This window comes from Streptococcus parasanguinis (assembly GCF_047463195.1).
Taxonomy (GTDB): domain Bacteria; phylum Bacillota; class Bacilli; order Lactobacillales; family Streptococcaceae; genus Streptococcus; species Streptococcus parasanguinis_R.
The window spans coordinates 230,399-288,069 of the sequence record NZ_JASHEI010000003.1; the positions used below are offsets into that span (position 1 = coordinate 230,399).

At 42.0% G+C, this 57,671-nt stretch carries 54 protein-coding genes (2 of these 54 running past the window's edge); 37 read left to right on the forward strand and 17 right to left on the reverse strand.

Annotated features, from left to right (window positions below; all coding sequences use genetic code 11):
* From QM870_RS04155 to ftsY, 9 genes are all read left to right on the forward strand, one after another.
* Positions 1 to 589, forward strand: the 3' portion of a protein-coding gene (locus tag QM870_RS04155; protein WP_023918725.1) for an MBL fold metallo-hydrolase. It extends 221 nt beyond the left edge of the window; only the last 589 of its 810 coding nucleotides appear in the window; its start codon lies beyond the left edge, outside the window; it ends in the stop codon at positions 587 to 589.
* A 148-nt stretch (positions 590 to 737) separates the two neighbouring features.
* Complete coding sequence (locus tag QM870_RS04160) at positions 738 to 1,283, forward strand: putative periplasmic lipoprotein (protein WP_414368729.1); 546 nt, start codon at positions 738 to 740, stop codon at positions 1,281 to 1,283.
* Between the two features lie 33 nt (positions 1,284 to 1,316).
* A complete protein-coding gene (locus QM870_RS04165; protein WP_201088065.1) occupies positions 1,317 to 1,703 on the forward strand; it encodes a YbaN family protein in 387 nt (128 codons plus the stop codon).
* A 263-nt stretch (positions 1,704 to 1,966) separates the two neighbouring features.
* On the forward strand, positions 1,967 to 2,164 hold the full coding sequence (locus tag QM870_RS04170; protein ID WP_201088064.1) for a DNA-binding protein: 198 nt from the start codon (positions 1,967 to 1,969) through the stop codon (positions 2,162 to 2,164).
* Positions 2,165 to 2,479: 315 nt separating this feature from the next.
* Positions 2,480 to 3,181 carry a ribonuclease III gene (gene rnc, locus QM870_RS04175; RefSeq protein ID WP_155167501.1) on the forward strand — a complete coding sequence of 234 codons (702 nt, stop codon included), beginning with the start codon at positions 2,480 to 2,482 and terminating at the stop codon, positions 3,179 to 3,181.
* Entirely contained in the window at positions 3,172 to 6,708 is a 3,537-nt protein-coding gene (gene smc / locus QM870_RS04180; RefSeq protein WP_414368731.1) for a chromosome segregation protein SMC, read from the forward strand. Before rnc ends, smc begins: the two co-directional genes overlap by 10 nt.
* Positions 6,698 to 7,504: a Cof-type HAD-IIB family hydrolase gene (locus QM870_RS04185; RefSeq protein WP_195529709.1), complete on the forward strand. Its 807-nt coding sequence runs from the start codon at positions 6,698 to 6,700 to the stop codon at positions 7,502 to 7,504. Before smc ends, QM870_RS04185 begins: the two co-directional genes overlap by 11 nt.
* Positions 7,501 to 8,322, forward strand: a complete 822-nt coding sequence (locus QM870_RS04190; protein WP_195529710.1) for a Cof-type HAD-IIB family hydrolase — start codon at positions 7,501 to 7,503, stop codon at positions 8,320 to 8,322. Before QM870_RS04185 ends, QM870_RS04190 begins: the two co-directional genes overlap by 4 nt.
* Positions 8,323 to 9,987 carry a signal recognition particle-docking protein FtsY gene (gene ftsY / locus QM870_RS04195; RefSeq protein WP_414368736.1) on the forward strand — a complete coding sequence of 555 codons (1,665 nt, stop codon included), beginning with the start codon at positions 8,323 to 8,325 and terminating at the stop codon, positions 9,985 to 9,987.
* Between the two features lie 91 nt (positions 9,988 to 10,078).
* On the opposite strand, the gene zwf is transcribed toward ftsY, so the two are convergent.
* From zwf to QM870_RS04215, 4 genes are all read right to left on the reverse strand, one after another.
* Positions 10,079 to 11,545 (reverse strand): glucose-6-phosphate dehydrogenase, encoded by a 1,467-nt coding sequence (zwf, locus tag QM870_RS04200; RefSeq protein WP_298615077.1) that lies wholly within the window; start codon positions 11,543 to 11,545, stop codon positions 10,079 to 10,081.
* Positions 11,546 to 11,749: 204 nt separating this feature from the next.
* The gene (locus QM870_RS04205; RefSeq protein WP_049499476.1) at positions 11,750 to 12,565 is read right to left on the reverse strand and encodes a TIGR03943 family putative permease subunit; all 816 of its coding nucleotides are present in this window, start codon (positions 12,563 to 12,565) and stop codon (positions 11,750 to 11,752) included.
* The gene (locus QM870_RS04210; protein WP_414368738.1) at positions 12,562 to 13,467 is read right to left on the reverse strand and encodes a permease; all 906 of its coding nucleotides are present in this window, start codon (positions 13,465 to 13,467) and stop codon (positions 12,562 to 12,564) included. The genes QM870_RS04205 and QM870_RS04210 overlap by 4 nt, the downstream gene beginning before the upstream one ends.
* On the reverse strand, positions 13,467 to 13,616 hold the full coding sequence (locus QM870_RS04215) for an SPJ_0845 family protein (protein ID WP_003005705.1): 150 nt from the start codon (positions 13,614 to 13,616) through the stop codon (positions 13,467 to 13,469). The genes QM870_RS04210 and QM870_RS04215 overlap by 1 nt, the downstream gene beginning before the upstream one ends.
* A 178-nt stretch (positions 13,617 to 13,794) precedes the next feature.
* On the opposite strand from QM870_RS04215, the gene QM870_RS04220 reads away from it, so the two are divergent.
* The 8 genes from QM870_RS04220 (at position 13,795) to QM870_RS04255 (ending at position 19,850) form a co-directional block, all read left to right on the forward strand.
* Positions 13,795 to 15,921: a Tex family protein gene (locus QM870_RS04220; RefSeq protein ID WP_414368739.1), complete on the forward strand. Its 2,127-nt coding sequence runs from the start codon at positions 13,795 to 13,797 to the stop codon at positions 15,919 to 15,921.
* Positions 15,908 to 16,363 (forward strand): SprT family protein, encoded by a 456-nt coding sequence (locus QM870_RS04225; protein WP_414324984.1) that lies wholly within the window; start codon positions 15,908 to 15,910, stop codon positions 16,361 to 16,363. The genes QM870_RS04220 and QM870_RS04225 overlap by 14 nt, the downstream gene beginning before the upstream one ends.
* A 74-nt stretch (positions 16,364 to 16,437) precedes the next feature.
* Positions 16,438 to 16,719 (forward strand): PspC domain-containing protein, encoded by a 282-nt coding sequence (locus QM870_RS04230; RefSeq protein WP_003005023.1) that lies wholly within the window; start codon positions 16,438 to 16,440, stop codon positions 16,717 to 16,719.
* A gap of 12 nt (positions 16,720 to 16,731) precedes the next feature.
* Complete coding sequence (locus tag QM870_RS04235) at positions 16,732 to 17,106, forward strand: hypothetical protein (RefSeq protein ID WP_241672615.1); 375 nt, start codon at positions 16,732 to 16,734, stop codon at positions 17,104 to 17,106.
* Between the two features lie 172 nt (positions 17,107 to 17,278).
* Positions 17,279 to 18,211, forward strand: a complete 933-nt coding sequence (gene hprK / locus QM870_RS04240; RefSeq protein ID WP_155128070.1) for an HPr(Ser) kinase/phosphatase — start codon at positions 17,279 to 17,281, stop codon at positions 18,209 to 18,211.
* Positions 18,208 to 18,990 carry a prolipoprotein diacylglyceryl transferase gene (lgt, locus tag QM870_RS04245; protein WP_414368742.1) on the forward strand — a complete coding sequence of 261 codons (783 nt, stop codon included), beginning with the start codon at positions 18,208 to 18,210 and terminating at the stop codon, positions 18,988 to 18,990. The genes hprK and lgt overlap by 4 nt, the downstream gene beginning before the upstream one ends.
* Before the next feature lie 3 nt (positions 18,991 to 18,993).
* Positions 18,994 to 19,377 carry a DUF948 domain-containing protein gene (locus QM870_RS04250; RefSeq protein WP_003008109.1) on the forward strand — a complete coding sequence of 128 codons (384 nt, stop codon included), beginning with the start codon at positions 18,994 to 18,996 and terminating at the stop codon, positions 19,375 to 19,377.
* Between the two features lie 14 nt (positions 19,378 to 19,391).
* Positions 19,392 to 19,850, forward strand: coding sequence for a YtxH domain-containing protein (locus tag QM870_RS04255; RefSeq protein ID WP_049490959.1), 459 nt, complete (start codon positions 19,392 to 19,394; stop codon positions 19,848 to 19,850).
* Between the two features lie 562 nt (positions 19,851 to 20,412).
* Here QM870_RS04255 and QM870_RS04260 read toward each other — a convergent pair.
* On the reverse strand, positions 20,413 to 20,706 hold the full coding sequence (locus tag QM870_RS04260; RefSeq protein WP_049490960.1) for a DUF3270 family protein: 294 nt from the start codon (positions 20,704 to 20,706) through the stop codon (positions 20,413 to 20,415).
* Between the two features lie 129 nt (positions 20,707 to 20,835).
* Between QM870_RS04260 and QM870_RS04265 the strand changes: the two genes are divergently transcribed.
* On the forward strand, positions 20,836 to 21,765 hold the full coding sequence (locus tag QM870_RS04265) for a peptidase U32 family protein (protein WP_414368744.1): 930 nt from the start codon (positions 20,836 to 20,838) through the stop codon (positions 21,763 to 21,765).
* Between the two features lie 96 nt (positions 21,766 to 21,861).
* Positions 21,862 to 23,148, forward strand: a complete 1,287-nt coding sequence (locus QM870_RS04270) for a peptidase U32 family protein (protein ID WP_003002878.1) — start codon at positions 21,862 to 21,864, stop codon at positions 23,146 to 23,148.
* 15 nt (positions 23,149 to 23,163) lie between these two features.
* Here QM870_RS04270 and QM870_RS04275 read toward each other — a convergent pair whose 3' ends face one another.
* Positions 23,164 to 23,496 (reverse strand): hypothetical protein, encoded by a 333-nt coding sequence (locus tag QM870_RS04275; protein ID WP_003008097.1) that lies wholly within the window; start codon positions 23,494 to 23,496, stop codon positions 23,164 to 23,166.
* Between the two features lie 90 nt (positions 23,497 to 23,586).
* On the opposite strand from QM870_RS04275, the gene QM870_RS04280 reads away from it, so the two are divergent.
* The 3 genes from QM870_RS04280 to QM870_RS04290 all read left to right on the forward strand — a co-directional run bounded on the left by QM870_RS04280 (position 23,587) and on the right by QM870_RS04290 (position 25,847).
* Entirely contained in the window at positions 23,587 to 23,799 is a 213-nt protein-coding gene (locus tag QM870_RS04280; RefSeq protein WP_003002541.1) for a YdbC family protein, read from the forward strand.
* A 161-nt stretch (positions 23,800 to 23,960) separates the two neighbouring features.
* On the forward strand, positions 23,961 to 25,103 hold the full coding sequence (locus tag QM870_RS04285) for a 5-methyltetrahydropteroyltriglutamate--homocysteine S-methyltransferase (protein ID WP_414368746.1): 1,143 nt from the start codon (positions 23,961 to 23,963) through the stop codon (positions 25,101 to 25,103).
* A gap of 12 nt (positions 25,104 to 25,115) precedes the next feature.
* Positions 25,116 to 25,847 carry a cyclase family protein gene (locus tag QM870_RS04290; RefSeq protein ID WP_013903883.1) on the forward strand — a complete coding sequence of 244 codons (732 nt, stop codon included), beginning with the start codon at positions 25,116 to 25,118 and terminating at the stop codon, positions 25,845 to 25,847.
* A 493-nt stretch (positions 25,848 to 26,340) separates the two neighbouring features.
* Here the strand turns inward: QM870_RS04290 and QM870_RS04295 are convergent, their stop codons facing one another.
* Together QM870_RS04295 and gorA are read right to left on the reverse strand one after the other, a co-directional pair.
* Positions 26,341 to 28,263: an LPXTG cell wall anchor domain-containing protein gene (locus tag QM870_RS04295; protein ID WP_414368748.1), complete on the reverse strand. Its 1,923-nt coding sequence runs from the start codon at positions 28,261 to 28,263 to the stop codon at positions 26,341 to 26,343.
* A 306-nt stretch (positions 28,264 to 28,569) separates the two neighbouring features.
* Positions 28,570 to 29,919 carry a glutathione-disulfide reductase gene (gene gorA, locus QM870_RS04300; RefSeq protein ID WP_303469797.1) on the reverse strand — a complete coding sequence of 450 codons (1,350 nt, stop codon included), beginning with the start codon at positions 29,917 to 29,919 and terminating at the stop codon, positions 28,570 to 28,572.
* Between the two features lie 179 nt (positions 29,920 to 30,098).
* Here gorA and QM870_RS04305 point away from each other — a divergent pair, with 179 nt between their 5' ends.
* The 4 genes from QM870_RS04305 to lysS all read left to right on the forward strand — a co-directional run bounded on the left by QM870_RS04305 (position 30,099) and on the right by lysS (position 35,022).
* Positions 30,099 to 31,256, forward strand: coding sequence for an efflux RND transporter periplasmic adaptor subunit (locus QM870_RS04305; RefSeq protein WP_303469795.1), 1,158 nt, complete (start codon positions 30,099 to 30,101; stop codon positions 31,254 to 31,256).
* Complete coding sequence (locus tag QM870_RS04310; protein WP_003002759.1) at positions 31,240 to 31,935, forward strand: ABC transporter ATP-binding protein; 696 nt, start codon at positions 31,240 to 31,242, stop codon at positions 31,933 to 31,935. Before QM870_RS04305 ends, QM870_RS04310 begins: the two co-directional genes overlap by 17 nt.
* The gene (locus tag QM870_RS04315) at positions 31,935 to 33,272 is read left to right on the forward strand and encodes an ABC transporter permease (protein WP_303469792.1); all 1,338 of its coding nucleotides are present in this window, start codon (positions 31,935 to 31,937) and stop codon (positions 33,270 to 33,272) included. The genes QM870_RS04310 and QM870_RS04315 overlap by 1 nt, the downstream gene beginning before the upstream one ends.
* A 259-nt stretch (positions 33,273 to 33,531) precedes the next feature.
* Positions 33,532 to 35,022 (forward strand): lysine--tRNA ligase, encoded by a 1,491-nt coding sequence (gene lysS, locus QM870_RS04320; RefSeq protein ID WP_070665415.1) that lies wholly within the window; start codon positions 33,532 to 33,534, stop codon positions 35,020 to 35,022.
* A 36-nt stretch (positions 35,023 to 35,058) separates the two neighbouring features.
* Here lysS and QM870_RS04325 read toward each other — a convergent pair whose 3' ends face one another.
* From QM870_RS04325 to QM870_RS04335, 3 genes are all read right to left on the reverse strand, one after another.
* Positions 35,059 to 35,682, reverse strand: coding sequence for a histidine phosphatase family protein (locus tag QM870_RS04325; protein WP_118396691.1), 624 nt, complete (start codon positions 35,680 to 35,682; stop codon positions 35,059 to 35,061).
* Positions 35,683 to 35,704: 22 nt separating this feature from the next.
* On the reverse strand, positions 35,705 to 36,178 hold the full coding sequence (locus QM870_RS04330; protein ID WP_031574003.1) for an aminoacyl-tRNA deacylase: 474 nt from the start codon (positions 36,176 to 36,178) through the stop codon (positions 35,705 to 35,707).
* 140 nt (positions 36,179 to 36,318) lie between these two features.
* Positions 36,319 to 37,194: a GH25 family lysozyme gene (locus QM870_RS04335; protein WP_125826484.1), complete on the reverse strand. Its 876-nt coding sequence runs from the start codon at positions 37,192 to 37,194 to the stop codon at positions 36,319 to 36,321.
* 249 nt (positions 37,195 to 37,443) lie between these two features.
* On the opposite strand from QM870_RS04335, the gene ftsW reads away from it, so the two are divergent.
* From ftsW to tpiA, 4 genes are all read left to right on the forward strand, one after another.
* Positions 37,444 to 38,685, forward strand: a complete 1,242-nt coding sequence (gene ftsW / locus QM870_RS04340; RefSeq protein WP_049523474.1) for a cell division peptidoglycan polymerase FtsW — start codon at positions 37,444 to 37,446, stop codon at positions 38,683 to 38,685.
* 38 nt (positions 38,686 to 38,723) lie between these two features.
* Positions 38,724 to 41,549: a phosphoenolpyruvate carboxylase gene (gene ppc / locus QM870_RS04345; protein ID WP_414368753.1), complete on the forward strand. Its 2,826-nt coding sequence runs from the start codon at positions 38,724 to 38,726 to the stop codon at positions 41,547 to 41,549.
* A gap of 277 nt (positions 41,550 to 41,826) precedes the next feature.
* The gene (tuf, locus tag QM870_RS04350; protein ID WP_031574016.1) at positions 41,827 to 43,023 is read left to right on the forward strand and encodes an elongation factor Tu; all 1,197 of its coding nucleotides are present in this window, start codon (positions 41,827 to 41,829) and stop codon (positions 43,021 to 43,023) included.
* 164 nt (positions 43,024 to 43,187) lie between these two features.
* The gene (gene tpiA / locus QM870_RS04355; protein WP_031574020.1) at positions 43,188 to 43,946 is read left to right on the forward strand and encodes a triose-phosphate isomerase; all 759 of its coding nucleotides are present in this window, start codon (positions 43,188 to 43,190) and stop codon (positions 43,944 to 43,946) included.
* 75 nt (positions 43,947 to 44,021) lie between these two features.
* Here the strand turns inward: tpiA and QM870_RS04360 are convergent, their stop codons facing one another.
* From QM870_RS04360 to QM870_RS04375, 4 genes are read right to left on the reverse strand one after another with little or no spacing between them, the layout of a single operon-like run.
* Positions 44,022 to 45,257 (reverse strand): aminoacyltransferase, encoded by a 1,236-nt coding sequence (locus QM870_RS04360; RefSeq protein WP_414368756.1) that lies wholly within the window; start codon positions 45,255 to 45,257, stop codon positions 44,022 to 44,024.
* 5 nt (positions 45,258 to 45,262) lie between these two features.
* Complete coding sequence (locus QM870_RS04365) at positions 45,263 to 46,474, reverse strand: aminoacyltransferase (RefSeq protein WP_414368758.1); 1,212 nt, start codon at positions 46,472 to 46,474, stop codon at positions 45,263 to 45,265.
* Positions 46,475 to 46,477: 3 nt separating this feature from the next.
* Positions 46,478 to 47,284 carry a sugar-phosphatase gene (gene yidA, locus QM870_RS04370; protein ID WP_223345272.1) on the reverse strand — a complete coding sequence of 269 codons (807 nt, stop codon included), beginning with the start codon at positions 47,282 to 47,284 and terminating at the stop codon, positions 46,478 to 46,480.
* Positions 47,274 to 48,584, reverse strand: coding sequence for an HD domain-containing protein (locus tag QM870_RS04375; RefSeq protein ID WP_013903868.1), 1,311 nt, complete (start codon positions 48,582 to 48,584; stop codon positions 47,274 to 47,276). The genes yidA and QM870_RS04375 overlap by 11 nt, the downstream gene beginning before the upstream one ends.
* 115 nt (positions 48,585 to 48,699) lie before the next feature.
* On the opposite strand from QM870_RS04375, the gene QM870_RS04380 reads away from it, so the two are divergent.
* From QM870_RS04380 to QM870_RS04390, 3 genes are all read left to right on the forward strand, one after another.
* A complete protein-coding gene (locus QM870_RS04380) occupies positions 48,700 to 49,083 on the forward strand; it encodes a YwiB family protein (RefSeq protein WP_003008038.1) in 384 nt (127 codons plus the stop codon).
* Positions 49,084 to 49,295: 212 nt separating this feature from the next.
* Entirely contained in the window at positions 49,296 to 51,980 is a 2,685-nt protein-coding gene (locus QM870_RS04385; protein WP_414368760.1) for a cation-translocating P-type ATPase, read from the forward strand.
* 121 nt (positions 51,981 to 52,101) lie between these two features.
* Positions 52,102 to 52,770, forward strand: a complete 669-nt coding sequence (locus QM870_RS04390) for an MIP/aquaporin family protein (RefSeq protein ID WP_049514648.1) — start codon at positions 52,102 to 52,104, stop codon at positions 52,768 to 52,770.
* 30 nt (positions 52,771 to 52,800) lie between these two features.
* Here the strand turns inward: QM870_RS04390 and QM870_RS04395 are convergent, their stop codons facing one another.
* Entirely contained in the window at positions 52,801 to 53,658 is an 858-nt protein-coding gene (locus tag QM870_RS04395) for a metallophosphoesterase (protein ID WP_049514651.1), read from the reverse strand.
* Positions 53,659 to 53,832: 174 nt separating this feature from the next.
* Between QM870_RS04395 and prfB the strand changes: the two genes are divergently transcribed.
* From prfB to ftsX, 3 genes are all read left to right on the forward strand, one after another.
* Positions 53,833 to 54,928, forward strand: a protein-coding gene (gene prfB / locus QM870_RS04400; RefSeq protein WP_152905764.1) for a peptide chain release factor 2 whose coding sequence is annotated in 2 segments (ribosomal slippage) — positions 53,833 to 53,904 and positions 53,906 to 54,928 — 1,095 coding nt in all. Because the reading frame shifts where the segments join, the coding sequence is not laid out codon by codon here.
* Between the two features lie 44 nt (positions 54,929 to 54,972).
* The gene (gene ftsE / locus QM870_RS04405) at positions 54,973 to 55,665 is read left to right on the forward strand and encodes a cell division ATP-binding protein FtsE (RefSeq protein WP_003008021.1); all 693 of its coding nucleotides are present in this window, start codon (positions 54,973 to 54,975) and stop codon (positions 55,663 to 55,665) included.
* A complete protein-coding gene (gene ftsX / locus QM870_RS04410; protein WP_042759907.1) occupies positions 55,658 to 56,584 on the forward strand; it encodes a permease-like cell division protein FtsX in 927 nt (308 codons plus the stop codon). The genes ftsE and ftsX overlap by 8 nt, the downstream gene beginning before the upstream one ends.
* 69 nt (positions 56,585 to 56,653) lie before the next feature.
* Here ftsX and QM870_RS04415 read toward each other — a convergent pair whose 3' ends face one another.
* The gene (locus QM870_RS04415) at positions 56,654 to 57,295 is read right to left on the reverse strand and encodes an MBL fold metallo-hydrolase (RefSeq protein WP_155199804.1); all 642 of its coding nucleotides are present in this window, start codon (positions 57,293 to 57,295) and stop codon (positions 56,654 to 56,656) included.
* A 118-nt stretch (positions 57,296 to 57,413) separates the two neighbouring features.
* Between QM870_RS04415 and QM870_RS04420 the strand changes: the two genes are divergently transcribed.
* A protein-coding gene (locus QM870_RS04420; protein ID WP_371611100.1) for a bifunctional DnaQ family exonuclease/ATP-dependent helicase crosses the window boundary here: on the forward strand, positions 57,414 to 57,671 show its 5' portion. Its footprint extends 2,196 nt past the window's final position; 258 of the gene's 2,454 nt are visible here — the first part of the coding sequence; the start codon lies at positions 57,414 to 57,416; its stop codon lies off the right edge, out of view.

Consider the following 57,671-nt stretch of genomic DNA (forward strand, 5'->3'; position numbering starts at 1 on the left):
GCGGAAATATGGCATGGATCTATATGCTAATGAAGCAACTTGGAAGGCTATGGAAGGCACCAAGTATCTAGGGAAGGTCGATGATGCTCAAAAGCACATTTTTGAAATGGGAAAGACCAAGACATTTGGCGATATCGATATCGAAAGTTTTGGGGTCAGTCACGATGCTGCTGCCCCTCAATTCTATCGCTTTATGAAGGATGGCAAGAGCTTCGTCATGCTAACGGATACGGGCTATGTGAGTGATCGCTTGGCAGGTATCGTCGCGGATGCGGATGGCTATCTGATTGAGTCCAACCATGATGTAGAGATCCTTCGAGCAGGTTCGTATGCTTGGCGCTTGAAGCAGCGGATCTTGTCAGACCTAGGCCACCTTTCTAATGAAGATGGGGCAGATGCCATGATCCGGACCTTGGGAAATCGCACCAAGAAGATTTATCTGGGGCATTTGTCAAAAGAGAACAATATCAAAGAATTGGCCCATATGACCATGGAGAACCAACTGGCTCGAGCAGATCTAGCTGTCGGTCATGATTTTGAGGTTCTGGATACATCACCAGACACCGCGACCCCTTTGACGAAGATATAAGATGGAAAACCACCTGCGGGTGGTTTTTTATATGCCTATTTGAGGAAATCTACATCTAGTAATGAATTTGCTCTTTACCCAAAATTCGTGTATGATAGGAAAGAATGAATTCTGAGTGAGATTCATGAAAGTAGAGGAGAGATAATAAATGAAAAAAATGATGTTATTACTGGCTAGTTTGGTTGCTTTAACAGCTTGTAGTCAGTCTAAGCAAGTTACGAAAGAGTCGACTTCCAATCAAACGACGAAGGAAACAAAAGTATCAGAGTCTTCTAAAGAAGAAAAAGGTTTGAAATTTGTAGTAGCACCTCAGTATGAAGGTAAAACGTCTGAGCTAATTGAGTTAGGAAAAAAATTGGTCAAGGACCATCCTGAACTCGGAAGTGAAGGTAATATGGCGCTCTACTTCACGGGAGCTATTTCTGAAGAAAGAGCTGCACTCATGCTGGTCAATAAGACAGATGTAGATATCAAGAAAGATTTAAATTTTTCAATTACGTGGTCTTATGATGGCAAGACTATTTTTGAGAATCAAAAGGTTAGCTATTTCATCAAAGATAGTGGTGAATTACCCTCTTATACAGCAACTCTGATATTATTACCATTGAACGAGGAGCAAATGAAGATTGTCGATGGAATGTCAGACCCTTCTAAGATGATACTTCGAATGTCAGATGTGAATGCTGTAGAGTGATTACGAAAAAAGAAACATACAAAGGAGAAGTAAATGCGCCTTGTTTATCTTACGATTGGTTTTGTGTCTTTGGGATTAGGAATCATTGGGATTCCTTTGCCGATTTTACCGACGACTCCCTTTTTACTGCTATCGATGGCCTGCTTTGCTAAAAGTTCCAAACGCTTTGAAACTTGGCTTTACCAAACCAAGCTTTATCAAACCTATGTAGCGGATTACCGAGAGACCAAATCGATTGCCAAAGAACGGAAGAAATGGATCCTTCTTCAGATCTACATTCTGATGGGCATTTCCATCTATTTGGCACCGATTATTTGGGTGAAGCTTGCTTTAGGAGCTTTGACGATTTTTATCACCTTTTATCTCTTAAAAGTGATCCCCAATAAGCCTGAAAATCCTACAGAAGAACATCCTGAGTAAAAATAAAAAAATCAGGCCTTAGAACTAGGAAAAGAAGTGCGTTCGTGCTTCTTTTTGGCAATAAAAAAAGAGCCAAAAGAACGCAAGCCACGCAAAGCAAAGCGGTTCAGATAAGGCTCTGGTAGGTCGGGGCGAAAGCCCCTTACACCTACCATGATTATATCATATCGGTCAATAAAATGAAATATTTACCAATTTTCACAATCGTATTTTTTATATTTCTGCTGATTTTAAAAGACAGACGGAAATAAGAGGATGATTAAATGAGAGAACAAATAGAAAAGTTATTAAACAGCGAGATAAGCACAAGTGCAATTGCTAAAGGTGCTGGTGTTCCTTGGTCTACAGTGGCAGATGTTAGAAAAGGAAAAAGCAGTATGGATAAAATGGCCCTACTTACTGCCGAAAAATTGTATAACCTTGCTGAAGAGTTGGAGAAGAAAAATAATAAAGATATTTAACGAATGTTCGGAGAGTTCCAAGCATAGATAGATGCTGACCTCTGCAGTCGTGGAAGAAATAGAAAGAGATTATTCTATATTTCAAACCACTCAAACGAGTGGTTTTTTTGTTATAACGGCAATTATCGAGATTGTCTATTATAACGGATATCGGCTGACTACGTTATTGACTACGTTTTTATTTATTTGAGCAATATATGACCATGTCTAAAATACAGTAAAATCAACTAACCGCACTTAATGGATATCTAATGGTAATCGTTTTAAAATTTTGGTATACTTAAAGGTATGAATTTATTAGAAAGTAGGCTTCCCATGGAGAAATTACAAACCCTGTTATCGGAACGGTTTCAGATCGTTTTTTCAGATAGCAGTTTATTAGATACAGCTTTTACACACACCTCTTATGCCAATGAGCACCGCCTCTTAAAAATTTCACATAACGAACGTTTGGAATTTTTAGGAGACGCTGTTCTTCAATTAGTTATTTCCGAATATTTGTATAAGGAACACCCAAACAGACCGGAGGGAGATTTGTCCAAATTCCGTTCCATGATTGTCCGTGAAGAAAGTTTGGCTGGTTTTTCTCGGGATTGCCAATTTGACCGTTATATCAAACTAGGCAAAGGCGAAGAAAAATCTGGTGGTCGGGACCGCGATACGATTCTTGGCGATTTATTTGAAGCCTTTTTAGGTGCCTTGCTCTTAGATCAAGGTGTGGAAGCGGTCAAACGCTTCATCTATCAGGTCATGATTCCTAAGGTTGAAACGGGTCAATTTTCCCAAGTTATTGACTACAAGACTCGTTTGCAAGAACTGTTGCAGGTTCACGGGGATGTGGAGATCCAGTACCAAGTGGTAAATGAGTCTGGTCCCGCTCATGCAAAGGAGTTTGAAGTGGAAGTGTTCGTGAACGGCAAAACCCTAGGGCACGGTCATGGTCGTTCCAAGAAGTTAGCGGAGCAAGAAGCAGCCCGCAATGCAGTTGAAACGAGGAATGATGGGCCATGTATCTAAAAGAGATTGAAATCCAAGGCTTTAAATCCTTTGCGGATAAGACAAAAGTCGTGTTCGACAAGGGGGTTACTGCCGTTGTAGGGCCTAATGGATCTGGAAAATCAAATATCACGGAGAGCTTGCGGTGGGCCTTAGGGGAATCCAGTGTCAAGAGTCTACGTGGAGGCAAGATGCCCGATGTCATTTTTGCAGGGACAGAATCGCGTAAACCGCTGAATTATGCTTGTGTTACAGTTGTCTTAGATAACCAGGATGGTTTTATCCAACAGGCAGGAAAAGAAATTCGGGTCGAACGCCATATTTATCGTTCGGGAGACAGCGAGTACAAGATCGATGGTAAGAAAGTACGTCTCAGAGATGTGCATGATTTGTTCATGGATACGGGATTGGGACGGGATTCTTTCTCCATTATCTCCCAAGGTCGTGTAGAGGAAATCTTTAACTCCAAACCGGAAGAACGCCGGGCTATCTTTGAGGAAGCTGCTGGTGTCTTGAAATTTAAGACGAGGCGCAAGGAAACGGAGACCAAACTCAACCAAACCCAGGAGAATTTGGACCGTCTAGAGGACATCCTCTATGAATTAGAAGGACAGATCCAGCCTCTTGAAAAGCAAGCGACGGTTGCTCGTCGTTTCTTGGAATTAGACCAAGAACGCCAGGTTCTCTTACTGGACGTTTTGGTCGCTCAAGTCGATTTGACAAAGGATCTCTATGAAAAGGCTGATCAAGAAGAAAAAGCCATTCAAGAACAGTTGGCCTCTTATTACCAACGTCGTCAGATTTTAGAAGAAGACAATGTACGCATCAAGAAAGCCCGCCATCAGTTGGATGAAAGATTAGCTGAGGACCAGGCCAGCTTGCTAGAGGTCACTCGTTTGATTAGCGATTTGGAAAAGCAAATTGAAGTCGCTAAGTTGCAATCGAGTCAAGCAGCCCATAGTCGCAAGGAAAATCTAGAGCGACTGGATGCTGTTTTGGCCCGTCTGGAAGAAGCGAAAAAAGAGCTGTCTCAAAAACAAGAGACGCTAGCAACTCTTCAACAAAGACTGATAGAGAACCGTCAGCAACAAGAAGAGCTGGAAAAAGAATTAGCCAACTATGAAGAAGATCCGGAACAAGTCATTGAGCATCTACGTGAGCAGTATGTGGAGCTCTTACAGACAGAAGCCGAAAAATCTAATGAGCGGACAGCTATTGAGAGCCGGATCCAAGCACTCCTACAAGAATCTAGTCATCGTCAAGAGGACTTGATCAAGGCGCAATCCAATTTTGAAGCTGCCAAGGAAAAAGAAGTTCGACAATTGGAGGAGTTGGATCAGGCACAAGCGACGGTCAAAGGTCTATTAGCAGAATACCAAAATCAATTGGTAAAAGTGGAGCAGGCCAAAGCTGCCTACCAAGAGGCTCAAACGGCTATGTTTGACTTGATGGATGAGAGCAAAAACAAACGGGCGCGGATCAATAGTTTGGAAGCCATTCAGAAGAACCATAGTAACTTCTATGCAGGTGTCAAGAGTGTCTTGCAAGAAGCGGACCGTCTAGGAGGCATCTGTGGGGCTGTTAGTGAGAATTTGAGTTTTTCAAAAGACTACCAGACGGCGCTTGAAATTGCTCTGGGAGCTAGTAGCCAACAGATCATTGTCGAGGATGAAAAGGCCGCAACACGAGCGATTGACTACTTGAAACGCAATCGCTTAGGACGGGCAACCTTCCTTCCGCTAACGACGATCAAAGCCCGTCAACTCTCTCCTCGGAATCTGGAGTTGATTCAAACCAGTACAGGATTTTTAGGAATTGCGAGTGACTTGGTGACTTATGAAAATCGTTTTGAACAGATTTTCCAAAACTTGCTTGGGGTAACGGCCATCTTTGACACGACGGAGCATGCGCGTGAGGCGGCTCGTACAGTCAACTATCAAGTTCGGATCGTGACCCTAGATGGGACCGAATTGCGGACGGGTGGATCTTACGCCGGTGGTGCCAATCGTTCCCAAAATACAGTCTTTGTCAAACCAGAATTAGATAGTTTAAAACAGGAAATGCAAGCTCTGGATGCTCGTTTAAGAGAAGCAGAGCAGGAGGTAGAGACCAAGGACAATCTGCTTAAGCAAGCGCAAGAATACCTGGCTTCCATTCAAAGTCAGGGTGAGCAAGCGCGTCTGGAGCAACAGCGGGCCCAATTGGCCTACCAACAAAGCCAAGAGCAACTGAAAGAAATTCAGGAACTCTTAGAGGCTTTGAAGTCAGAATTGGCAACAGATGTGACCCAATCTCTACAAGAAGAGCAGGAGTCCCTTGCTGAGCAATTGGCAGCGATTGAGCTTCAAAAAGAAAATTTGAATCGCGACATTGAAACCATGAAGTCGGACAAAGATGTCCTGCAACAAAAAGTACAAAACCTGCAAGAGCAATTGGCAGAACTGCGACTCCAACAGACGGAATATAAAAGTCAACAAAGTTACGAGCAAACAGATGCTCGTCGTTTGGAAGAAACGATCACTCAGTTGGAAGTAGAAGAGCATCAGTTGCAATTGCTGATTGAACAAGGCGAGGCCCAAGTTCAGACAGTCGATGTAGAGCAGCTAGCCAACCAATTGACGCAGGCTCAAGCCAAGAAAACGGACTTGGAACAAGGGGTCATTCGGAAACGCTTTGAGCTGGATGATTTGGAAGGCCAGGCCGAAGATGTGGCAGAACAGATGGAACAAGCGCGCAAGAAAAACGAAGAGTGGATTCGTCAACAAGCCAAGGCTGAAGCGACACGTGAAAAGCATGCGGATCGCTTGAATAAGCTCTTAACGCAAATTACCGATGAATTCATGCAAAGCTTTGACCAAGCCAAAGAACAGGCTAAACCGGTTGAAAATCTTGCAGCAGCTGAAAACCAGCTTAAGAGCATCGAAAAAGACATTAAGGCACTTGGTCCAGTCAATGTGGATGCGATCGAGCAATACGATGAGGTGAAGGGACGCTTTGATTTCCTTTCTAGCCAGCGGGAGGATGTCTTGGCCGCGAAAAACATGCTTCTGTCTACCATCAACGACATGAATGACGAAGTCAAGGAACGCTTTAAATCGACCTTCGAAGCCATTCGTGAATCCTTTAAAGTCACTTTCCGTCAAATGTTTGGTGGGGGTTCTGCTGATTTGATTCTGACAGAGCCAGATCTGCTGACAGCTGGTGTTGAGATTTCTGTGCAGCCACCTGGTAAAAAGATCCAATCCTTAAACCTCATGAGTGGTGGAGAAAAAGCCTTATCAGCCTTGGCCCTCTTGTTCTCGATTATTCGTGTCAAGACCATTCCATTTGTCATTCTGGATGAGGTAGAGGCTGCCCTAGATGAGGCCAATGTCAAGCGCTTTGGGGATTATCTTAACCGCTTTGATAAGGAAAGCCAATTTATCGTCGTGACGCACCGGAAGGGAACCATGTCAGCTGCAGATTCCATCTATGGAGTGACCATGCAGGAATCTGGGGTTTCTAAAATCGTCTCAGTAAAATTGAAAGACATAGAAAATGAAGAATAATGATATTAAATTGATCGCTACGGACATGGATGGAACTTTTTTAAATGACCAACATCAGTACGATCAAGACCTTTTACGAAAGGTGTTAGCAGGCTGCAAAGAAAAAGGAATTTATTTTGCTGCTGCGAGTGGCCGTGCCCTCCTTTCGCTCAAATCCCTCTTTAAAGGGTTTGAAGACCAGATAATTTTCATTGCTGAAAATGGCAGCGTGGTGGAATTTCATGGAGAAGATCTCTACGAAGCGACCATGTCCAAAGACTTTTATTTGGGTGTTTTTGAGGCTTTGAAATCCTCCCCTTATGCAGATCCGAATAAATTGCTTTTGACTGGGAAAAAAGGGAGCTATGTCTTAGAAACAGTAGATCCCGACTATCTGGCCTTGAGTCAGCACTACAATGAAAACATTCAAAAAGTGAAAAGCCTAGCAGATATTCAGGATGAAATTTTCAAATTGACCACCAACTTTGATGCAGCTCTTGTACTTGAAGGTGAACAATGGGTCACTGAGAATATCCCAGGCGTCAAAGCGATGACGACAGGTTTTGAATCGATTGATATTGTCCTCGATTATGTCGATAAGGGAGTGGCGATTACTGCCTTAGCGGATAAACTAGGGATTTCGATGGATCAGGTGATGGCTTTTGGTGATAACCTAAATGACCTCCATATGATGCAAGTCGTGGGCCATCCTGTAGCGCCAGAAAATGCACGTCCTGAAATCTTAGCGATTGCTGAAACAGTCATCGGCCACCATGCGACGGGTTCTGTCCTACGCTACATGGAGGAAATTGTATGAGTCAGATTGCCTTGATTGCGCTGGATTTAGATGGGACCCTTCTCAATTCTGAAAAAAAGATCACTCCTCGCAATAGAGCAGCCCTCGCTGCTGCACAGGCCCAAGGTGTCAGGGTGGTTCTAACCACTGGTCGTCCCTTGAAAGCCATGGATTTTCTTTTGGAAGAATTGGGAACAGCAGGCCTCAAAGAAGAGTATACGATTACCTTCAACGGTGGTCTAGTACAGCGAAATAATGGAGAAATCCTCTCAAAAGTTGTCTTGGCACCAGAAGATGTCGCAACCATTCATGATGAAACAGCCCGTCTAGGACTTCCGCTGGATGCTATCAGTGAGGGAACGGTTTATGAGATTCATGCAGATCGAAAGTCTCTCTATTCCCTTTACAATCCCTACCTGAACTTTATTGAAACAGATTTTAAAGACCTGCCATCCACGATTTCCTACAACAAGTGTGTGACAGCAGTCGATCAAGACTTTTTAGATGCAGCGATCAAGCAGATCAAGCCGGACTTATTTCAAGACTATGAAATTTTTAAATCTCGGGAAATGTTGCTGGAATGGTGCCCTAAAAATGTTCATAAGGCAACGGGCTTAGCAGCTCTGGCTTCTATTTTGGGTCTTGAGGCAGATCAAGTCATGGCCTGTGGAGATGAAGCCAATGACCTGTCTATGATACAATGGGCTGGACTGGGGGTTGCCATGGGCAATGCGATTCCAGCAGTGAAGGAAGTTGCAACGCTTGTGGCCCCTGTGACCAATGACCAAGATGCCGTCGCATGGGCGATTGAAAATTATGTGCTAAAGGAGAGTGAATAAATGGGATTATTTGATCGTTTATTTGGAAAAAAAGAAGAAACTGAAAAAGTGCTTCCGTCTACTGAAGAAGTGACGGAAAGTAATGAGATTGAAGAAGTTGTCAAAGAGGAGCCGACGACGGCTGTCTCAAATGACAAGGAAGAGCAAAAAATCGCTGATATGGAGGCTTACTACCAAGAGCTTAAAGCGCGGATTGCAGCCACACATCAAACTGTTTCAACCGTCACTCAAGAAGAGCCATTAGAAGAACCTCTTGTTGAAGAAAATGTGACTTCAGAGACTCATGAAGACCAGGAACCAGAAGAGGAGTCTCCAGTGGCCTTTGAACCTGCTCAAACAGAAGCAAGTCCTCAAGAAGTTTCACCACTAGCTGATGAAACGGAGGAGATTGAGCCTCTTGAAGAAGTGAAAATTGAAGCGGAAGAAACTGAAGATGGTGAGGAAGCTGATGGGGCTAATGGTTCAGAAATGGAAGAAGAGTTACCAATTGTCTCTCCATCATCTGAAACTGAGCTAGTAGAAGGGAGCACGACAGAAGAGAAGGCTCCAGAACTAGTAGACGCTCAGGATGAGGTTTCAGAACCTGAAGTATCAGAAGCGATTGCTCAAGTGGAGGAAACTTCAGAAGTGGCAGAAGCTGAGTCCAGACTTCCTCAAGGAGAAGCAACATCAACCGTTGAGGAAAGAACTGTTGAAGAGGCAGAGGAGCCGATTCCAGACGAAGTTGAGCCTCAGCAAGAAACCATTCAGGAAAAATACGATCGTAGCTTGAAAAAGACACGAACTGGATTTGGAGCACGTCTCAATGCCTTCTTTGCCAATTTCCGTTCAGTCGATGAAGAATTCTTTGAAGAATTGGAAGAACTCTTGATCATGAGTGACGTTGGGGTTCAAGTGGCCTCTAATTTAACCGAAGAGTTGCGCTATGAAGCCCGTTTGGAAAATGCCAAAAAACCAGATGCTCTCAAGCGCGTGATCATCGAAAAATTGGTGGACTTGTATGAAAAGGATGGCCAATTTAATGAAGCTATTCGTTTTCAAGACGGTCTTACGGTCATGCTCTTTGTTGGGGTCAATGGAGTTGGTAAAACAACCTCTATCGGGAAGTTAGCCCACCGCTACAAACAAGAAGGCAAGAAAGTCATGTTGGTTGCAGCAGATACTTTCCGTGCAGGAGCAGTAGCTCAACTGGCAGAATGGGGACGCCGCGTAGATGTTCCAGTTGTGACAGGTCCTGAAAAATCAGATCCTGCTAGTGTCGTCTTTGATGGAATGGAACGTGCGATCGCTGAAAACATTGATGTTCTGATGATTGATACAGCTGGTCGTCTGCAAAACAAGGACAACCTCATGGCGGAGCTGGAAAAAATCGGTCGCATTATCAAGCGTGTGGTACCTGATGCACCGCATGAAACCTTGCTGGCCCTTGATGCATCGACTGGTCAAAATGCCTTGGTGCAAGCCAAAGAATTTTCAAAAATTACGCCTGTGACAGGAATTGTATTGACCAAGATCGATGGAACGGCTCGAGGTGGGGTCGTCCTTGCGATCCGTGAAGAGTTGGACATCCCAGTGAAGTTGATTGGATTCGGAGAAAAGATTGATGACATCGGACCATTCCATTCAGAAAACTTCATGAGAGGCCTCTTGGAAGGCTTGATTTAAGAGTCGAATAGAAAAAGACAAATTGTTGGAAGAACAATTTGTCTTTTTGTTTCCTTGCGCTATCAAAAAAACCACCCGAAGGTGGCTTTCCTTAATTCTTAGGTTCAGGTTTCCAAACCCATTCGGCTCCGTATTCTGCAAGGAGATCATCGGATGCAGTTGGTCCCATGGATCCAGACTTGTATTCATAGAGTGGTGCTCCATTTTCGGCCCATAGTTTTTCGATTCGGTCAATCAATTGCCATGAAGCACGAACTTCGTGCCAGTGGCTGTAATTGGTTGAGTCATTGTTCAAAACGTCAAAAATTAATTTTTCATAAGGCTCTGGGGAAGCTCCAGTTGCAGTCGCATCTGTTTCGTAATCAAAGGAAATCGGTGCGATGCTGAATGTTTCTCCGACCTCTTTCCCGTTGATGCTCAATGAGAAACCTTCGTTTGGTTGGATATAAATGGTCAAGACATTTGGTTGCAAGCTATGTCCAAAGATGGAGTCGGTTTGCTTGAAAACCACATTGACCATGGTTCCTTTTTGTGTCAAGCGTTTTCCGGTACGGAAGAAGAAAGGCACACCGCGGAAGCGATCGCTATCAACAAAGAACGCACCAGAAGCATAGGTCTCTGTAGTAGACTCAGGGTCGACATTCGGCTCACTGCGATAAGAGATATCTTTTTTCCCTTCGATCGTACCTGAATGGTATTGACCACGGATAAAGAATTTCTTTAGTTCCTCATCTGTCGGATTGTGCAATTGCTCAAAAACTTTAACTTTTTCAGCCCGAATCGCATCCTTGGTGAAGGTAGCTGGTTTATCCATGGCAAGCAATGACAAAAGCTGAAGGGTATGGTTTTGCACCATATCTCGAAGGGCTCCCGAGTGATCATAGTAGCCACCGCGTTCTTCAACTCCTAAGCGTTCAGCAAAGGTAATTTGGATATTGTCAATAAAATCTCGGTTCCATAGGTTATCAAAAATAAGATTTCCAAAACGAATGGCAAAGATATTTTGGATCATTTCTTTTCCAAGGTAATGGTCGATCCGGAAGATTTGTTCTTCATCAAAGGTTTCTTCCAATTCCTTGTTGAGCTGACTAGCTGTTTCCAGGTCTGTACCGAAAGGTTTTTCAACGATCAAGCGCTCAAAGCCTTGCCCATCCACAATGCCTTCTGATTTGAGGTGTTTGGCAATGGTTCCAAAAAATTGAGGAGCCATGGACAAGAAGAAGACCTTGTTGTGTTCCGTTTGGTATTTTTCATCCAAGCTGTTTTGCAATTCGCGCAGGGCGATGTAATGTTCGGTATCATTGACATCGTGGCTTTGGTAGTAGAAATGACTAGCGAATTCTTGAGCTTGTTGTGGGCTATCTGCCAGATCTGTGATGGATTCTACCACGACTGATTCAAAGTACTCCTTGCTCCATGGTCTGCGAGCTGTTCCGATAACCGCAAAGTGTTCAGATAGATTTCCTGATTTATAGAGTCTAAAAAGGGATGGGTAGAGTTTGCGCTTGGCTAAATCTCCACTGGCCCCGAAAATGGTTACAATAACTTTTGAAGACATTTAAGTACCTATTTCCTATTTTATTAACCATATTTTACCATAAAATCTACAAGATTTCTTTGATGGAATCGTTGTTCCGAATATTTTCCGCTTGGAATAGAGGCTTTGAGAGGAAAGTATAGAAAAAGCTAGAACCAATGTGGATTCTAGCTTCAATTGCTATAAGCTGTTTGGATCGACCACCGAAGAAACTTGGTGACTCCATCAGAATACGCGGTAGACATATGGATTATCCGGTTTTGTAATAGTCTGGCAATCACTAATGTGGAGGACAGGCAAGCTTTGCTTGAGCTGCTTGTGGTATTCAATGGACAAGGTTCCTTTCGCATGGATCCAAGTATTGTTTTCAAAATGCTGCGGAGCACCGGTTGTTAAAAGACCGTAGACACCTGAGTCTGCGATACAGTGGATGATCCCAAAGCGAAAGAGAAATTGACTGTCTTTGTTATTAGGATCATTGTAAACAAAACCGGTCAACTCGATGGTTTTTCCCGCAAATTGATCTGGATAATCATAAATGACCTCCATGACTTCCATATAATTCTCAGTGGTCACCTGGATCACCTTTTTATCAACATATTTCTTTGCTGCTTGCTTCATCTCTGACTCATAGGCTGACTTGGTAAAATAGCTACTAGTATCTGGTTTGAGATACTGGGTTGTTGTCCCTTCGTCCTGCTGAATTTCCTTGGAAGATCCAGCCGCAACCGGGAAGTGGTAGCCTTTGGCAGAAACTGTTTGGGAATCCAGTGTCACTGTAGGGAAAAATAGCCCGACAAACAAAGGAATACAGAGCAAGAAAATACTCGCCACTTTTGCCCAGAAGCCAGAGAGATGACTGTGGATCTTCATCTGCTTGACCCAGATGATCAGCTGCACAAGAGCTAAAACAAAGGACAAGAACATGGAAATATAAGCCAAGTAAGAATAGTGTAAGTTGATGTATTGATTGAGCTTACCAGATAATTGCAGGTACATGGTGAGCTCAAAATAGCCAGCTAATATCAAGAAACGAATCATAGTACTACCCCCACAAACCAAGCATAAAGGAGCACAACTCCACTCACAATCCCGATAAATTGCCAGATAAAACGGGTTTTGAGGTAATTTTTCATCATGAGGAGATTTTTGACATCAAGCATAGGCCCAATCACCAAAAAGGCAAGAACAGGCGCTACTCCAAAACTCGTCAGAAGAGAGGATCCAACAAAGGCGTCCGCCTCGCTACAAAGTGAGAGGAGAAAGGACAGGACCATGAGAAGGAGAATAGCAATAACTGGTGTCGCACTGATCGAAGTGAGGATCCGTGTTGGGACATAGACTTGGACGAGGCTTGCAAAAAGACAACCGAATACCAAGTAGCGTCCTGTATCAAAGAATTCATCAATTGCCTGCACCAAGACTTGAAAGAGCTTTTGACTTTTGCTTAAATCGCTAAAATCATGTTCATGCACAGGCTTGCGATGTTCTTTTTGGATCGAATCTGTTTGAATAAAGCCAAGGAAGATCCCTAGTACCGTTGCGACCAGTAGGGAACCCAGGGCGCGATAGAGGGCCATCTTAATGGAATTCCCAAAGGCTGAGTAGGTTGCAAAGAGAACGATGGGATTGATGACTGGTGCTGTCACCAAAAAGGGAACAGCAGTATAACTTGGAACTTTCTTTTCTAGAAAGCGATTGATAATGGGAACAATTCCGCATTCACAGGAAGGAAAGATAAAGCCGACAAAGCTCCCAAAGAAGATTCGCCCAGATTTATTTTTGGGAAGAAAACGGTAAACCTTCTCAGGTGTGACATAGACCTCAATCATCCCTGAAATGATGCTTCCGATTAGGACAAAGGGCAGGGCCTCGATGATAATCGAGAGAAAAATAGCCCCAGCCTGCAAGACGCTAGAGGGAAGGTGTTGAAAGAATGTCATTACTTAGCCTTCTTTGCTTCTTTAGTGGTAGCAGTTTCTGCCTTCTTTTTTTCTTCGGGGAATTCGACTTTCTTTTCTACATCCGGAAAACTCGCAAAATTTTCAAACATTTTATCAAGATCATCTGTTTTTGAGAATTTAATAGCCATTGTTGGGCCTCCTTTTTATTTTCTTTCATTATAACAAAAAGGAAAGAGCAAGGGGGAAATGGAGCATAAAAGGAAAGAACCATAGGGTCAAAATTATTCTATGGAAAATCCCTGAAACAGAGACTAGAACAGGCGATCTCACCCCTTGGTGGCAGCAAAATATGCTATAATAGAAGCTATGGATAAATATGAAAAAATAGCCCAAGAATTGGGTGTTAGCTTAAAACAAATCGATACTGTATTGAGTCTGACCGCAGAAGGCTCAACTATTCCTTTCATTGCCCGCTATCGAAAAGATATGACGGGAAATTTAGATGAAGTAGCGATCAAGGCCATTATTGACCGGGACAAATCGTTAACGGCTCTGGCTGAACGAAAGGAAACCGTCCTTGCTAAGATTGAGGAACAAGGCAAACTGACAGAGGCGCTCAAGCAGGCTATTGAAGCTGCTGAAAAATTAGCGGATGTCGAAGAGCTCTATCTCCCATATAAGGAAAAACGGCGGACCAAGGCGACGATTGCCCGAGAAGCAGGACTTTTCCCCTTGGCACGTCTCATTTTGCAAAATAGTCCAGACTTGGAAGCAGAGGCTCAGAAATTTACCTGTGAGGCCTTCCCAACTGAAACCGCAGCTTTAGCTGGTGCAGTAGATATTCTGGTAGAAGCTATTTCAGAGGATACCCAATTACGGGCCCTCACCTATCAAGAAATTCATGGGCATTCCCTCATGACGTCAACCTTGAAGGATGAAAGCTTAGATCCTAAGAGAACCTTTGAAATCTACTATGATTTTTCTGAGAAGATCAAGAATATGCAAGGCTACCGGACTCTAGCTCTCAATCGTGGGGAAAAATTGGGCGTTCTTAAAGTAGGATTCGAGCACCAACTGGATCGGATCATTCGTATTTTTGAGGCTCGTTTTAAAACTAAAAATGCCTATGTCGATGAAGTTATTCAACAAGCGGTTAAGAAAAAAATCGTTCCTGCGATTGAACGTCGGATTCGGACAGAGTTGACGGAGGTGGCAGAAGACGGAGCCATTCAATTGTTCTCTGAGAATCTACGGAATCTATTGCTCATTCCTCCATTAAAAGGGCGCGTGGTCCTTGGATTTGACCCAGCCTTTCGGACCGGTGCTAAACTAGCCGTTGTCGATGAGACAGGAAAGATGCTTGCCACCCAGGTCATCTATCCAGTTGCTCCTGCAAAACCAGCTCAGATCGAGCAGGCTAAAAAGGAACTGTCTTCCTTGATCAAGGAGTTCGGAGTAGAAATTATTGCGATTGGAAATGGAACCGCCAGCCGTGAAAGTGAGGCCTTTGTCGCAGAGGTGCTTCATGACCATCCAGGAGTTCGCTATGTTATTGTCAATGAAAGCGGAGCCTCTGTCTACTCAGCTAGTGAGTTGGCCCGTCATGAGTTCCCAGAGCTAACCGTTGAAAAACGCTCGGCCATCTCGATTGCCCGCCGCTTGCAAGATCCGCTAGCAGAATTGGTGAAAATCGATGCCAAATCCATCGGTGTCGGTCAATACCAACACGATGTCAATCAGAAAAAACTGACAGAAAGCTTGGATTTCGTGGTAGACACCGTGGTCAACCAAGTTGGGGTCAATATCAATACGGCTAGTCCCTCTCTCTTAGCGCATGTAGCAGGACTCAATAAGACCATCTCTGAAAATATCGTGAAATACCGGGAAGAAGAAGGAATGATTCTTTCACGAGCACAGATTAAAAAAGTGCCTCGCCTCGGCGCCAAGGCTTTCGAGCAGGCTGCTGGATTCTTACGCATTCCTGAAAGTAAAAACATCTTGGATAATACCGGCGTTCACCCTGAAAGTTATAAGGAAGTTGAAAAACTTTTTCAACTTCTTGAAATGACCGACCTCGATGCATCAGCTCAGGAAAAATTAAAAGCTGTGAACATAAAGGAGATGTCTACTCAGCTGGATCTGGGACCAGAAACTCTGAAAGATATCATTGCCGATCTCCTAAAACCAGGTCGCGATTTGCGGGATTCCTTTGATGCACCTGTGCTCCGTCAGGATGTCTTGGATATTAAAGACCTGCATATTGGCCAAAAATTAGAAGGGGTTGTGCGCAATGTGGTTGACTTTGGAGCCTTTGTCGATATTGGCATTCACGAAGATGGCTTGATTCATATCTCCCATATGAGCAAGCAGTTTATCAAGCATCCAAGCCAGGTCGTCTCAGTAGGTGATTTGGTTACCGTCTGGGTGAAGAAGATTGATGTGGAACGCGAAAAAGTCAATCTCAGTTTGGTAGCTCCGAATGAATCTGACTGAGTTTGTGCGTCAAGTATCCCTGGAAGATTTTGGGAGAGAATTCCGTCATCGAGCAGAGTGGAATTCACGTCTTCAAACTACTGGAGGTCGTTTCTTCCCCAAGGATCGACACCTTGATTTCAACCCTAAAATATACCAAGCTTTCGGGTTAGAGGTCTTTCGCAAAATCGTCCGCCACGAGCTCTGCCATTACCATCTTTACGATCAAGGTAAAGGCTATTGCCACAAAGATCTAGACTTTAAGCAACTCCTCCAGCAAGTGGACGGTCTTCGTTTCACACCTCCTCTACCAGATAGAGCTGGGCGAGTCAAGCGGATCTATCTCTATCAATGTCCCCGTTGTGGCCAAGAGTATAGACGAAAGCGAAAAATCGATCTGAAGAAATATGCCTGCGGTCGCTGTCACAGCCGCCTGCAATTCCTTGAAATGAGACAAGAGTAAGAATCGGTCTTTAGGCGGATCTCTTTCCAGTTCGACTCTGCTAAAATAGGTCTAACTAGAAAGAGGAAAATCAAATGACATCATCATTTTACAAATTAAAACGACATCGCCTGGTTTCAGGTGTGCTAGCTGGCTTAGCCGATAAATTTGGTCTTAGTGTAACTCTCCTACGCTTCTTGTTTATTCTTTTTACGGTTTCTCATGCCTTTATCGGTGTGATTATCTATTTACTGTTAGATACGACCTTGCCTTATAAGGACGAGGAGGAGCAGGAAATGTTTGACTATGGCCCTCGACCTCGTCGAAGAAAAGAGGCCGAACCCATCCATGATCAGAATGATAGTCCGTTCTTCTAAAAGGAGATTTGAGTGAAGCAGAAGTTCTATTCCCTTGCTTTTATTCTATATCTCTTCTTCAGTTTTATAGGACAGTTTTTCATTTTAAATCGTTTTTTTGGTGAAGGAGTTGGAACAGTTTTGATCGGAATGCTCCTTTTTCCACTGGGCATTTGGAATAGTCTCTTCTACCTCTTGTTTCTGCCAACAGAAATGGCTAGAAAGCCTCAAATTTATCGGTTTTCGATTTTATTTCTGCCGGTTTTGTATCTGATTTTCTCCTTGTTGGGGGGAGGACCTACCGCTTTTATGCTTGGCTTGATCGCATTTCCTTCAAATGCGGTGGTCTATGCGTTCTCTACCGGAATCAAATCTATGATCAAAGATTTCTTGCATGGCGAAGGCTAGAGCATTCTTCATATGTTCCCATCATTTTCTAGAGGTTGGAGACCTTTGTCTTGGCCTCTTTTTGCTTGCCTTAAAAAGGAGTTGAAAATGGATCTTTCAAATGACACTTCAGGCTCTCGTCTGAAGAGAAAATCTGCTATAATAGAGAGAGAATTTGAAAAGGGAGAATGATATGGCAGTTACTGTTCGCGATCTACAGGAAAAGCTTCGTCTAACGGTTGTTTATGGGGATGATAGCCTCTTAAGCAAGGAAATTACGACTGCGGACATTTCACGTCCAGGTCTTGAAATGACGGGCTATTTCGACTATTACACACCTGAGCGGATTCAGCTTGTAGGAATGAAAGAATGGTCCTACTTGGTAAAGATGAGCTCTCACAACCGTCATCAGGTCCTGCGAAAGATGTTCCAGCCAGAGACACCTGTCATCATTGTCGCGCGGAATTTAGAAATTCCAGAAGAAATGTTGCGAGCTGCTGAAGAGAAGCAACTAGCCATTTTGAAGAGCAATGTTGCAACTAGTCGTTTATCTGGAGAGCTTTCTAGCTATTTGGATAGTCGCCTAGCAGAACGTACGAGTGTACACGGTGTCTTGATGGATATTTATGGGATGGGTGTCTTGATCCAAGGAGATAGCGGAATCGGAAAAAGCGAGACAGGTCTGGAACTTGTCAAGCGGGGTCACCGCCTCGTAGCAGATGACCGAGTTGATATCTATGCGAGAGACGAGATGACCCTTTGGGGAGAGCCAGCTGAAATCCTACGCCACTTACTAGAGATCCGTGGTGTCGGGATTATCGATGTCATGAGTCTCTACGGCGCCAGTGCTGTCAAGGATTCTTCACAAGTCCAAATCGCCGTTTACTTGGAAAATTATGCTAAGGATCAAGTTTATGATCGTCTTGGTAATAATGCAGAAGAGTTGGAAATCGGTGGCGTGACCATTCCTCGGATTCGCATCCCTGTGAAGACTGGTCGGAATATTTCGGTCGTGATCGAAGCCGCAGCGATGAATGTTCGGGCCAAAGAAATGGGCTATGATGCTACCAAAACTTTTGAAGAACGTTTGTCCCAGTTGATTAGTCAAAATGAGGTGAAGGAATGAATCCAGTAGCCCTTCAATTAGGTCCGATCAGTATTCGTTGGTACGCGATTTGTATTGTCTCTGGTTTGATTCTAGCTGTTTATCTTTCTATGAAAGAAGCGCTCCGTAAAAAAATTGATCCAGATGCTATCATTGATTTCATTTTGATCGCCTTTCCGCTTGCGATTGTGGGGGCTAGACTCTATTACGTTATTTTCGAATGGGGTTACTATAGCCAGCACCTTGGTGAGATTTTCGCCATCTGGAACGGAGGAATCGCGATTTATGGTGGCCTCTTGACAGGTGCTCTTGTCCTCTATCTATTCTCTCGTAGACGCTTGATTGAGCCAATTGATTTCTTAGATATTGCGGCCCCAAGCGTCATGATTGCACAGAGTATTGGTCGCTGGGGAAACTTCTTTAACCAGGAAGCTTATGGAGCTGCTGTTAAAAGTCTCAACTACCTGCCCTCTTTTATTCGAGATCAAATGTATATAGATGGTAGTTACCGTCAGCCAACGTTCTTATATGAATCCAGTTGGAATCTGTTAGGATTTCTTTTGATCTTGATTCTTCGGAGGAAGCCCCAATTTTTGCGGCAAGGTGAGATCACAGCCTTTTACCTTATTTGGTATGGATTTGGTCGGATGATCATCGAAGGAATGCGGACGGATAGCCTGATGTTTGCGGGCTTACGTGTTTCCCAGTGGTTGTCGATGATCCTGATTCTCGTTGGATTCGCCATCATCATCTACCAACGTCGCAAAAAAGCCCCTTATTATGTAGAAACAAAGGAGTAACATATGTTTATTGAAATTGCCTACGGCCTCTTAGGCCTTGCCTTAGTAGCGCTTGTCATTTATATGATTTTTTTCCTCTCAAAGATTGGAAAAGTTGTAGATGAGACGCAAAAAACGATCCAAGTTTTGACATCAGATGTCAATGTCACCTTGCATCAGACCAATGATCTATTGGCAAAAGTCAATGTTTTAACGGATGATTTGAATCAAAAAGTTGCAACAATTGACCCACTCTTTACAGCCGTGGCGGATCTTTCAGAGTCTGTTTCAGATTTGAATGATCAAGCCCGTCAATTGAGTGTCAAAGCAGTGTCAGCTGGTGAAAAAACAGTGAAAGCCTCTATCGGATTAAAAGCGATTAAGATGGCTTCAAAATTATTTAAATAGAATCGAGGAAGAATATGGGACGTTTATCTAGTTTATTAATTGGTGTGATTTCAGGTGCTTCAGCAGCCTACTATTTATCAACAGAGCAAGGAAAGAAAGTCACTAAAAAAGTGGTGCGCTTCGTAAAAGATTATCAAGAAGATCCTCAAGAAGTACATGAATCGGTGAAACAAACTGCTAAGGATGTTTCAAAACAAGCAGCAGAAGTGATCCAACAAACCAAAGAAAAAGTTGGTTCTGGAGAAATTACGACAGGAACTGTTTTGGAGTCTGTCAAAGAAAAGACGCAAGATGTGGTTGAAAAATCTCAAGAAGTCTATCACTCATTTAAGGATAAACTTCAAAAAGAAAATCTAAGTGGCAATGACTTGGTTCAGTCCATTCGCAAACAAACAGAATCAGAAGACATCGTGTTAGACTTGGATGAAAAAGATTCTGAAGAAGCAGCTGAAGAAGATACAAAAGAAGCATAAAAAAAAAGAGGCTCACTGAGCCTCTTTTCAGATTGAAGACAAAATCATCTTAGAAACTTTCCTTAAGTGATTACGGACGTTAGGTGAAATTATCCAGTGGATGATTTCAGCAATCCAGGAAGTTCCATGACTTATCAAAGATACAAAGGGCGCTCGCGGATAAAGTCAAAATAGGAAGTTTGACGCAGAAACTTTTGATTCTAGGAAAACTTATCTTTTTGACACAATCCGCAGCCCGTGTTCAATTAGTTTTGAGCCCCTTCGCTTTTTGATTTTTAGGCTCAGGCTAAAAAAGTTCCCTGACCTGTTTTACTTTCAAAACTCCCGAGTGCCTGAAACAATTATGTTTCAGGCACTTTTCTCACGGCGGAAAGTTTCAGTAGATGATTGAATAACTTTAACTCATAAAAAGTTTTTATTCTTATAGAATTTCTAGGAAGTCTTTGAATTATTAAATACTATACCAAGTTTTTCTGAGTTACATGAAAAGTCTAACTTAATTTGACAACTTAGGAATTAAAAAAAATTCGAGTAAAATAAAAAAATCAGGCGAAACTGATTTTTATTTTTTTCGTTTATTGTAGTAAATTCGGAATCCTTGAATACTAGCAAAGCTAGAACCAATCGCTAAGGCAAACGCAAAGAAGGTATTCATTTTTGTTGCTAAAAAGATAAAACTAAATACAACCGTCAACACACAGAAAACAGCGATATTTAAAAAATATAGCAATTCACTTAATTGAGGCGCGGGTTCAACTTCAGGAGCATAGTCCTGAACAGGGGATTCTTGGGTTTGTTTGGTTAATTCGATATAATCGAATTTTTCATCATAGTGTCTTAAATTTCTTACGGGCATTTTCTCTCTCCTAACAGTACTCTATTATTCTATCATGAATTCAGCTATATAAATGTTACAAAAATGTTACAAATTTTACAAAATGAATAAATTTCTCTAGAATATCGGAATTTTTGTTATAATGGTTCTATGAAAAATATTATTATTACAGCAACAGCAGAGAGTGTTGAGCAAGCGCAAGCCCTGATTGATGCAGGGGTTGACCGAATCTATGTCGGTGAAAAAGATTACGGATTACGATTGCCTCAAACTTTAAGCTATGACGAAATAAATCGAATTGCCCAACTGGTCCATGCTGCTGACAAAGAATTGACAGTAGCTGTAAATGCACTCATGCACCAATCGATGATGGATTCAATCAAGCCTTTCCTAGATTTTCTAAAGGAAATTCAGGCTGATTATATTACTGTCGGAGATGCGGGCGTTTTTTATGTCTTGAAACGAGATGGCTATCCATTCAAAACGATTTACGATGCCTCAACCATGGTCACTTCTAGCCGCCAGATCAATTTCTGGGGAAAACAGGCAGGGGCTTCTGAAGCTGTTTTGGCTCGTGAGATTCCGTCTGCCGAATTATTCGTAATGGCTGAGAATCTTCAGATTCCAGCAGAAGTCTTGGTCTATGGCGCTAGCATTATTCACCATTCGAAACGACCGCTTCTTCAGAACTATTACAACTTTATCAAGACAGAAGAGTCTGTGACCAAAGATCGGGATCTGTTCTTGGCCGAGCCAGGAGATCCAAATTCTCATTATTCGGTCTATGAAGACAAACATGGAACCCATATCTTCTCAAATAATGACTTGAATATGATGACCAAATTGTCTGAGTTGGTAGAACATGGCTTTGATCATTGGAAACTCGATGGTGTCTACTGTCCGGGTGATAACTTTGTCAAGATTACAGAGTACTTTATCAAGGCGCGTGATTTGATTCAAAAAGGAACATTTACACAGGATCAGGCCTATCTGTTTGATGAAGAAATCCGCAAATTACATCCAGCTAATCGTGGTTTGGATACTGGTTTCTATGATTATGAACCAGATCGTGTAAAATAACAAATAATATTAGGGCTTCTTCGTTTGTGAGTTTTCCTTTTTCAGGGAACGAAGAGGCTATTCATCATATCGACAATCTTGTAAATTGGAGAAAACATGACAAATACAAAAAAACGTCCAGAGGTCTTGGTACCTGCTGGAACATTAGAAAAGTTAAAAGTTGCCGTTAATTATGGGGCAGATGCAGTGTTCGTTGGTGGACAAGCCTATGGTTTGCGTAGCCGTGCCGGAAACTTTACCATGGATGAGCTTCGTGAAGGTATCGAATATGCTCATGCACGTGGCGTTGATGTTCACGTTGCTTCAAACATGGTGACCCATGAAGGAAATGAACAAGGGGCTGGAGAATGGTTCCGTGAATTGCGGGATATGGGCCTTGATGCCGTGATCGTCTCAGACCCGGCCTTGATTGAAATCTGTGCAACCTATGCACCTGGCCTCAATATCCACTTGTCTACGCAAGCTTCTGCGACTAATGTGGAGACCTTCCATTTCTGGAAAGAATATGGCTTGACCCGTGTGGTCTTGGCCCGCGAAGTATCCATGGAAGAGTTGGCAGAGATCCGTAAGCGTACCGATCTTGAGATCGAAGCTTTCGTTCATGGAGCGATGTGTATTTCCTATTCCGGACGTTGTACCCTTTCTAACCACATGTCTGACCGGGATGCCAACCGTGGTGGCTGTTCTCAATCTTGTCGTTGGAAATACGATCTCTACGATATGCCATTTGGCCAAGAACGCAAGAGTATCAAAGGGCAAGTCCCAGAAGAATACTCTATGTCAGCCGTGGACATGTGTATGATCGAAAATATTCCAGATATGATTGATAATGGGGTTGATAGTTTGAAGATTGAAGGCCGGATGAAATCTGTCCATTACGTATCAACAGTAGCCAACTGTTACAAGGCAGCTTGTGATGCTTATATGGAAAGTCCAGAAGCCTTTTATGCCATCAAGGATGATTTGATCAATGAATTGTGGAAAGTTGCTCAACGTGAATTGGCAACTGGATTCTACTACCAAACACCGACTGAAAACGAACAATTGTTTGGGGCACGTCGTAAGATTCCTCAATACAAATTTGTAGGAGAAGTGGTTGACTTTGATCCATCTACCATGACTGCGACGATTCGCCAACGGAATGTCATCAATGAAGGCGACCAAGTGGAATTCTACGGACCAGGCTTCCGTCATTTTGAATGCCAGATCCAAGACTTGCATGATAAGGATGGAGTGAAGATTGATCGCGCACCAAATCCGATGGAACTTCTCACGATCACAGTCCCACAAGAAGTGAAGCCAGGAGATATGATTCGTTCTTGCCAGGAAGGTTTAATCAATCTCTACTCAAAAGATGGGGCAAGTAAAACTGTTCGAGTATAACAAAAAAAGAGAGGGTTAAACCTCTCCTTTTTGTTGGGCGATGCGAATATTATTGGGGACCAAACTGATTTTCTGGATCTCAGAAATCCGAATAATCGTGGACATACTCTTTTTAAAATTTTTCACGATCAGTTGTCGGCGTTCTTGGTCATACTTGACAATGTCGCCTGTAAAACTCTTGTTTGAAAAAATAACATGTACCCCTTGTTTTTTTCGCAATGCTTGTTGAATGATGTCAATAATTCTCTCATCTTCTAATGGGGCAGGGGTACTGACTTTTCCATTGAAAAATTCATTTGCTCGGTCTTTAACGATCTCGAGAAATTTTTTCATAGCTAAATTCTCCATAACTTGATACAATATATTATAGATAATTTCAACGATTTTGTAAATGATTTACGAATATTAGAGATGAGAAGGCAAGAAAGGAGTCGTGAAATGGCAGAATTTTCATTCCAAATCGAAGAACATTTACTGGTCTTGTCAGAAAATGACAAGGGTTGGACCAAAGAATTGAACCGTGTGAGTTTTAATGGTGCTCCTGCTAAGTATGATATCCGGACCTGGAGTCCCGACCATACAAAGATGGGAAAAGGCATTACACTCACGAACGAAGAGTTCCAAGTCATGCTCGATGCATTTAAAAATTAAGAAAAGGGGTCCTTCAAGGACTTCTTTTTTTGTTATAGTCTAAGGCTATATAGATATCAAAGATATTAGATTATCCCAAACCCTTGTTTGTCAGGTGTTGGACTGCTATAATGGTTGCATTGATGAATTAATGTAAAACTTATAGGAAAGAGGGAATCATATTGACACATACACATGCACCTTATCGCGTAGACCATGTTGGTTCATTTCTTCGTCCAGCTGCTTTGGTTCAAGCTCGTGAAGATTTCGCAGCTGGAAAAATCAGTCAGGCTGACTTAACAAAAGTAGAGGATCAGGCAATTCGTGACCTTGTTGAAAAAGAAATTGCTGCTGGTCTGAAGTCAGTAACAGATGGAGAATTCCGCCGTGCTTATTGGCATTTGGATTTCTTCTGGGGCTTTGGTGGCATTGATCATGTCCAAGCTGCTCAAGGTTATCAATTCCATGATGAAACAACCAAGGCGGACTCAGCACTTGTCGTTGGAAAAATCACAGGAGTCAATCATCCATTTGTAGAGCATCACAAGTTCTTGAGGGATCTTGTGGCAGATGTAGATGGTGTAGAGGCTAAATATACCATCCCAGCACCTGCGCAATTCTATTTTGAATTGATCCGTGATGCCGAACATGTAGAACAATTGAATACCATCTATCCTGATTTTGCGGCCGTTCGTGAAGATATCAAGCAAGCCTATCTTCAAGTGATTCAAGATTTGTATGATGCAGGACTTCGGACCCTTCAAGTAGATGACTGTACGTGGGGTGTCTTGGTAGACGATAATTTCTTGACGGCTTGGGGAGCAGCTCAAGGCAAGTCAAAAGATGAGGTTCGTCGAGAACTCGCTGATCTCTTCTTGACCTTTAACAACGATGTCTACCAACATGTTCCAGCTGGTTTGACCGTCAATACGCACGTTTGTCGTGGGAACTTCCATTCCACTTGGGCTTCATCAGGTGGTTATGCTCCGATTGCCAAAGAACTTCTTGGAGAAGAAGCCGTCAATGCTTACTTCCTAGAGTTTGATACTGATCGGGCTGGTGGTTTTGAACCACTTGCAGAAGTAACCCCTGGAAAAGGAGTGGTGTTAGGGCTCTTGACATCTAAGAGTGGTCAATTGGAGAACAAGGACGAAGTGATTGCTCGTATTAAAGAAGCGAGTCAGTATGTACCGTTGGAAAATCTTTACCTGTCTACTCAGTGTGGCTTTGCTTCGACAGAAGAAGGAAACATTTTGACAGAAGAAGACCAATGGAAAAAAATAGGTTTGATTAAAGAAATTGTCGCTGAAGTTTGGGGCGAATAAGGAGGAAGAAACATGTCAGATTTACTAAGTATTTATAAAGAATTGCAAGCTAAAAAATGGGTGGACTTGAGTCACCAAATCAATGCGGAAAGTCCACACTTCCCAGCCCTTCCTGCCTTGCAACAAGAAGATCTTTTCACATTAAAAGATGGTTTCCATGTTCAAAAATTTACAGTGGTTGGTCAATACGGAACGCATATCGATGCACCGATTCACTTTGTAGAAGGGGGTCGTTGGTTGGATGAGATTGACCTCAAAGATCTCCTCTTGCCACTTTATGTTATCGACAAGTCTAAAGAAGTTGCTGCCAATCCAAACTTTATCTTGAGTAAACAAGATATCTTAGACTTTGAGGCAGAGCATGGACAAATTGTTGAGGGTGCTTTTGTTGCCTTCCGTAGTGATTGGTCAAAACGTTGGCCAGATCAAGATGCTATGCGTAACCTAGATGAAAATGGGGTTCAACAAAGTCCAGGATGGAGCCGTGAAGCCTTGGAATTCTTGATTCATGAACGCCATGTCAAGGCTGTGGGTCATGAAACCTTTGATACCGATGCAGGTATTCCAGCAGCAGAGCATGGCTTGGTCAATGAATACTACCTCTTGGAACAAAATATCTACCAAGTTGAAGTTTTGAACCAATTGGACCAAGTTCCAGCTGTAGGTGCTTTGATTTCGATTGCTTTCCCTCACTGGGACAAGGCAACTGGTTCACCTGTCCGTGCCATTGCCATCTTACCATAAACAAAGAAAAAAGCTTGAAGACAGACGTCACATGTGGACGTTTGTCTTTTTGTATTTTCGAAACTATTTTCGTTATCATCTGATATTCCATCTAAAAAACTGATCTAGAAAAAATAAAAAGGAATTTTCGTTAATTATTTTGCCAATGTTTTGAGATGTAGACGTAACGGTGTAAGCCAAATTTTTATAGGGCTTACACAAAGAAAAGAGAGTGGGACAGAAATCGGTAATTCGTTAGAATTCGATTTCGTCGTCCCGCCTCCGCACAGTTGAGTAGGGCTGTAAAAGCTGATGAAATCAGCGTAGTAGAGCCCACTCAACCACAGCGTCTTGCTCGACAATCCAAAAATAATTGAGAGGCTAGGACTTTTGTCCCAGCCTCTTTTTATCTATCAGAGAGAGCTAAAAATTTCTCTCTTTGTTAGTTGAACTATTTGTTAAGATGCATTGAAAATCTATTTCGTTAGAAAATTGACTATTTTTAATGAATAAATTATTGACGAGTCAATTTCCGTTTGATTCCAACAGCACCTGCTAAGACAAGAATTCCAGAGAAGACGAGTCCAGATGCAACAACTTCACCTGTGTTTGGAAGAAGCGATTTGCTATCTCCCCCATTGTTTCCACCATTTGAACCTGGCGCACTTGGTGTCGTTGTGGTACCAGAATGACTAGGTTTATTTGGATTTTCTGTAGTAGATGAAGAAGTCTTAGGCTCTGCAGTAGTAGTTGTTGTTGACGTTGTGTCTTCCTCACTACTATTGTGGTTTTCTGGCTCTTCTGGTGTTGTAGTTGAAGTAGTTGTAGGCTCATCGGTAGTTGTTACCGTAGTTGTAGGCTCTTCAGAAGTAGTTGAAGTAGTTGTAGGCTCATCGGTAGTTGTTACCGTAGTCTTAGGCTCTTCAGAAGTAGTTGAAGTAGTCTTAGGCTCATCGGTAGTTGTTACTGTGGTCTTAGGCTCATCAGTTGTAGTTGAAGTAGTCTTAGGTTCATCAGTAGTTGTTACCGTAGTGGTTGTAGTAGTCGGCTCTTGAGTCGTAGTAGTTGTGGTAGTCGGCTCTTGAGTCGTAGTGGTTGTAGTAGTCGGCTCTTGAGTCGTAGTAGTTGTGGTAGTCGGCTCTTGAGTCGTAGTGGTTGTTGTAGTCGACTCTTGGGTCGTAGTGGTTGTAGTAGTCGGCTCTTGAGTCGTAGTGGTTGTTGTAGTCGGCTCTTGAGTCGTAGTGGTTGTTGTAGTCGGCTCTTGAGTCGTAGTAGTTGTTGTAGTCGGCTCTTGAGTCGTAGTGGTTGTTGTAGTCGGCTCTTGAGTCGTAGTAGTTGTGGTAGTCGGCTCTTGAGTCGTAGTAGTTGTGGTAGTCGGCTCTTGAGTCGTAGTAGTTGTTGTAGTCGGCTCTTGAGTCGTGGTGGTTGTTGTAGTAGTTGATGTCATATCGCCATCCACTCCACCGTTTGCATTAATATTTGCAACAGATGCATTGACTTCCTTGGCAACAACGGCTTGCTCACCTTTAACTTGATACCATACCTTAGTATTGTTTAAGAAATTCTTTTGATTTTCATTCTCTACTTTAGTTTGGTAGAAGATGAGAACTCCAGTTTTATCGATTTGGCTTTGAGGAATCGTAACTGTAATTTTTCCTGCAGCATCAACTGTGAATGTTGATCCAGGAAAGGCTGCTAAGAAATCATCGATAGCAGTTGAGCCACCGTAATATCCTGGTTTGTTACCTGTAGTAGTAATACTAAAACTATCTTTTACAAGTGAATGACCACCTTGGATGTCATCTTCAACACGAACATCACCATCTACATCTAAGTTCATTGCATTAATGGTTAGTGTCCAAAGAATATGTTCAGGATCATTCGCGTGCATATCACCCGCTTTGAGGTAGAATGGAGCGCTGTTAACACCAGTAGCCATTTTCTTAACGTTTAATTCTACTTTTCTAGCTCCACTAATAATAGTGAATTTTCCAACATGCTCCTTATCAGTTGTTGTATCGTTATGACCCTCAATCTCAAACTCACCCCAACCGCGAATGTTTTGAAGGTTTTTGATAGCTTCATTGAAAGTAACTGTCGCAGATCCATCTGTAATGACCATGTCTCCAACGTAAGTTCCGTCAATACTTAATGGAATAGTCTTTTTAAATCCTATCCCAAAAACTGTTCCAGAACTAGTCCAATTAACTTTTAATGTATCCCCCGGTTGAATCTTTTGTGCATGCTCATCAAATGTAAACTTAACAGTTGTTTGTCCACCATCTGTGATTTCTTCTGATGAAACAGTAAGTGAGCTAATATTGTTGCTGACATCGCCAGCTTTTACCATATCAGATTGCGACAATACGATGAATAATAATGGTAAAAATACAATAAAGAAGACTTTGGCAAGTCTACTTAGATTCATTTTTTTCATTTTCTTCTCCCATTTTTCTCCAATATTTACATCAATTTGTATGTTGTTGCAAAAAAACTTACAAAATTGAGAAATTTTTATAGGTGTCTTTTAAGACGACATTAATAAAAGTGCACCCCCCACTAGTCTATTTTCAAAAAAACATCTACAAAGTGAATTATATCACAAATTAGTAAGATTTTAACAATAAAAATATTTTATCTATGAAATTTTAAGGATTTTATAAAAATCAGATAAATGAAAAAGGACTATTGTTTGTTAAAATAGTCCTTTTAGCTTAAAGTGGAACAACTTCAAGCTTATGTTTTATCTCATTGTCACAAATTCTTCGGATCCGGTTGGGTGAATGGCGACGGTTGCGTCGAAATCGGCTTTTGTCGCTCCCATCTTGATAGCAACTGCAAATCCTTGGATCATTTCATCGACTCCGTAGCCAAGACCATGAAGGCCAACGACCCTTTCTTCGGGACCAGCAGTGATGAGTTTGAATTTTGCTTGCTGGCGGTGTTGGGTTACAGCAGTGTACATGGAAGCAAATTGAGAAGTATAGACTTTGATATTCTCTTTTCCATAAGTTTGATGGGCTTCTTCCTCCGTTAGGCCAACGGTTCCGATAGCGGGGTGAGAAAAGACAACGGTCGGGATGTTTGTATAATCCATTTTGGCATTCACTTTTCCATTGAATAGTCGTTCAGAAAGAGTGCGTCCAGCTTTAATAGCGACAGGAGTTAATTCTTTTTCTCCTGTGACATCCCCAAGAGCATAGATTCCTGGAATAACTGTATTCTGGTATTCATCCACTGCAATGAATCCTTTTTCATTTAAGGTGACGCCTGCAGCTTCTAGATTGAGATCCTGGACATTTGGTTTTCGTCCTGTTGCCCAGATAACATGATCTGCCACGTGGCTGGTCATATCTTCAAAATAAATCTTCACACGACCATCTTCTAATTTTTCAAGCTTCATGGGAACCTTGTGTTTGTGAAGCGGAAGGTTTTGTTTTTCCATTTCTTCCATTAAGCCATCAACAATGTAGGAATCAAAACTACGTAAAACCCGATCTTTTCGGATAAAGAGGTCTGTTTGGATTCCTAAATGATGGAGCACACCAGCAAGTTCCACCGCGATGTAGCCAGCCCCAATAATGGCTACGGAACTTGGAAGTTCTTCCCAAGCAAAGACATCATCAGAAGTTTCGCCAAATTCAGCTCCAGGAACAGAAGGAATAAAGGGATGGGCACCGGTCGCAATTACGATATGCTTGGCCTTAATGGTTTCTCCATTGACCTCAACCGTATGAGCATCTACAAAACGTGCACGTCCTTCAATTCGTTCAACCCCATTGCGTTTGAAACTGCCATCATAGGAATTACGGGAACGGTCAATATAGGCTTCGCGATTTTTTCTTAAGGTTGCAAAATCAAATTTTGTCTGTTCAGAAGTAAATCCATAGTCTGGTCCATAATCGCGAATAGCTTCTGCAATTTGCGCACCATACCACATAATCTTTTTAGGCACACATCCTCTGTTGACACAGGTGCCACCCAATTGTTTTTCTTCAATGACGGCTGCACGGGCACCGTGTTCACCGGCACGGTTCATCGTAGCGATTCCTCCACTACCTCCACCGATTGAAATAATATCAAATTCCTTCATGTTTTCCTCCTAAATGGGATTTCAGTTTGATTGTAATATCAACTGTTACAAAAGTCAAGGGTTTAGCATGTTACCAAGCATTTAAATTTCATTTTGCCGTGTCAATTTTAGATAGAAAAGTAAGGAAATATGGTATACTATGGTATAGAATAAAACGCTTTCTTTGATGGAGAAAAACGATGAAGAAATTGAAAAAATGGCAACTATTTACGGCTGCAGGTGCAGCAATTGTGGTGATTGGAACAGGAAGTGTGATGATGTTTTCGCACCCAAGTACACCTGATCAAGCAGTCACGAAAGAAACTCCAATGGTGCAAACGGTCAAGGATGGATCGATCGCTTCTCCGGTCTTGTTAACTGGGAAAGTCACTGCTAACCAGGAGCAGTATGTCTATTTTGATGGAACCAAAGGGGATTTGCAGTCGATATTGGTCAATGTAGGAGATCAAGTAACAGCAGGTCAGCCAATTGTTCAGTATAGCAGTACAGAGGCCCAAACCGCTTATGATGCAGCCGTTCGTGCTGTCAATAAGGCAGATCGTCAGTTAAATGACTTACTGACAAATGGTGTGACCATTGATACGACAGGCGATGAAGAAGCAGATGCCAAATCAGCTTCGCAGACCCAACGGACAGTCGATTCTCAAGCTAGCGATTTACGAGATGCTAAGTCGGATGCGGTCGATAATATGAACAAGGCTAAGGCTCTTCTGGATGCGACAACAGTCAGGAGTAATACAGATGGTACCGTGGTCGAAGTCAATAAAGATGTCTCAAAATCGACTACAGGGACCAACCAAACTCTGGTTCACATTGTGAGCAACGGGAATTTACAAGTTAAAGGGGAATTGTCTGAATACAATTTGGCCAATATCTCTGAGGGTCAGGAAGTGGTCCTCACTTCCAAGGTTTATCCGGATAAAACCTGGACAGGAAAGATTTCTTATGTAGCTAACTATCCGACCGACGCGGGTCAAGCAGGTGCCAATGCAGCAGGTGGAACACAAGGAAGCGGTGGAGCCAAGTACCCATTTACAGTGGATATTACCAGTGAGATTGGGGAACTCAAACAAGGCTTTTCTGTCAATATTGAAGTCAAAAGTTCTACTCAACATCCCCTTGTTCCCGTGACAAGTATCATGGCTGATGGGGATACGAGCTATGTATGGACGGTCGAAAATGGCAAGGCTAAGAAAGTAAAAGTGACGCTTGGTAACGCCGATGCTGAAAATCAGGAAATCTTGTCAGGCTTGAAGAAAGATGCTCAAGTTATTGTGAATCCTAATGAGAAACTGGAAGATGGAAAAGAGATCGGAAAATATGACAAAATTGATTGAACTAAAAGGAATCAATAAAACCTATAAAAATGGGGATCAGGAACTTCGTGTCTTAAAAGACATCGATTTAGAAGTCGAAGAGGGAGAATTTGTGGCCATTATGGGTCCATCTGGCTCAGGAAAATCGACCTTGATGAACGTCATTGGCTTGTTGGATCGCCCGACCAGTGGAGAGTATTTTCTAGAAGGTCAGGAGGTTGGAAATCTCAGTGAGAAAAAATTAGCACGTGTTCGAAATGAACAGATCGGTTTTGTCTTTCAACAATTCTTTCTTCTCTCTAAGCTCAATGCCTTTCAAAATGTGGAACTGCCTCTCATTTATGCAGGAGTTCATCCTGCTAAACGGAAGGAATTAGCTGAGCAGTACCTTGAAAAGGTAGAGCTCCATTCTCGTATGCACCATTTGCCTTCAGAGCTCTCAGGGGGTCAAAAACAGCGGGTTGCGATCGCTCGAGCCCTTGTCAATCAGCCAGCCATCGTCTTAGCAGATGAGCCAACTGGAGCCCTAGATACCAAGACGGGGGAGCAAATAATGGACTTGTTAACCAAGCTAAACCAAGAAGGAAAAACCATTATCATGGTTACACACGAGCCAGAAATTGCAGCCTTTGCGCATCGTCGCATCGTCATTCGTGATGGAGTGATCTCCTCAGATAGCAAGCTGGAAAGGGGGACCTAATGCAAAATTGGAAATTTGCGATCAGCTCAATTATGAGCCATAAATTACGGTCTTTCTTGACCATGGTGGGGATCATTATTGGGGTCGCTTCTGTCGTTGTCATCATGGCTCTGGGAGATGGTATGAAAGCTGGTGTCACCAAGACCTTCACCAAGGACCAAGAGTATGTACAAATCTCCTATTCTCCCAATAAGAGTGGCTATGTAACAGGAATCAATATTGGCCCTTCTGAAGATACAGGAGAAGGCGGAGGCGAAAGTGGACCTGCAGCTGAAGACCGAGGGATGGCTGCTCCATCGGATATCGATGGGGAAAACGCTGAAGATGTTGATGGTCAAGTTCAAGAAGCACCGCCAGTTGTGCAAGAATCTTGGGTTAAGGAATTAACCAAGATTCAAGGCATCGATGGTTACTATGTTGGCAACACCTCCAATGCAACCATTGCTTTTCAAAAGAAAAAAGCAGAAGGGGTAAACATCCAAGGGGTAAATGAAACCTATTTTTCTGTCAAAAAGGTTGAGCTCTTATCTGGACGAAAATTAACCCCTTCAGACTATAGTAATTTCTCCCGGGTGGTGCTCCTTGATGAAGGATTGGCCCAACAATTATTTGGAACGGAGAATCCACTGAATCAGGTGGTCTCTGTTGGGGATAACAATTATCGCGTCGTTGGTATTTTCAAGGATCCAAATGCAGGAACAGCTCTTTACGGAGCTTCCTCAGGTGGAAGTGCCTTGATGGCCAATACCCAGCTGGCATCTGAATTCGGAACGGATGAAATTCAAAATATTGTCGTCCATGTGCCGGATGTGAAACAGATCAAAACCGTTGGGATCGAAGCTGCTCAAAAGTTAACAGAACTTTCAGGTGTTCGCCAGGGAGAATTTCAAATCTTTAATTTGGATAGCATCTTAGAGGAAACCAATAAAGTAGTAGGAATTATGACATCAGTCATCGGAGCTATTGCTGGGATTTCCCTCTTAGTTGGTGGCATTGGAGTCATGAATATCATGTTGGTTTCTGTTACCGAACGGACGAGAGAAATCGGTCTTCGCAAAGCATTGGGAGCAACCAGAGGTAAGATTTTGGTTCAATTTTTGATTGAGTCGATGGTCTTGACCATCATTGGTGGGCTGATTGGACTTGGCCTTGCTTATGGTGTGAATAGCTTGATTACTACACTCGCAGCAGCTTCCCTAGAAGGACCACCGATTATTTCCTTAAATGTCGCCATCGGCAGTATTATTTTCTCTGCTTTTGTAGGCATCATCTTTGGAATTTTACCAGCGAATAAGGCTTCTAAGTTAAACCCGATCGAAGCACTGCGTTATGAATAAAAAAATAGGAGCGGGTCAGGATGAATTGCTTAAGATTCTCCACGCTCCTTTTTGATGCTGTTTTGGAATAGCTTGTCGAAACCTTGTCTTATACAGGTCAAACTATTTGGACAGTCAACGACGGTCTTCAGATGTTTTTGAGTATTCATTCAAGAAGCTGCATTTTTTCTTCCATCTTATTTTTGTTTAATTGGTAAATATTAGTGAATTTCTGGCCTAAATATGATAGAATAGGGGAGAATAACTTAGGAGGTTCCAAATGACTACTGAACATATGGAAGAATTGAATGACCAGCAGATTGTCCGTCGTGAGAAAATGGCGGCCCTTCGTGAACAAGGAATCGATCCATTTGGGAAACGATTCGAACGTACTGCAAATTCAGGTCAATTAAAAGAAAAATATTCAGAATTAGATAAAGAACAACTCCACGACTTGAACGAAACAGCTATTATTGCCGGTCGTCTTGTAACAAAACGTGGAAAAGGAAAGGTTGGCTTTGCCCATCTTCAAGACCGTGAAGGTCAAATTCAGATCTACGTTCGTAAGGATGCAGTTGGAGAAGAAAACTACGAGATCTTCAAAAAAGCAGACCTTGGTGATTTCCTTGGTGTTGAAGGGGAAATCATGCGCACAGATATGGGTGAACTTTCGATTAAAGCAACTCATATCACTCACTTGTCAAAAGCCCTTCGTCCCTTGCCTGAAAAATTCCACGGACTTTCAGATGTTGAAACCATCTATCGCAAACGTTATTTGGATTTGATTTCAAACCGTGAAAGCTTCGAACGCTTTGTAACCCGTTCAAAAATCATCTCTGAAATCCGTCGTTATTTAGATGGTCAAGGCTTCCTTGAAGTGGAAACACCAGTGCTTCACAATGAAGCTGGTGGTGCGGCTGCTAAACCATTTATCACTCACCACAATGCACAAAACATTGACATGGTGCTTCGTATCGCGACTGAGCTTCACTTGAAACGTTTGATTGTTGGTGGGATGGAACGCGTTTACGAAATCGGACGGATCTTCCGTAACGAAGGTATGGATGCCACTCACAACCCTGAATTCACTTCGATCGAAGTGTATCAAGCTTACGCTGACTTCCACGATATCATGGACTTAACTGAAGGCATTATCCAACATGCTGCGAAAGCGGTCCATGGTGATGGTCCAATTGACTACCAAGGAACAGAAATCAAAATCAACGAACCATTCAAACGGGTTCACATGGTTGATGCGATTAAAGAAATCACAGGTGTTGACTTCTGGAAAGACATGACCTTTGAAGAAGCTGTAGCACTGGCAAACGAAAAACATGTACCAGTTGAAAAACACTACACAGAAGTGGGACAAATTATCAATGCCTTCTTCGAAGAATTCGTTGAAGAAACCTTGACACAACCAACTTTTGTTTACGGTCACCCAGTAGCAGTATCTCCATTGGCTAAGAAAAATCCAGAAGATCCACGCTTCACCGACCGTTTCGAACTCTTTATCATGACCAAAGAGTATGCCAATGCCTTCACGGAATTGAATGATCCAATCGATCAATTGCAACGGTTTGAAGCGCAAGCGCGTGCCAAAGAATTGGGAGATGACGAGGCTACAGGCATCGACTATGACTATGTTGAAGCCCTTGAATATGGTATGCCACCAACAGGTGGACTTGGAATTGGTATTGACCGTCTCGTTATGTTGTTGACCAATGTAACAACAATTCGCGACGTCCTACTCTTCCCAACTATGAAATAAGCTAAAAGAAAACACTGATCGCAAGATCAGTGTTTTTTAGTCTTCCATATAAGAGGTGTCGTTCCAAGTGTCTAAGTGATAGTGCTCAAAATCATCTGTTGACAGAATCGTCACGCTGGCATTATCTAGTCCGCCATTTTTGCGGAGTTCTCCTGTGTCATAACCAAGCAAGGTTCGAATAGAAGCTGTCAAATTAGCCCCATGTCCAACGATGAGAACAGTATCGAGCTCTTTTCCTTTCAGGCTTTTTACAAAATCACAGGTACGTTTGGTCGTTTCATAGACAGATTCTGCATCAAAGATTTCATTTTGAAAGCGGGCTAGGTTATGGCGAAAGGCATCCATTTGTTGGGGATAGATAGCGGAAATGGTAGAAATTTTAGCACCTTCCAGTTTTCCTAAATTCCACTCACGAAGAGCAGGCGTTGCTTGCAATTCTAGAGGTGTCTCCAATTGATCGAGGATGATCTGTGCGGTATGGACTGTTCGTGGCAGATCACTTGCAAAGGCTGCATCAAAAGGAACACTAGCTAGGTGCTTTCCTAATTTTTCAAGCTGATGAATAGAGGCCGGTAACAGCGGAGAATCGCCATTTGATCCCTGAAAACGTCCCTCCTCATTCCACTCAGTACGTCCGTGTCGTATAAAATATAGTTTCACAATCTTGTCTCCTTCTCTGTCGTTATTCTATAATATCTGCAAAAGTCGCTTTAACGAAGTCTGCTAGAAGTTGTGGTTTGATTTGAATACTATGGCCGATTTCCCCGGCAGATACGATCATGGTCTCTAACTGAAGGGCTGATTCATCGAAAAAGATTGGGAAAGGATGCTTTTGACGAATGCCCACGGGATTATTGGCACCATGAATATAACCTGTTGTTTTTTCGAGATCCTTTTGAGGAATCATTGCCACTTTCTTATTTCCTGATAATTTGGCCAATTTTTTCTCTGAAAGATGCTCCGTGATAGGAATGATCCCAATCACTGGACCCGTTTTATCACCTTTGAGAGCTAGGGTTTTGAAAATAGTAGAGCGATCAATCCCTTCTGGTAAGATCCCTTCTAAAGCGTTGATTTGTAAGCCTACGTGCTCAATTTTTGCTTTTGTTAAGATCTGCTCGACCAAGGTTTTTTTCACTTTATTTTTTTTTGCCATGGCTTTCTCCTTTTCTCTTTTTCTCTACAAAATCAGATTTCATTAGACCATTATAACATATAATAGCGGCAATATTGCCTTCTCCTGAAAAATAGAAAACAGCAGAAAAAGTGAAGATCACTTGATCTGCTGTTTTAAGGTTATGAGGAAGAGTTATCTTTTTGTACCTTGAAAAGTTTCCGATAAATCGCTTCTTGGTCTTGCGTCGGAGCAATTTGGTTGAGATCCAAGTAGTGTGAGAATCCATTTAATTGCCCTTGAGAGGTATATTGATGCAAGTCGTATTCCGTGTTGGTATCTGGCGCGGCATTATAGTAGCCATCATCAAATCCATAAGTAGGAATCCAAAGAGCCGTAAATTTATCAGTGGAGATACTATGTTCTTCCATGAAGTAGGTTCCGATATAGAGTCCAATATTTTTTGCACCCAAAGCTTGTAGTTTTGTTCGGAAAGCTTCAACACCTGCGTTCATATCCTTCATAGTTTTTTCCTCAACGTCTAACCAATAGTAGGTCGGCTTGTAAGGAGAAGCAGCCTTGTAAAATTCCTCTGCTTCTTTTTCCATTTCTTTTTTATCCTTAGCCGCGACATAAGCATAAACTGCGACAGGGATATTTCGTTTTTGGAATTCTTGGATATGGGTTTTAAAAGATTTATCCAGACCATTTAAGTAGGTTGCTGCATTTTCCTTTTTAGCTTGAGCCCCACTATGGACACGAACGATCACACCTCCCACATTTTGGGAGAGGACATCGTAATCAATTTCACTGGGCAATTGCCAGCCTGAGATATCAATGATCGGGCGGCCAACCAGTTCTGGATTGATGTCTTCTTCTTTTTTAGAAGAAGAGCTTGCAGTAGTTGTTTTTCGAGGTGTATTGGAGTTCGGAATGGTTTTGGTTGTTTCTTGTCGCTCTCTGGCTTGTAGATCGGCAATCGTTCGTGAGAGAACGAGAAAAGAAATGATACCGATAAAAAAGACCAAGAGAACAACGGGTTTTATCCTTTTTCTCATACAGAAACATTTTACCGTAAAAAAAACGAAAAGGCAAAACTTAATGCTTAAAAGATGCTGATTTCAGCCATTATTTTCAAAAAAAAAGGAATCTTTTCATCGAAAAAGGATAAAAATATATGAAAATAAGAAGAATGATTAGAATATTTCTTGAAAATGGGGAAGAAGCCGAATCTTTTCTGGCCTTTCCTTGGTTTTGCTTCTTAAAAATGATATAATGAAGGTTGAATATTAGGAATATGGTGAATTATGAAAATTGAAAAAAGACATCTTTTAAATTATTCCATCCTCATTCCCTATTTGATTTTATCCATCATTGGCTTGATTGTTGTCTATTCGACAACAAGTGCCTTGGCAATTCAAAGTGGAGTGAGTTCGATTCGGATGGTCCGGACACAGGGGCTCTTTTTTATCCTAAGTCTCCTAACCATCGCCTTGATTTATAAATTTAGCCTAAACTTCCTTCGAAATAAAAAAGTGCTGGCTTTTGTCATTTTTATTGAAGTGATTTTGTTGATTCTGTCTAGGTTTATCACAGATACCGTCAATGGAGCTCACGGTTGGTTGACAATTCCCGGAGGCTTCAGTATCCAGCCGGCAGAATACCTCAAGGTGATCTTAGTCTGGTATCTAGCCTTGATCTTTTCTAAACGACAAGACGAGATACGCGATTATGATTATCAAGCCTTGACCCACAATGAATGGATTCCAAGGAATTTAAACGATTGGCGTTGGCTGACCTTGATTCTGATTGGAATCGTTGTGATTATGCCGGACTTGGGAAATGCGACGATCTTGGCCTTAACGGTCTTGATCATGATTACGGCTAGTGGAGTGGGCTACCGTTGGTTTACCTCTTTACTTGGTTTAGTTGTTGGAGTATCGTCCATTGTCCTTGGTTCAATTTGGATTATCGGTGTGGACCGTGTCGCTAAAATTCCAGTCTTTGGTTATGTAGCCAAACGCTTTAGTGCCTTCTTTAACCCCTTTAATGATTTGTCTGGCGCAGGTCACCAATTAGCTAATTCCTACTATGCCATGAGTAACGGTGGTTGGTTTGGCTTGGGGCTAGGAAATTCCATTGAAAAACAAGGTTACTTACCAGAAGCGCACACAGACTTTGTGTTTGCGATTGTGATTGAAGAATTAGGTTTTGTTGGAGCTAGTTTGATCCTTGCTCTCTTATTCTTCTTAATTCTTCGGATCATTTTAGTCGGTATTCGAGCAAAGAATCCTTTTAATTCGATGATGGCCATTGGGATCGGTGGGATGATCTTAGTGCAAACCTTCATTAACATCGGAGGAATTTCTGGTTTGATTCCGTCTACAGGAGTGACCTTCCCCTTCTTATCCCAAGGGGGAAATAGCTTATGGGTCTTATCCGTAGCGATTGCTTTCGTTTTGAATATCGACGCTAGTGAAAAACGGGCCAAGATGGAACAAGAAGGCATGGTTTTTGAAGAAAAAGGTAAAATCAAACCTTATTATTAAAAGGGAATTGTTGAATGGCTATTCAAAAAGGAGAAAAAATGGTCTTACAAAAATTAGAGAATTTCACAAATAAAGATATTATCAAAGAAGAAGCCGAAATCTTAACCAATTTATTAGATAATATTACGAAAAATTTGGTTCGTCCGGAAACCTTTGATAAAATTAGGCAGTTGAAGGATCTATCAAAAACACAGAACTATCGTGAGTTGAATCAACTAGTGGAACAATTGACAAATGAAGAAATGACAGTGATTTCACGTTATTTTGCTATTTTACCACTCTTGATTAACATCTCAGAAGATGTCGATTTGGCCTATGAAATCAATCATTTGAATAACGTGGATGGTGAATACCTCGGAAAACTTTCTTCAACCATTAAAGAAGTTGCAAAAAATGAAGATGCACAAGAAATTCTTGAAAATCTCAATATTGTACCTGTTTTAACAGCCCATCCAACTCAAGTGCAACGAAAAACCATGCTGGATTTAACCAATCATATTCACGCTCTTCTTCGTCAGCACCGGGATGTTAAAGCTGGTTTAATGAATGAGAATAAGTGGTATAACAACCTTCGTTGTAATATCGAAATCATGATGCAAACGGATATGATTCGTGACAAAAAATTGAAGGTTACCAATGAGATCACCAACGTCATGGAATATTACAATAGCTCTTTCTTACAAGCTGTTCCAAATCTTATGTTGGAATACAAACGCTTGGCAAAAGAGCATGGATTGGAGCTTGAACAACCACGTCCGATCACAATGGGCATGTGGATTGGGGGAGACCGGGACGGGAATCCGTTTGTAACAGCTGAGACCTTGAAGCGTTCAGCAACTATTCAAAGTGAAGTCATTTTGAACTATTACATCGAAAAGATTTCAAAATTATACCGTCATTTCTCCCTTTCAACGAGTCTTTCTAAAACAAGTGAAGCAGTAGCTGAAATGGCCGCCCTATCCAGTGATACATCCGTCTTTCGTGAAAAAGAACCTTACCGTCGGGCTTTCCACTATATCCAGTCAAAATTGATCCAGACTTTGGTCAATTTAAAAGAATGGACTATGGTTGGGGAAACTAGAGAAGATCGTTATGCTGTCGAGAGGTTATTAGGAGCAAATGCTCATCAACAAGGGCCAGTTTCTGATTATATCGGCAATCGTATCTCTGGAGCTCTAAAGAAAATTTCTGAGAAAGAAGCACCAGCTTATGCCTCTGCTCAAGAATTTAAAGAAGACCTTGAAAAGATCAAAGATTCCTTGTTAGAAAACAAATCAGAGTATTTGATTTCTGGTGAATTTGCAGAACTTCTAGAAGCCATCGATGTTTTTGGATTCTATCTGGCCTCTATTGATATGCGTCAGGATTCGAGTGTGCATGAAGCCTGTGTGGCAGAATTGCTGAAATCAGCTGGAATTAATGACCATTATTCTGATTTATCAGAGGATGAAAAGTGTCAAGTTCTCTTGAAAGAACTTTTAGAAGACCCACGTATTTTATCAGCAACCCATGCTGAAAAATCTGAACTGCTTGAAAAAGAATTAGCGATTTTCCAAACGGCCCGTGAATTGAAGGATCGTTTAGGAGAAGAAGTCATTCGTCAAAACATCATTTCTCATGCAACAAGTGTGTCAGATATGTTGGAATTGGCTGTGATGTTGAAAGAAGTGGGCTTAGTCGATACGGAAAAAGCTCGCGTTCAAATCGTACCGTTGTTTGAAACGATCGAAGACTTGGATCACTCAGAAGAAACCATGAGAAGTTACTTGTCTCTTCCGATTGCCAAACGTTGGATTGCTTCTAAGAACAACTATCAAGAGATTATGTTAGGATACTCTGATTCCAACAAAGATGGTGGATACTTGTCTTCTTGTTGGACCCTCTTTAAAGCCCAACAACAATTGACCGCTATCGGAGATGAGTTTGGAGTGAAGATTACCTTCTTCCATGGTCGTGGTGGTACTGTTGGCCGTGGTGGAGGTCCTACTTATGAAGCCATCACGTCTCAACCGTTGAAATCCATTAATGACCGTATCCGCTTAACTGAGCAAGGGGAAGTGATCGGCAATAAATATGGAAATAAAGATGCTGCCTACTACAACCTTGAAATGCTCGTCTCTGCAACCATTAACCGAATGATCGCCGAACAAAAGAGTCCATTCTCTATGTTTGATCGTTTCGGGGAAGTCATGGATAAAGTCGTGAATCGCAGTTACGATATCTATCGTGATTTGGTCTTTGGAAATGAGCACTTCTATGACTACTTCTTTGAATCAAGTCCGATCAAAGCAATTTCAAGCTTTAATATTGGTTCACGTCCAGCTGCTCGTAAGACTATTACAGAAATTGGTGGTTTACGTGCTATTCCTTGGGTATTCTCTTGGTCACAAAGTCGGGTGATGTTCCCTGGTTGGTATGGAGTAGGTTCTAGCTTTAAGGAATTTATCGATGAGGATCCTGAGAATATTGAAACTCTTCGATATATGTATAAAAACTGGCCTTTCTTCCAATCTCTCTTGTCAAATGTGGACATGGTCTTATCCAAAGCTAATATGGATATTGCCTTTGAGTATGCGCAATTGTGTGAGGAAGAAGAAGTCCGCAATATCTATCAGATTATCTTACATGAATGGCAATTGACCAAGGATATCATCCTGATGATTGAGGAGCATGACGAATTGCTCGCGGAAAACCCTTATCTGAAAGAAAGTTTGGATTATCGGATGCCGTACTTTAACGTCTTGAACTATATTCAGTTAGAATTGATTCGACGTCAACGGACTGGACAACTATCAGCCGATCAAGACAAGCTAATCCATATCACCATCAATGGAGTGGCTACAGGATTACGAAATTCAGGTTAAAAAAATCGGAACATTGTTCCGATTTTTTCTGCTCTGAAACGAAGTGATAGAAGATGTTTAACGAGTTTAAATTAAAGATTTCAAATGAGGATTTTCAAAGCTTGATCAGGATCTTTCAGCAAGAGGACAAAACAAAAGGAAAGAAGGGGAATAATTAAGAAAATATAGGTAAAAGGCTTGCAATTTTATCTAAAATTCGATAGAATAGTAAGGAAAGTTAGACTGTATTGCCTACTGTCTATCTATAAAATATATTTTATTGGAGGCTTTTACTCAAATGGCAAAAGAAAAATACGATCGTAGTAAACCGCACGTTAACATCGGTACAATCGGACACGTTGACCACGGTAAAACTACCCTAACTGCAGCAATCACAACTGTTTTGGCACGTCGCTTGCCTTCATCAGTTAACCAACCAAAAGACTATGCGTCTATCGATGCTGCTCCAGAAGAACGCGAACGCGGTATCACTATCAACACTGCACACGTTGAGTACGAAACTGCTAAACGTCACTACGCTCACATCGACGCTCCAGGACACGCGGACTATGTTAAAAACATGATCACTGGTGCCGCTCAAATGGACGGAGCTATCCTTGTAGTAGCTTCAACTGATGGACCAATGCCACAAACACGTGAACACATCCTTCTTTCACGTCAGGTTGGTGTTAAACACTTGATCGTCTTCATGAACAAAGTTGACTTGGTTGACGATGAAGAATTGCTTGAATTGGTTGAAATGGAAATCCGTGACCTTCTTTCAGAATACGATTTCCCAGGTGATGACCTTCCAGTTATCCAAGGTTCAGCTCTTAAAGCTCTTGAAGGTGACTCTAAATATGAAGACATCATCATGGAATTGATGGATACTGTTGATGAGTACATCCCAGAACCAGAACGCGATACCGACAAACCATTGCTTCTTCCAGTCGAAGACGTATTCTCAATCACTGGACGTGGTACAGTTGCTTCAGGTCGTATCGACCGTGGTGTTGTTCGTGTCAACGACGAAATCGAAATCGTTGGTATCAAAGAAAAAATCCAAAAAGCAGTTGTTACTGGTGTTGAAATGTTCCGTAAACAACTTGACGAAGGTCTTGCAGGGGATAACGTTGGTGTGCTTCTTCGTGGTATCCAACGTGATGAAATCGAACGTGGACAAGTTATCGCTAAACCAGGTTCAATCAACCCACACACTAAATTCAAAGGTGAAGTTTACATCCTTACTAAAGAAGAAGGTGGACGTCATACTCCATTCTTCAACAACTACCGTCCACAGTTCTACTTCCGTACAACTGACGTGACTGGATCTATCGAACTTCCAGCAGGAACTGAAATGGTAATGCCTGGTGATAACGTGACTATCGACGTTGAGTTGATCCACCCAATCGCCGTTGAACAAGGTACTACATTCTCAATCCGTGAAGGTGGACGTACTGTTGGTTCAGGTATGGTTACTGAAATCGAAGCTTAATTCGATCTAGTTCCCAGATTAACAATTATATAGACAGACAGAAAACCCCGTGAAGACGGGGTTTTTATTTTGGTAAAAAGTAAAATGAGCTTGTGCAACCTTTCATTATGACGAAATTTATGGTAAAATAGATAGTATAAAATTAGAAAAAAGAGGTATGTGAAATGTCACGTAAACCATTTATCGCTGGTAACTGGAAAATGAACAAAAATCCAGAAGAAGCAAAAGCATTCGTTGAAGCTGTAGCATCAAAACTTCCTTCAGCTGATCTTGTTGAAGCTGGCATCGCAGCTCCTGCAGTTGACTTGACAGCTGTACTTGCTGCTGCTAAAGGTTCAAACCTTAAAGTTGCTGCACAAAACACTTACTTTGAAAATGCTGGTGCCTTCACTGGTGAAACTAGCCCACAAGTTTTGAAAGAAATCGGTACTGACTACGTTGTTATCGGTCACTCAGAACGTCGTGACTACTTCCACGAAACTGATGAAGACATCAACAAAAAAGCAAAAGCAATCTTTGCGAACGGTATGCTTCCAATCATCTGTTGTGGTGAGTCTCTTGAAACTTACGAAGCTGGTAAAGCAGCAGAATTCGTAGGGGCTCAAGTTTCAGCTGCTCTTGCAGGATTGACTGCAGAGCAAGTCTCTTCAACAGTTATCGCATACGAACCAATCTGGGCGATCGGTACTGGTAAATCAGCTTCACAAGACGACGCACAAAAAATGTGTAAAGTTGTTCGTGACGTTGTAGCTGCTGACTTTGGTCAAGAAGTGGCTGACAAAGTACGTGTTCAATACGGTGGTTCAGTGAAACCTGAAAACGTTGCTGAATACATGGCTTGTCCAGACGTTGATGGAGCTCTTGTGGGTGGTGCATCACTTGATCCAGAAAGCTTCTTGGCATTGCTTGACTTTGTTAAATAATGATATATAAAAAGGCGAGAGATTTCTCGTCTTTTTTATAGTAGAAAAGACCAGCTACAAAGCTGGTCTTTTGAGTTAGGAACGTCCTAATAGTTTCTTAATGAGAGAAATCATTTTGTATCTCAGAGGATTTGGGTAATAACGGAAGGTCCCCATCTTACGGACGATGTAGCCGTTGAAGTTTTGTTTGAAACGAAGAACACCGTCTGACCCGTCAAAGATTCCTTGAATACCAAGGAAGTTATATCTTGGGATACCACGTTTGATGGTTTCAAGCATCATATATTCCTGGAGAACAGCAGGAGCATAGAACTTATTAAATTCTGTATAAGAGCCACTGAATAAATAGGTGGATTCTTGTGGCATATAGACAAAGAGACTACCTGCAAGAATGACGTCTTGATCTCCATATTTTTCAATATATTCTTTCGCGTCCTTCTTTCTCACCTCAAAGGTATCAAACTGGCTAGAGAATTCACGAAGTTGATTTTGTTTTTTCTCTGAATGTGGGTTGACTTCAAGATCTTTCTGTAATTTCTCAATCTTCTGTGCTAGTTTTCCTTGGTCTTTTTCAAGATTCGTGTAGTAATGGTGGAAGTTCAGTGTTGCGATCATGAAATCTGCATTGTCGCCAAAACTGTCATAGAAAGTTTGGTAATAATCCAAGGTCTTATCCTGATAGTCGCGACGGTCACTGGTTGAGGAAGTAATATCCTTAAAGAGTTGCAGTTCATCTCGGTTTAATCGTTTCAGTTTAATACCGAAAGATTTAGCTTTCTTGACAAGTGGCTTTCCTTTTTTACTGAAGCTCTTGAGAAGATTTTTTTCGGTGATGCCCTCCATATCTTTCACATAATGCCAATCACCTTCTCCTCCTGGATAACCTGTTGTTAAACCATCATGCTGATAGCCCAATTTTTTTAGGGTATCCATAAAATGAGTTTGCTCTTCACTGGTTGGATTCCCGTCACTGTCAAAGGTTTGATAGGTATCATAGGGCTTAATAACGAGTTCAATAGCCCCATTTTCTTTCGCATAGTCTTTTAAAGCTGCATAGAAAGGTTCTAGCATAGCTTCCTTTTGGTAAAGGGGGCCAGAATTGATTTCCATATGGAGACCACCTGTCATAGGAAGACTGTACAAGATTGCTGCCACTTGGACTTGATCTTCTTGCTTCCAAGCGATAAATTGGACGGTATTTCCTCGCTTTTCAAGCAGATCTGCCATTTCAGCAGACTGGATAAAAGAGCGATGGGAGACAGTATTTGCAAATGAGGTAAATTCTTCTTTTGAAATTGTCGTAAGAGTCATGTAACTTATTTACTCCTTAATTTTTTCCGGATCTTGTAGACTTTGTTTACAAGTGGATAAAGTGGACTGGTTGGGAGGTTGAATTCCCCAACAAATTCTTCAATGACAGGATTAAATTTTGATTTGAAATGATAGAGACCACCATCGAGTGAATTTTCAATGCCCCCCATATTTTGCCAAGAAGCACCACGATCAAAAGCGTGTTGGGCAGTTTCATACCAGGTGAGGATAGCAGGTTGGTAGCGGCGGAATTCTTCATCCATCCCTGCATAAACATTTTCAGACGTCCCACCGAATTCAAGGGTTAAGGTCCCAGATAAAGGAACAACCTGTCTACCTGCTTGGAGATGCTGCTCAAGAAATTGCAATTCTTCTTCTATACGCTCTTTTTCTTTTTGGTTATTCTCAACCTTGCCAGGCTTTGTTTTTTCTGTGAATTTTTCAGCCTCTGCCTTGTTTTTTTCAAGATCTTTTGTAAGGGAGCTTTTCCGTTTCTCGAGATCTAAAGTAGATAAAGTAATGTAGGATTGTCCTTGGTAGGTTGTGAGTAGTTTTTCGTAGTAGTCTTTTCCCCGTAAATGAATGCTTTTACGTGCCTCAGTCTTTTTCATGAGAGAAGCAAAGTCCTCTAACAATTCAGTCCCGCCAAATTGCACTTGGATTCCTTTGTTTCGAGCGGTTCGGATGGCTTGTCGAGTAGATTTTGAAAGATCTTGCTCGGTGAAAAACTCTTTGTGGATATTCGCTTGAAAGCGTGGTTGGATATTTTCTGCCATATCACTGGTTCGGCCAGTCCATTCAATCCCTTCTTTAGTTAAGGTGTCGATGACCGCTTGTACATCAGTGTTTTCCGTATTTTCTTGTCCAATCAATTGTTTACTCAAGAAAAGACTTGGATCAAACTTCACAAATAAGGCCTTGTATTGTTTGGCTATCTTTTTAAGGGACTGGATTACATATGAAACCAGCTCTTTGTTTTGGTAATCCATGATGGGGCCTCGAGGAATGTAGAGCATGGAAAAGCCAAGTGGCAGGGGTTGAATCAAGATGCTTGCAACAGCGACTAATTGGTCTTCTTGATAAAAACCAACCCGTACATTTCCCCAATTATCTTTAATTTTTGCCCATGAGCTACTTTGTAAGAGATTGGTTTGGTCACTCTGAATAACAAAGTCATCATGCTCAGTAGCAGAAATTCCTAGCTGGTAATGGTACATTTCTTATAATACCCACTTTCTAATGGCGTATGCAACGCCAGATTCATCATTTGATTTGGTAATAGTTGTAGCAATTTTTTTAAGAGCTGGATTGCCATTTTCCATAACGACAGCATGTCCCACGACTTCTAGCATGGAACGGTCATTTTCTTCATCTCCGATAGCCATGGTTTCATCTTGCTGGATTCCAAGTCGTTCAGCTAGATGAAGAAGGGCAGCTCCCTTATTGGTCGTTTTTCCTAGAATTTCTAAATAAAAAGGGGCTGATTTGACCATCGTGAAGCGGTCCTGAAATTCTTTTGGGATTTTTGCAATCGCAGCATCCAGAATGTCTGGTTCATCGATATACATGGCCTTGACAAATTCTTTCTCACGAACTTCTTCAGGCGTCCGGTAATAAAGGGGCATATTAACCAGTTGAGATTCATGAATGGTGTAGCGTCCGATATCGCGATTGCTGGTATAGATGCCGTCTTTAGTAATTGCATGAGAGTGGATTTGGAGTTTGTTAGCAAGAGACTCGATATCGAGATAGTCCTCATAATCTAAAAGGTCCTTGATGAGTTCTTTTCCAGTAGCGGTTTCTTGAACCAGACCACCATTAAAGGTAATAACATAGTCTCCAGGATCCATCAAATGGAGTTCTTTTAAAAGTTTTGAGACCCCTGCGATAGGACGACCGGTTGTGATCACGATTTTAACGCCTGCGGCTTTAGCGTCTTGAATGGCTTCAAATACGGAAGGTGTGATCTCTTTTTTTGAATTGAGAAGTGTACCGTCGATATCGATCGCCACTAATTTAATGGACATCCGTCTCTCCTGTAAAATAATCATTGGTGATATAGGAAGTGAATTCCTCTACTTGCTTACTGAAAAGTCCATTAACCTCCAGCATTTCTTTTGGGAAATAGAAGCGGTTGTCCCCATAGCGAGTTCCTGCTAAAGCAGCGACGAGTGGAGACAACTGAGACAATTCAGCGAGACTCCCATCTTTTCGGATCATCTCGATCTGGGTCCGCGGTTTTTCAAGCTCTGGTCGATAAATATCGTAGGGCAGGTCAAAATTTTGATGAATAGCTGTGTAGTAGGTTGGATTAAACCCAACCTCTTTGATCAGTTTTTCAAGGATTGCTAAGTCTTTTCGCTTATCTTCTGTAAATAGAATCGATTTGAAGACTTTCCGATTAATATAGCGCTGAGCAAGATCAGACAAGATGGTATCCGGACTATCCATCCAGACTTGGAAATAGGTATTCATCACACCGTCATCTAGATTTAGGTAGTCTTGAATGGTGACCTCTTCTTCAAAAAATGGAATCAAGCGAGGTGAAGTCAGTTGAAAATACTCTTTCTGATCTGGATAAATGGTTCTAGCGCGTTTGAGAAGATTTTGAAGGAGGACTTCCATGGCCCGAGTAGCCGGGTGGAAGTAGACCTGCATATACATTTGGTAACGGCTGACCACGTAATCCTCGACAGCGTGCATGCCATTTTGTTGGAAGGCAATGCCATTTTCAATCGGTCGAATGACGCGCAAAATACGGGTCAAGTCAAATTTTCCATAGGAAGCACCCGTAAAGTAGGCATCCCGCAGTAAATAATCCATCCGGTCCACATCGATTTGACTAGAAATCAATTGCACCACTTGTTTATTGGGATAGGTATGATCAATGACGCTGGCTACACGATTTGGGAAATCAGGAGCCACTTGCAAGAGGATCTGATTGACCTCCGTCTCTGGACTGGTGATGATCAGCTGGGTCATTTTTTCATGATCGGTCCCAAAGAGTCCTTCAAAGGTATGGGAATAGGCACCATGTCCAATGTCATGAAGAAGAGCGGCTGTCATGGTCAGTAAGTTTTCATCAGAATTCCATTGCTCTGCATACTTTTCCTCGAAAATAGACAGAATCCGTCTTGAAATTTCATAGGCGCCAAGACAGTGAGAAAAACGACTATGCTCCCCACCGTGGAAGGTAAAACCAGATGTCCCCAGTTGTTTGATGCGGCGTAGTCGTTGAAATTCTTTACTATTAATTAATTGATAAATGATGGGATGATCCACATGAACGTAATCATGAACGGGATCGCGAAAGACTTTTTCATTCATGGGTCTATTATAGCAAAAAAAAGCCTATTTTGCGATCTAGAGGCTAATAGGGGCAGTCAAAATGCGTAAAATTTGATAGAATAGTAGGGCAAGAAAAGAAGAGAAGGAGACAAAGATGCAGATTCGCATTCAAAATACCATTCGATTTGGAGAAGAAATGGAAATCGTTGATCAGTACTATCAAGGTGAATGGAAGGAAAAAGCAGGTTTTCAATATCTCTTGTATACCAATGAAGAAGATGAAAAGGTTGCTTTGAAATTTTCCAACGATGAATTGGTCATGACACGATTCTCAAGTCCTAAATCCATCATGCGTTTCTACAAAAATGAAGATGGTGGGGCAATCATCCCAACTCCGATGGGCATTCAGCAGTTTTTGATTACAACAGATCTCTTTCAATTAGAAGCAGGTCATTTGCAAGTCTCTTATCGCTTGTTAACTCTCGATGGAGAACAGGAATTTGCTAATTATCAATTACTGGTGGAATGGGAAGAATAGATCTCATTAAATTATTAGAGATCCCGCTTGCTTTATTCTATAAAAATGGTATAATAAAACCACTCAAGGGAGTAGCTGGCGGTTTTCCGCGATAGTGTCGTCATTACGAAATTATTTCCGGCACTATATTAAACGGCGAGACTTGTTTTTTCAAACAGGTCTCTTTTTTGTGCAAAAGAGACCTAGTAGAAAGCTATAAGGAGGAAATTATTTTGTCAAAAGAACAAAATAAAGCTTTGTTTTATACACAGAGTAAAGAAGAAGTTCTAAAGGAATTGGACTCTTCAATTGAAGGCTTGTCAACTGCTCAAGCTCAAGAACGTTTAGCGACTTATGGTCATAATGAACTGGATGAAGGCGAAAAACGTAGCCTCTTGTCTAAGTTTATCGATCAGTTTAAAGATTTGATGATTATCATCTTGCTGATCGCCGCAGCTCTCTCTGTGATCACAGAAGGAATGGACGGCCTTACAGATGCCATGATCATCTTGGCTGTTGTAGTCTTGAATGCTGCCTTTGGGGTTTACCAAGAAGGGCAAGCAGAAGCAGCCATTGAAGCTCTGAAAAATATGTCTAGCCCGATGGCTCGTGTTCGTCGTGATGGTCATGTTATTGAGATTGACTCAAAAGAATTGGTGCCTGGGGACATCGTTCTTCTGGAAGCTGGAGATGTGGTTCCAGCTGATATGCGCTTGTTAGAGGCAGCTTCTCTTAAGATCGAAGAAGCAGCTCTTACAGGGGAATCGGTTCCAGTTGAAAAAGATGTAACTGGTCTTGTTGAAGCAGATGCTGGTATTGGGGACCGCGTTAATATGGGTTACCAAAACTCAAATGTAACTTATGGTCGTGGTATTGGTGTCGTAACAAACACTGGTATGTATACAGAAGTTGGTAAGATTGCAGATATGTTGGCTAATGCCGATGAGACTGAAACACCATTGAAGCAAAGCTTGGAACAATTATCTAAAGCCTTGACTTACTTAATTGTTGTGATTGCGGTCATTACTTTCTTAGTTGGTGTCTTCGTTCGTGGAGAGCATCCATTAGAAGGCTTGATGGTTGCGGTAGCCCTTGCGGTTGCGGCCATTCCAGAAGGACTTCCTGCCATTGTAACTATCGTTCTATCTTTGGGAACTACAACCCTTGCCAAACGCAATTCGATTGTTCGTAAATTACCAGCGGTTGAAACTCTTGGTTCAACAGAAATCATCGCATCTGATAAAACAGGTACTTTGACTATGAACCAAATGACTGTTGAGAAGGTCTACACCAACGGTCAATTGCAAAGCTCAGCAGCTGAGATTGCTGCTAGCAACAATACCCTTCGTATCATGAACTTTGCCAATGATACTAAGGTGGACCCATCTGGCAAGTTGATTGGGGACCCAACAGAGACTGCTTTGGTACAGTTTGGTTTGGATCACAATTTTGATGTTCGCGAAATTTTGAAGGATGAGCCACGTGTGGCAGAATTGCCATTTGACTCTGACCGTAAGCTTATGTCTACTATCCATAAGGAAGCAGACGGTTCTTACTTTATCGCTGTCAAGGGGGCTCCTGACCAATTGCTCAAACGTGTGACACGTATTGAAGTCAATGGGGAAGTTCGTCCTATCACAGATGAAGATAAGAAAGCTATCCTTGCTACCAACAAAGACTTGGCTAAACAAGCCCTTCGTGTCTTGATGATGGCTTATAAGACAAGCAACGAAATCCCTACCTTGGAATCTGAAATTGTTGAGTCTGACCTGATCTTCTCTGGTTTGGTCGGCATGATTGACCCTGAGCGTCCAGAAGCAGCAGAAGCTGTCCGTGTCGCTAAGGAAGCGGGTATCCGTCCAATCATGATCACGGGTGACCACCAAGATACAGCTGAAGCCATTGCCAAACGTCTTGGTATCATCGATCCAAATGACACAGAAGATCACGTCTTTACAGGAGCTGAGTTGAATGAACTCTCTGATGAAGAATTCCAAAAGGTCTTCAAACAATACTCTGTTTATGCTCGTGTATCACCTGAACACAAGGTTCGGATCGTAAAAGCATGGCAAAAAGAAGGTAAAGTTGTTGCCATGACAGGTGACGGAGTCAACGATGCGCCATCACTTAAGACAGCTGATATCGGTATCGGTATGGGGATCACTGGTACAGAAGTTTCTAAGGGAGCTTCAGACATGGTCCTTGCAGATGATAACTTTGCAACCATTATCGTAGCGGTAGAAGAAGGACGTAAGGTCTTCTCAAATATCCAAAAATCTATCCAATACCTCTTGTCTGCCAATATGGCTGAGGTCTTCACCATCTTCTTTGCAACCCTCTTTGGTTGGGATGTATTGCAACCAGTGCATCTTCTCTGGATCAACTTGGTAACCGATACGCTTCCAGCCATCGCTCTTGGTGTGGAACCAGCTGAACCAGGTGTCATGACCCACAAACCTCGTGGTCGTAAATCTAACTTCTTTGACGGTGGTGTCTTCGGAGCTATCCTTTATCAAGGAATCTTCCAAACTATGCTGGTTCTTGGTGTCTATGGCTGGGCTTTGATTTCTCCTGAACACTCTACTCGGGCAGAAATCCATGCAGATGCTTTGACGATGGCCTTTGCAACTCTTGGATTGATCCAATTGCTTCATGCCTTTAACGTCAAGTCTGTTTACCAATCTATCTTTAAAGTGGGGCTCTTCAAGAACAAGACCTTTAACTGGTCTATCCCAGTTGCCTTTATTCTCTTAATGGCGACGATTATGGTACCTGGATTCAATAAACTCTTCCACGTGTCTCATTTAGGCTTGACGCAATGGTTAGCAGTTATGATTGGTTCGCTCTTGATTGTTGTTCTCGTTGAGATTGTTAAAGCTGTTCAACGTGCACTTGGAAAAGATAAAAACGCCATTTAAATATAAAAGAAGTCATCTCCGGATGGCTTTTTTTGCGGGCAAAATAGACTGGGCATATTTCTTGAGGTACGTGTAGATTTTTGATAAACTAGTCAACAGTTTGAAGAAAGGAAACTTAGTTATGAAAAAGTTTTTTGCTGAAGTAATCGGCACATTTATGCTTGTTTTTATCGGGACTGGCGCAGTTGTTTTTGGAAATGGAACAGAAGGTCTGGGACATTTAGGAATTGCCTTGGCATTCGGTTTATCCATTGTTGCAGCAGCTTACTCAATTGGGACTGTTTCTGGTGCCCACTTGAACCCGGCTGTTTCGATTGCCATGTTTGTGAACAAACGCTTGTCTTCAAAGGACTTGGTTAATTATATTGCAGCGCAAGTAGTGGGGGCGGTTCTCGCATCTGCAACAGTACTCTTCCTCTTGTCAAATTCAGGTATGTCAACAGCTAGTCTTGGTGAAAATGCCCTAGCGAAGGGTGTGACTCCATTTGGCGGATTCTTGTTTGAAGTAATTGCTTCCTTTATCTTTATTTTGGTCATCATGACAGTGACATCAGCTAGCAAAGGTAATGGGAAAATCGCTGGCCTTGTGATCGGTTTGAGCTTGACTTTGATTATTCTTGTTGGTTTGAACATTACAGGACTTTCTGTTAACCCAGCTCGTAGTTTGGCACCTGCCCTTTTTGTTGGTGGTGCAGCCCTTCAACAAATTTGGATCTTTATCTTGGCTCCAATTGTCGGTGGTGTTCTGGCTGCAATCGTTGCAAAAAATCTCTTGGATACAGAAGAGTAAAAAAAATTGGTCCCAGAGGGACCAATTTTTTTATAGTTCAAGGATCGTCATGGCTTGAGAAAATTCATGAGCGAGCTGTTTTTTCTTGTATGCTTTAAATTTGGGGAGGTCTTTGATTCTGCGATAGCGTTTGTAGGGATCGTATCGTTTTGGAAAATCATATTCAGGAAAAGCTTCGAAAAATTGTTTGCAAAGCTCCCATTCTCGGACATAGCCTAAAGGTCTAGCATGATAGGTGATGGTGTCAATCGTTGTTGCTGGCATTCGGTGGTGGCTATGACCAAAAATCACTTCTCTGACAGGATATTGTCTAAAGAGCTCATGAAAGGATTGGCTTCCTAGAAAAGCATTAAAGCGTTCAAAATAAGGGTGGCGCAGGAGAAACTGACTATGAGGAACAAAGTGCATGGCGATGATCAAGGGTTGATCCACTTGCATGAGTTCTGTTTCGAGCTCTTGCAACAGACGTTGGGTAATGGCTGGATCAGATCCCATTCGTTGGAGGCGTCTGTCAAACCAAAATAGATTTTTGGTTTGGAGATGTTTTTGGGGAGAGATAGTAGGAACAAAGCTGTAGTCATACCAGCCCGAAAAGGCAAGAAGCGTATGATTGGAGAAGGAAATCTTTTGAAATTCAAAAGGTCTTATGGTTTCTTCTGATAGGCCAAGCATATCATGATTTCCCAAGCTAAAGGTCACTGGAAGGTGACATTGAAGTTGGTCTAAAAATTCCTGTGATGTCCTTTCAAAGCCGTTGGCAATATCTCCTGCAATATGGAGATGTTGAATGTTTTGTTGCAGGAAAAGAGTGATCAGGGTCTCTATTTCTTCTTTGCCGAAGTTGTTCGAATCAATATGTAAATCGGACATAAAAGCTACTGTTGTCATGCTACCAGTCTAGCATAAGAGGATCTTTTTTTCTAACAATTAGGTTACAAAGAAATAGAAAAATACTGAAAAAAAGCTGGGTTAGTTGTGGTAAACTAGCAGATCCAATATTGGAAGGTGGGAAAATAGTGAAGGTTATGATATAATAGACTAGATACATAGAAAGAGGTGCTTATGGACATTTCAGAAATTCGTCAAAAAATTGACGCAAATCGTGAAAAATTAGCTTCTTTCAGGGGGTCTCTTTGACTTAGAGGCGTTGGAAGAAGAAATTGCCATTTTAGAAAATAAAATGACAGAACCTGATTTTTGGGATGATAACATTGCTGCGCAAAAGACATCTCAAGAATTAAATGAACTCAAGCAGACCTATGAAAATTTCCATCAAATGGTGGATCTCTTTGATGAGTCAGAAATCTTACTGGACTTTTTGGCAGAAGACGATTCGGTCAAAGAAGAATTGATCGAGAAGTTGGAGGAGCTGGATAAACGTATGACCAGCTATGAAATGACCTTGCTATTGTCTGAACCCTATGACAATAATAATGCCATCCTAGAAATCCACCCAGGTTCAGGAGGAACAGAAGCTCAGGACTGGGGCGACATGCTCCTTCGGATGTATTCTCGTTTTGGAAATGCCCATGGCTTCAAAGTTGAAGTCTTGGACTATCAGGCTGGAGATGAGGCTGGAATCAAGTCTGTGACCTTATCTTTTGAAGGGCCTCATGCATACGGCCTTCTGAAATCTGAAATGGGGGTTCACCGTTTGGTTCGGATCTCGCCATTTGACTCCGCTAAACGTCGTCATACCTCCTTTACATCTGTTGAGGTCATGCCCGAATTAGACGATACTATCGAAGTCGAAGTTCGTGATGATGATATCAAGATGGACACCTTCCGCTCTGGTGGAGCTGGTGGACAAAACGTCAACAAGGTTTCTACAGGGGTGCGCTTGACCCACATTCCGACAGGGATTGTAGTGGCGTCCACCGTGGATCGGACCCAATACGGGAACCGTGATCGTGCGATGAAGATGTTGCAAGCTAAACTCTACCAATTAGAGCAAGAGAAAAAAGCAGCAGAAGTGGATTCTCTAAAAGGGGATAAAAAAGAAATCACCTGGGGAAGTCAAATCCGCTCCTATGTTTTTACCCCTTACACCATGGTTAAGGATCACCGGACCAACTACGAAGTAGCGCAGGTGGACAAGGTGATGGATGGAGATATCGATGGCTTTATCGATGCCTACCTTAAATGGCGTCTCCAATAACCTTGAGGGAATCAACCAGAAAAGAATGAAAGGAATTTCATTACATGTCAATGATTGAAATGAAAGATGTTGTCAAAAAGTATGACAACGGGACGACGGCCCTTCGCGGGGTCTCTGTCCAAATTGAACCAGGAGAATTTGCCTACATCGTAGGACCTTCTGGTGCAGGGAAGTCGACCTTTATTCGACTTTTATACCGTGAAGTCAAACACGATAAAGGAAGTTTGAAAGTAGCTGATTTTGATTTGGATAAAATCAAAAAACGCGATATTCCTATGTTGCGACGCAATGTGGGAGTGGTCTTCCAAGATTATAAATTGCTTCCAAAGAAAACCGTTTATGAAAATATTGCCTACGCAATGCAAGTTATCGGTGAGCGCCGTCGCAATATTAAAAAGCGTGTGATGGAAGTTTTGGATCTTGTCGGATTGAAACACAAGGTCCGCTCATTCCCGAATGAATTGTCAGGGGGAGAGCAACAACGGATTGCGATTGCTCGTGCGATCGTCAACAATCCGAAAGTCTTGATTGCGGATGAGCCAACGGGGAACTTGGACCCAGATAATTCATGGGAAATCATGAATCTTTTGGAGCGGATTAATCTGCAAGGGACCACAGTATTGATGGCGACCCACAATAGCCAGATTGTAAATACTTTACGTCACCGTGTCATCGCGATTGAAAATGGTCGTGTAGTGCGTGATGAAGCGGAAGGAGAGTACGGATACGATGATTAGAAGATTTTTCCGACACTTAATCGAATCGCTTAAAAGCTTGAAACGAAATGGTTGGATGACGATTGCAGCGGTCAGCTCGGTTATGATTACCCTTAGCTTGGTTGCTATTTTCGCCTCAGTTATTGCCAATACCATCAAGCTTTCAGATGATATTCAAAACAGTGTGCGGGTTGTAGTATACATGCGCAAGGATATTCAAGATCAGAGCGAGCAGATTGAAAAAGACGGTCAAACCGTGACCAATGAAAACTACCATAAGGTCTACGATGCTCTGACAGCCATGAAGCATGTTGACAAGGTTGATTTTTCTAGCAAGGAAGAGCAGTATGATAAACTGATCAAAACGGCTGGGAACAACTGGAAGATTTTTGATGGAGATGCCAATCCTCTCTATGATGCTTATTATGTAGAGACAACAGCTCCTAAATATGTAAAGCAAGTTTCGGCTGATGCCAAAAAAATTGAAGGGGTCTCTGAAGTTAAAGATGGTGGGGTCGATACCCAACGCTTGTTTGCTCTTGGAACCTTCATCCGAAACTGGGGCTTGATTGGTGTAGCTTTATTGATCTTCATCGCAGTCTTCTTGATTTCAAATACCATTCGGATTACCATCATTTCACGTAGTCGTGAGATTAAGATTATGCGACTGGTAGGAGCAAAAAATGGCTATATTCGTGCACCATTCCTTTTAGAAGGTGCTTGGATCGGTCTTTTGGGAGCCTTGGTTCCTTCAGCTTTAGTCTTCTACGTTTATAATGTTGTCTATACATCTATGAACAATAATTTGGCAGATCAAAACTTGTATCTCTATAGTCCTCATCTCTTGGTACCGATCATGGTCGGTGGCCTCTTTGGATTAGGAATTTTGATTGGAGCGATTGGTTCTTCAATCTCCATGAGACGTTTTCTTAAGATATAATAAAAAAGCAAGTTCGCACTTGCTTTTTTTGTCTACTTTTATGAGGACAGGAAGGATGATAAGGACTCTTTAGGATTGTCTAAAGAAGGGATTGAACATCTTCTCGTGACCAATAGAAGTTTCAGGGCCATGACCGGGATAGACAGTGTAGGAAGATGGAAGGGTAAAGAGCTCTTCTCTGATACTGCTAAGTAACTGTGTCGCGTTCCCTGTCGGAAGATCGGTCCGTCCGATAGTTTCGCGAAAAAGGGCATCACCGGATAGAACCAGGTGATCCTCAGGAAAGACGATAGAGACTCCTCCTGCAGAGTGGCCTGGTGTCTCCAGAACATAAAAGTGGAAATCAGCTATTTGGTAATCGGAGCGAATGTCATAAAGGAAGTCGGCCTCCTTGCATACCACATCTTCTAAATCCGCATGACGATCCAAACCAGATAAATTATCGACAGGAGAAGACAACCAACTGGCTTCTGCTGAATGGACATAAACAGGTGGGAAATGATAGGTCTGACGAACCTTTTCAAGACTCATAATGTGATCGTAATGCGTATGGGTTAAAAGAATCGCTACGATTGGTTTTCCGATGCGATCTATTTGTTTTTGAATAGTCGCCCAGTCGCTACCTGGATCGACAAGAATGAGGGAGTGGTCATTTTCAAGGTAGTAGGTGTTTTCATAAGCTACAGGATTAACAGTACGATAGATTTTCATAAGGACTCCTTTCTAGAATAGTGTATCAAATTGCAAGGAAAATAACAGGATTGAAGTCAACATGAAAGGAGAAAAAAATCTGCAGAGCTTGCTCAAACGTGATATAATTTTAAGTATTATGACAAGACAGAAACGGAAATATGCCATTGTGGATCTGGAAGCGACCAGTGCTGGAAGCAATGCTAAGATCATTCAGGTTGGGATTGTCATCATCGAAGATGGGAGGATTACGCAATCCTATGAGACGGATGTGAATCCCCATGAACGATTGGATGAGCATATCAAACAATTGACTGGCCTGACAGATGCTCGCTTGAAAAAAGCACCAGAGTTTGCACAAGTGGCAAAAGAAATTTTTGAATTAATAGAAGATGCC

Coding starts and splice junctions, on each gene's coding strand:
- QM870_RS04290 (WP_013903883.1), top strand. CDS start 25,116: ATGTCAGATTTACTAAGTATTTATAAAGAATTGCAAGCTAAAAAATGG.
- QM870_RS04215 (WP_003005705.1), bottom strand. CDS start 13,616: ATGGCTATTAAATTCTCAAAAACAGATGATCTTGATAAAATGTTTGAA.
- QM870_RS04260 (WP_049490960.1), bottom strand. CDS start 20,706: ATGCCCGTAAGAAATTTAAGACACTATGATGAAAAATTCGATTATATC.
- QM870_RS04185 (WP_195529709.1), top strand. CDS start 6,698: ATGAAGAATAATGATATTAAATTGATCGCTACGGACATGGATGGAACT.
- QM870_RS04265 (WP_414368744.1), top strand. CDS start 20,836: ATGAAAAATATTATTATTACAGCAACAGCAGAGAGTGTTGAGCAAGCG.
- QM870_RS04365 (WP_414368758.1), bottom strand. CDS start 46,474: ATGTACCATTACCAGCTAGGAATTTCTGCTACTGAGCATGATGACTTT.
- lgt (WP_414368742.1), top strand. CDS start 18,208: ATGAATCCAGTAGCCCTTCAATTAGGTCCGATCAGTATTCGTTGGTAC.
- tpiA (WP_031574020.1), top strand. CDS start 43,188: ATGTCACGTAAACCATTTATCGCTGGTAACTGGAAAATGAACAAAAAT.
- QM870_RS04165 (WP_201088065.1), top strand. CDS start 1,317: ATGCGCCTTGTTTATCTTACGATTGGTTTTGTGTCTTTGGGATTAGGA.
- QM870_RS04315 (WP_303469792.1), top strand. CDS start 31,935: ATGCAAAATTGGAAATTTGCGATCAGCTCAATTATGAGCCATAAATTA.
- QM870_RS04275 (WP_003008097.1), bottom strand. CDS start 23,496: ATGGAGAATTTAGCTATGAAAAAATTTCTCGAGATCGTTAAAGACCGA.
- QM870_RS04225 (WP_414324984.1), top strand. CDS start 15,908: ATGAATCTGACTGAGTTTGTGCGTCAAGTATCCCTGGAAGATTTTGGG.
- QM870_RS04330 (WP_031574003.1), bottom strand. CDS start 36,178: ATGGCAAAAAAAAATAAAGTGAAAAAAACCTTGGTCGAGCAGATCTTA.
- QM870_RS04380 (WP_003008038.1), top strand. CDS start 48,700: ATGCAGATTCGCATTCAAAATACCATTCGATTTGGAGAAGAAATGGAA.
- yidA (WP_223345272.1), bottom strand. CDS start 47,284: ATGTCCATTAAATTAGTGGCGATCGATATCGACGGTACACTTCTCAAT.
- QM870_RS04255 (WP_049490959.1), top strand. CDS start 19,392: ATGGGACGTTTATCTAGTTTATTAATTGGTGTGATTTCAGGTGCTTCA.
- tuf (WP_031574016.1), top strand. CDS start 41,827: ATGGCAAAAGAAAAATACGATCGTAGTAAACCGCACGTTAACATCGGT.
- QM870_RS04390 (WP_049514648.1), top strand. CDS start 52,102: ATGAAAAAGTTTTTTGCTGAAGTAATCGGCACATTTATGCTTGTTTTT.
- lysS (WP_070665415.1), top strand. CDS start 33,532: ATGACTACTGAACATATGGAAGAATTGAATGACCAGCAGATTGTCCGT.
- ppc (WP_414368753.1), top strand. CDS start 38,724: ATGGTCTTACAAAAATTAGAGAATTTCACAAATAAAGATATTATCAAA.
- QM870_RS04310 (WP_003002759.1), top strand. CDS start 31,240: ATGACAAAATTGATTGAACTAAAAGGAATCAATAAAACCTATAAAAAT.
- QM870_RS04270 (WP_003002878.1), top strand. CDS start 21,862: ATGACAAATACAAAAAAACGTCCAGAGGTCTTGGTACCTGCTGGAACA.
- QM870_RS04250 (WP_003008109.1), top strand. CDS start 18,994: ATGTTTATTGAAATTGCCTACGGCCTCTTAGGCCTTGCCTTAGTAGCG.
- zwf (WP_298615077.1), bottom strand. CDS start 11,545: ATGTCTTCAAAAGTTATTGTAACCATTTTCGGGGCCAGTGGAGATTTA.
- QM870_RS04205 (WP_049499476.1), bottom strand. CDS start 12,565: ATGATTCGTTTCTTGATATTAGCTGGCTATTTTGAGCTCACCATGTAC.
- QM870_RS04415 (WP_155199804.1), bottom strand. CDS start 57,295: ATGAAAATCTATCGTACTGTTAATCCTGTAGCTTATGAAAACACCTAC.
- QM870_RS04335 (WP_125826484.1), bottom strand. CDS start 37,194: ATGAGAAAAAGGATAAAACCCGTTGTTCTCTTGGTCTTTTTTATCGGT.
- QM870_RS04395 (WP_049514651.1), bottom strand. CDS start 53,658: ATGACAACAGTAGCTTTTATGTCCGATTTACATATTGATTCGAACAAC.
- rnc (WP_155167501.1), top strand. CDS start 2,480: ATGGAGAAATTACAAACCCTGTTATCGGAACGGTTTCAGATCGTTTTT.
- QM870_RS04295 (WP_414368748.1), bottom strand. CDS start 28,263: ATGAAAAAAATGAATCTAAGTAGACTTGCCAAAGTCTTCTTTATTGTA.
- ftsE (WP_003008021.1), top strand. CDS start 54,973: ATGTCAATGATTGAAATGAAAGATGTTGTCAAAAAGTATGACAACGGG.
- QM870_RS04220 (WP_414368739.1), top strand. CDS start 13,795: ATGGATAAATATGAAAAAATAGCCCAAGAATTGGGTGTTAGCTTAAAA.
- hprK (WP_155128070.1), top strand. CDS start 17,279: ATGGCAGTTACTGTTCGCGATCTACAGGAAAAGCTTCGTCTAACGGTT.
- QM870_RS04230 (WP_003005023.1), top strand. CDS start 16,438: ATGACATCATCATTTTACAAATTAAAACGACATCGCCTGGTTTCAGGT.
- QM870_RS04190 (WP_195529710.1), top strand. CDS start 7,501: ATGAGTCAGATTGCCTTGATTGCGCTGGATTTAGATGGGACCCTTCTC.
- QM870_RS04375 (WP_013903868.1), bottom strand. CDS start 48,584: ATGAATGAAAAAGTCTTTCGCGATCCCGTTCATGATTACGTTCATGTG.
- ftsY (WP_414368736.1), top strand. CDS start 8,323: ATGGGATTATTTGATCGTTTATTTGGAAAAAAAGAAGAAACTGAAAAA.
- gorA (WP_303469797.1), bottom strand. CDS start 29,919: ATGAAGGAATTTGATATTATTTCAATCGGTGGAGGTAGTGGAGGAATC.
- ftsX (WP_042759907.1), top strand. CDS start 55,658: ATGATTAGAAGATTTTTCCGACACTTAATCGAATCGCTTAAAAGCTTG.
- smc (WP_414368731.1), top strand. CDS start 3,172: ATGTATCTAAAAGAGATTGAAATCCAAGGCTTTAAATCCTTTGCGGAT.
- QM870_RS04160 (WP_414368729.1), top strand. CDS start 738: ATGAAAAAAATGATGTTATTACTGGCTAGTTTGGTTGCTTTAACAGCT.
- ftsW (WP_049523474.1), top strand. CDS start 37,444: ATGAAAATTGAAAAAAGACATCTTTTAAATTATTCCATCCTCATTCCC.
- QM870_RS04210 (WP_414368738.1), bottom strand. CDS start 13,467: ATGACATTCTTTCAACACCTTCCCTCTAGCGTCTTGCAGGCTGGGGCT.
- QM870_RS04170 (WP_201088064.1), top strand. CDS start 1,967: ATGAGAGAACAAATAGAAAAGTTATTAAACAGCGAGATAAGCACAAGT.
- QM870_RS04360 (WP_414368756.1), bottom strand. CDS start 45,257: ATGACTCTTACGACAATTTCAAAAGAAGAATTTACCTCATTTGCAAAT.
- QM870_RS04280 (WP_003002541.1), top strand. CDS start 23,587: ATGGCAGAATTTTCATTCCAAATCGAAGAACATTTACTGGTCTTGTCA.
- QM870_RS04305 (WP_303469795.1), top strand. CDS start 30,099: ATGAAGAAATTGAAAAAATGGCAACTATTTACGGCTGCAGGTGCAGCA.